Genomic DNA, 57,671 nt, shown 5'->3' with positions numbered 1-57,671 from the left:
CGAGCTGTCCGTGCTCGGTATGGCCGCCGTGGTCATCGCCGCGGTGGTCAGCTCCATGCCACGACACATGTTCGAGGCCGGCACCCGCCCGCGCCCGTTCGGCCAGTCCCAGCTCAACTCCATCCCGCTGCGCAAGGCCGCCGCGCTGGTGGCGCCGGTGCTGGTGGTGCTGTCCGTGCTCATCTTCTTCCGCGGCCACACCGCCCCCGGCGGCGGCTTCGTCGCGGCACTGGTCATGGCCACCGCGTTCGCCATCAACTACCTCTCTCGCGGCGCGGATGCGGACGTGGTGAAAAACTTCACCCCGATCCGTCTGACCGGCTGGGGCATCATCATCGCGATCTCCTCGGGCTTCCTCGGCTTCGTCGAAGGCGGGTTCATGTACGCCATCCACGGCGAGATCGCGGGCGAGCACCTGACTACCTCCCTCATCTTCGACTTCGGCATCTACCTCGCCGTGCTGGGCATGGTCACCGCCGCGATCAACGCGCTCGGCGGCTACCTGCGCCCCGGCATGGACCTGTCGGATTTGGATTACGCGCGCGACGAGGACAACCCGCTGCCGTCTATCCCCGAGCCGGAGCGCCCGGAAAACGCCGTAGACGCGCACCCCGAGCCGATCAACCCGGCGCACGACCCGCAACCGGTCATCACGAAGGAGCTCTAACCCATGGTCATGGCACTTACCATCGCGGTCCTTGTCGCGGGATCCGTGTACCTGGTTTTGCAGCGCGGCATGGTGCGCGTGGTCTTCGGCATGTCCCTGTTCGGCCACGCCACCAACCTCACCCTGCTCGCCGGCGGCGTCGGCGCGTGGCGCGGCGAGGCCTTCCCCTCCCGCGTGGCGTTCGAGGACATGGGCGACCCCCTGCCCCAGGCGTTCGTGCTCACCGCCATCGTCATCGCGATGGCCACCACGACGATCCTGCTCATGCTCTCCTCGCTCGGCCGCAACGACGACACCGCGGAGCTGCCCACGGGCACCGACGCCGGCTACTCCAAGATGAGGCTCAGCCCGTCCGCGCTGTCCACCGCCGGCCGCAACGCCCGGTTGAACACGAAGAAGCTGGAGGAGATCCGCGCACGCGAGATCGACCACGTTGACAACGAAAGCCTGAAGGTGACCGACTAATGGCTGTAGACGCAATCCTGCCCGTCTTTGTGGCGCTGCCCCTGATCGTCTCCGCGGTCACGGCGTTGAGCCCCTGGAAGTGGCTCAACGACGCGCTCGCGCTCGTCGTCCCCGCCATCAACTTAGGTCTGGGTGTGTGGCTCTACGGCTACACCCACGACCACGGCACCATCAGCCACGTCATCGGCCTGTACCAGGGCGGCGTGGGCATCTCCTTCGCCGCCGACACGTTCTCGGCGGTGATGATCGTGACCACCATGATCGTCTCGCTGACCTCCAACTGGTTCGCCATCGCCGTCGGCGAGACGCAGTCGCGGTTCTACGTACCGCTCTCGCTCGTGCTCGTCACCGGCGTCTCCGGCGCGCTGCTGACGGCGGACCTGTTCAACTTCTTTGTCATGATCGAGGTCTGCCTGCTGCCTTCCTACGGCCTGATCGCCATGACGGGTACCCGCCACCGCCTGCTGTCCGCGCGCATGTTCGTGCTGGTGAACCTGGCGGCGTCGACGATGCTCGTGCTCGGCGTGGGCTACCTCTACGCCGTCACCGGCGCTGTGAACCTGGCCTCCCTGCAGGGCGTGGCCGCCGGCAACGGTCCGGCCACGGTGGCCACCGGCATCGTGGTCATCGCCATCGCCGCCAAGGCGGGCGTGTTCCCCGTCTACACCTGGCTGCCGCGCACCTACCCGTCCACCTCAGCGGCCGTGATGGGCCTGTTTTCCGGCCTGCACACCAAGGTGGCCGTCTACATGCTCTTCCGCATCTGGGTGATCATGTTCGACATGGACCCGCGCTGGAACACGCTGCTGATCGTGGTCATGGTCATCTCCATGATCATCGGCGGCTACGCCGGCCTGGCCGAGGCGACCATGCGCCGCGTGCTGGCCTATCAGATGGTCAATGGCATGCCGTTCATCCTGATCATGCTCGCGTTCACGCAGGACGACGCCCGCTACGCGCTGGCCGCGGGCCTGCTGTACACCCTGCACCACATGATCACCATCGCCGCTCTGGTGCTCAACTCCGGCGCGATCGAAGAGACCTACGGCACCGGCACCATGGCCAAGCTGTCCGGCATCGCCCGACGCGACCCGTGGACGTCCGCCGTGTTCGTCGCTGGCGCGTTTTCCATCGTGGGCTTCCCGCCGTTTTCCGGCATCTTTGGCAAGGTCACCGTCGTGCTGGCCGCCGCCACCGCCGGCGACTGGCGCTCCTGGGTGGCAATTACCGCCATCATCGTCGCCTCCTTCGGCGCGCTGCTGTCCATGATGCGCATGTGGCAGCGCGTGTTCTGGGGCCGGCCCATGCAGAACTACCCCGAAGCGCTCAACGTGCGCGTCGGGTTCATGCTGCCGTCCGCGGTGCTGATGATCATCTCGCTGTGCATGTTCATCTTCGCCGGCCAGATGTGGAACATCACCACCACCGCCGTCGACGACCTGCTCGACGTGGACGCCTACACCACCGCCGTGCTCGGTGAGGACGCCGTCGGCGTCCCCGCCGACGGCGCAACCTTCGGAGGGGAGAACTAATGCAAGGCTTCTTGCACGGCGTGGGATACGCCGCCTGGATTGCCAAAGAGATCTTCGTGGCCGGCTTCCAAGCAGTCGCCGCCGCGTTCAACCCGGCCACCACGTTCGAGCCCATCGTCATCTACTACCCGCTGCGGGTGAACACGGACTGGGACGTGTTCTGGTTTTCCACCTCCATCACCGCCACCCCGGGCACGTTGTCCATGGGTCTGCGCCACCCCGTCGCCTCCGACGGGCCGATGACCCTGCTCGTGCAGGCGGCGTTCGGCCACGACCCGGAAGACGTCATCGCCGGCTTAGCGGATATGGAGGAGCACCTGCGGCCGTCGCTGCGCAACCGCCCCCTCGACCCGGCGACCGTGGCGTGGGAGCCCTACGTCGACCACGGCCCCGACACCGACAGCGATAACGTCCCTCCCGCAGAAAGGATGGTGTAGCGCCATGTTCACCACAATCATGCAGGTCTGCATCATCGTGATGGCGGCAAGCCTGCTTATCTCCCTCGCCGCGGTCATCATGACCAAAGACGAACTGTCGCGCGCCGTGATGGCAGACGTGATCTTCTACGGCATGGTCGCCATCTTCTTGGTGTGGACGCTGTGGAACACCTCCGCCATCGGCTACGAAATCGCCATCCTCGCCGGCCTGGTGTGCGGCGTGATCCCAACGATTTCCATGGCCCGCATCATCTCGAGAGGACGCCGCTAATGACCGTCGCAGAAACCGTCGTCGCCATCCTCGTGGTCGCAGCCACCATCTGCGTGGTCGCCACCGCCATCCTCCAGCTGCGCGCCCCCGACGCGCTGACCCGCGTCAACGTGCTCGGCCCGCTCGTGGTCGTGGCCTTCCCCATCCTCGTGGTGGCGAAGCTGATCCGCTCCTGGTCCACCACCGGCTTCGACCTCAACGACTTCATCCGCGCAGTCATCGCCATCTTCGCCGTCTGGATCGTCGGCTCCGTCGCCTCCTTCATCATGGGCCGCTCCCTCTACGGCGTCACCGTCTCCGACAAAACGCCCTTAGCCGAGCCGCGCAACCGCTAACGTAGAGGGCTTGTGAACACGAGCGACGACGCGTACGTCACGGACCTGGCACTGCGCGCCGGCCGTGGCGACAAGGCCGCGCTCACCGAATTTGTCCGGCTGACCCAAAACGACGTGTGGCGCCTGCTCGCCCACCTCGCCGGACCCCAGCACGCCGACGACCTGACCCAGGAAACCTACCTGCGCGTCCTCGGCTCCCTGCCGCGGTTCCAAGCTCGCTCCAGCGCGCGCACCTGGCTGCTTTCGCTCGCGCGGCGCGCCTGGGTGGACTCCGTGCGCCACGACATGGCCCGGCCCCGCAAATCCGCCGCCGAGTACGAAGACGTCGCCGCAGCCAACCCCAGCCCCGACAACGCCAACACGTGGGGCGACGTCATCGACGCGCGCTCGCTTCTCGACGAGCTGCCGCCCGAACGCCGCGAAGCACTCGTCCTGACGCAAGTGTTGGGCTACACCTACGAAGAAGCCGCGAAGATCGCCGGGGTACGCGTGGGCACTATCCGCTCACGAGTGGCCCGCGCCCGGCGGGACTTGATTGCGGGGGCGGGGGACGCCGAAGGTGCGTCGTAAAGCTGAAGTAAACGTGCCAAGCGACAGAAAATCGCATAAGTTTAGTAAACGGTTTTGCTACAAACTTTTCGGAGTTCTTTCATGCTGAAAAACGCACTCTTAATTTCATTCGCCTTCATCGGCACTGTCGTCGGCGCCGGCTTCGCCTCCGGCCAGGAAGCGATGCTGTACTTCTCCGCCTTCGGCACACAAGGCATCTGGGGCGCGGTCCTGGGCTCCGCGCTCATGCTCATCGCCGGCGTGACCATCCTGCAGCTCGGCTCCTTCTTCCAAGCCAAGGAGCACATGGAAGTGCTCGGCTCCATCTCCTCGAAGGTGATGGGCTGGATTTTGGACATCGCCACCATCGTCACCCTGTTTTCCATCGGCTTTGTCATGTTCGCCGGCGCAGGCGCGAACCTGAACCAGCAGTTCGGCATCCCGGTCTGGATCGGCGCGGTGCTCATGCTCGCCGCCACCATCGGCTTCGGCATGCTCGACGTGGACAAGGTCACCGGCGCCATCGGCGCGCTCACCCCGTTCCTGCTCGCCTTCGTCATCATCGGCTGCGGCTGGACCCTGGTGAACAACCACCCCGACTGGGACGCGCTCAACGCCGCCGCCGCGCAGGTGGACACCTCGCTGCCCAACTGGTGGATCTCCGCGCTGAACTACACCGGCCTGAACGTCATGTGCGTCGTGTCCATGGCGCTGGTCATCGGCGGCAACCAGCTGGACACCCGCGCAGCCGGCCTCGGCGGCCTCTTCGGCGGCCTGGGCTACCTGGTCATGCTCATACTGCTGGCGCTGGCGCTGCTGGTCAAGATCGACACCGTCTCCGGCCAGGACATGCCCCTGCTGACCCTGATCACGGACATCAACCCGACCATGGGCCTGATCATGTCCCTGGTGATTTTCGGCATGATCTTCGCCACCTCCCTGGGCATGTTCTTCGCCCTGGGCAAGCGCCTCTCCCGCGGCCGCGAAGATAAGTTCCGCATCATCTTCATCTCCACCTGCCTGATCGGCTTCGTGCTGTCCTTCGTGGGCTTCCAGCAGCTGGTCTCCACCGTCTACCCCATCCTGGGCTACCTCGGCCTGCTGCTCATCGCGGTGATGACCATCGCGTGGATCCGCGGCATTCCGAAGCTGCGCAAGGAAGGCGACCGCCGCCGCCGCGCCCTCGAGCTGACCCGCAAGAAGATGGACCCGGCCGAGCGCTTCACCAAAAACGACGAGCGCGAGCTGGAGTACCTCACCGCTAAGTCCAACGTGGACGAAGAGGAGCTCGTCGAGGCCCTCGAGGAGGAAGTGGCCCAGGAGCTGATCGACGACGAGGAAAGCGACTTCGAGGAAGAAGACCGCGACAACCCCTCCGACGTGGTTTACGTCTCCTACACCGAGCCTGTCAGCGCCGCGGAGTACCGCGCCAACCCGGACGAGCCGTGGAACGACCACTCCGTCGACGAGATGATCGCCGCCGAGGAAGCCGAAGAGGCCGCAGCCGGGCCGGACACGAGCCTCGGCGGCGCCGGCGAGGACGACGAGGAAGACCACACCCGCAAGGACGCCGCCACTGGCGGCTCCACCAAGCTGTAGCGAAGACAGCAAACGACCCCCGTGCAGACGCGCGGGGGTCGTTGTCGTTCGCCTGCTTAGACCAGCAGCTCGGCGATCTGGATGGCGTTGAGCGCCGCGCCCTTGCGCAGGTTGTCGCCGGCCACCACGAGCACCAGCCCGCGGCCGCCGTCGACGGACTGGTCCTGGCGGATGCGCCCCACCAGGGACTCGTCGATGCCGGTCGCCGCGCGCGGGGTAGGCACGTCCACGACCTCCACGCCGGGTGCACCGCGCAGGATCTCCTCGGCGCGCTGCGGGCTGACGGCCTGGTCGAACTCGGCGTGCACGACCATCGTGTGGCCGGTGAACACGGGCACGCGCACGCACGTGCCGGCGACCTTCAGCTCGGGGAGACCTAAGATCTTGCGGGACTCGTTGCGCAGCTTTTGCTCTTCGTCGGTTTCGTTCGTTCCGTCGTCGACAAGCGAGCCCGCCATCGGCAGCGCGTTGTACGCGATGGGGGCAACGTAGGGGCCCAGGTCGCTGGGCTTTGCCGCGTCTTCGCGGACCAACCCGCGCGGATCCCCGATCTGTTCGACCTGGGTGGCCAGCGCCTCCACGCCGGCCAGCCCGGAGCCGGAGACGGCCTGGTAGGAGGCGACGCGCAGGGTGTGCAGACCGAAGGCGTCGTGAAGCGGCTTGAGCACCGGCATCGCCGCCATGGTGGTGCAGTTCGGGTTGGCGATGATGCCCTTCGGCGTCTCGCGCGCCGCCTGCGGGTTGACCTCGGAGACGATCAGCGGGACCTCCTCGTCCTTGCGCCACGCGGAGGAGTTGTCCACCACGGTCGCGCCCGCCTCGGCGAAGACCGGCGCCCACTGCCGCGAGGTGGACCCGCCCGCGGAAAACAGGGCGATGTCCACGTCCGCGACGGACTCGGCGGTGATCTGGGTGAGGTCTTCGACGGTGATGTCCTCGCCGCGGAACTCAAGCGTGGTGCCGGCGGAGCGCGGCGACGCGAAAAAGCGCACCTTATCTGCCGGGAAGTTGCGTTCGGTGAGGATGTCGCGCATCACGCGGCCGACCTGGCCGGTGGCGCCGACAACTGCGAGGGTGGTCATTTTTCGGGTGCCTCCTTCTTATCGTCCGGTGCCTGCGTACACCACGGCCGGCTCGTCGCCGCCGAGGTCGAACTTGGTGTGGATGGCGCGCGCCGCCTCGGCCACGTCCGCCTGGCGCACCACAGCGGTGATGCGGATCTCGGAGGTGGTGATCATCTCGATGTTGATGCCGGCGTCGCGCAGCGCGTCGCAGAAATCGGCGGTGACGCCCGGGTGGGACTTCATGCCCGCGCCGACGAGGGAGACCTTGCCAATCTCGTCGTCGTAGCTCAGATCGTCCCAACCCTCAGCGTCCTGCAACACGCGCAGCTTTTCCATGGTGCGCGCACCGTCCGCCTTCGGCAGGGTGAAGGTGATGTCCGTCCTGTTGTCCTCGACGTTGGAGATGTTCTGGATCACCATGTCGATGTTGACCTCGCCGTCCGCCAGCTCGCGGAAGACCTTCGCGGCCTCCCCGACCTCGTCTTTGATGCCCAGGATGGTGATCTTCGCCTCCGAGTCGTCGGTGGCCACGCCGCTGAGAACTGCTTCTTCCATGGGAATATCCTCCAATGCTCCGGCCACCAAGGTGCCGGTATCTGTGCTGTAAGACGAGCGCACCCGCAGGGGCACGTTGAACGCGCGGGCGTACTCCACGCTGCGCAACACCAGGATCTTGGACCCGGACGCGGCCAGCTCGAGCATCTCCTCGAAGCAGAGCGTGTCTAGCTTCTTCGCGTCCGGCACGATGCGCGGGTCCGCGGTGTAGACGCCGTCGACGTCGGAGTAAATCTCGCACTCGTCGGCGCTCATCGCCGCCGCCAGGGCCACGGCGGTGGTGTCGGAGCCGCCGCGGCCGAGCGTGGTCACGTCCTTCGTTTCGCGGTTCACGCCCTGGAAGCCGGCGACGATGGCGATCTTGCCGTCGTCCACCGCCTCCTGCACGCGCCCCGGGGTGACTTCCAGGATGCGCGCGTTGCCGTGGCGTTCGGTGGTGATCACGCCGGCCTGGGAGCCGGTGAAAGACTGCACCTTCTCCCCCAGCGCGTGCACCGCCATGGCCACCAGCGAGTTGGAGATGCGCTCGCCTGCGGTAAGCAGCATGTCCATCTCGCGCGCGGGCGGGGTGGGGTTGACCTCGGCGGCGAGGTCGAGCAGCTCGTCGGTGGTGTCGCCCATGGCGGAGCAGACCACCACCACGTCGTTGCCGGCCCGGCGCGTGTCCACGATGCGCTGGGCCACTGCCTTGATCCGTTCCGCGCTTTCCAGGGACGATCCCCCATATTTTTGGACGATCAGTGCCATCTCAAACCTCCGCGGATCTGCGTGCATTCCAACGGCCAAGAATAGCGTCCCAAAACTGCGGAAACAGGCACTCGCGTTAATATCATTCACCGTGCACAACAATTTTCTCGCCGTGGCGCTCGCGCTGATCTCGGCCGCGACCATGGCGGCGGGGACCGTGTGGCGCCACCGCATCATGCGCGCGGGCACCGCGAAAGGCGAGAACAACGACTCACCCATGCAGTCCATCAAGCGGCCCGCGTGGTGGGCGTCGATGGGCGTGGCGTTTTTGGCGTACGGCTTCCAGGCCGCCGCGCTCGCATTCGGCTCCCTGCTGGTGGTGCAGCCGATCCTCGCGCTGTCGCTGATGCTGACCCTGCTGTTTTCCGCGTGGGCGGAAAAACGCCACATGCAGACCGCGGAGGCGTTCTGGGCCGTTGCGCTCACCGCCAGCGTGGGCGGCGTGGTGGTCTTGGGCCGCCCCCTGCCCGGCTCGCGCGACCCGGCCGCGTGGGAGTGGGGCATTGTCGTGGGCACCGCTGTGGCCATCATCGCCGCCGCCTACGCCATTGCTTCTCGACGTCCACCTGCCGGCAAAGCCCTCATCTTCGGCACCGCCTGCGGCGCCATGTACGGCTACCAGGCCGTGTTTTCCAAAGTGGCGGTGGACGGCTTCGTCGACGGCGGCGTGATCGGCCTTTTGGGCACCTGGCAGCTGTGGGCGATGCTGCTGGCCGCCACGGCCGGCACGATCGTGCAGCAGTACGCGTTCGCCGCCGGCAACCTGGCCACATCCCTTCCGGCGTCGAAGATCATCGAGCCGCTCGTGGCGTTCGCCTTGGGCCTGTTCGTGCTCGGGGAATCCTTCCGCGTGGACTCGGTGCTGGGGTGGGCGGCCGTAGGCACGTCGATAGGCGTGATGCTGATTTCTGCCGCAATGCTCACACGCGTATCCATTCGATGATGTAGGCTGTGCCGCATGTCACACAGGGCTCTTCTCCTTCTACGCCGCGGCGGGAATCAGGCCAACTAACACGGCCGGCACCCCGTCGCGGAGTTTCTGTTGCCGGCCGTGGAGCACACCCCAACAGAAGGAGACCCCCGATGAGTACCGACTTTTTCGCACCCCGCGAGATCCAAACCCCCTCCGGCCCGCGCGCCGACGACCAGCCCGCGTGGAACAAGCAGCGCGGCTCCCAGATGCCCGTAGAGCGCTACCTCGCCTTCGCCGAAGAGGTCGAAGACATCCAGCTGCCGGACCGCACCTGGCCCGACAAGAAGATCACCCGCGCCCCGCAGTGGTGCGCCGTGGACCTGCGCGACGGCAACCAGGCCCTGATCGACCCGATGAGCCCCGAGCGCAAGCGCCGCATGTTCAACCTGCTGGTACAGATGGGCTTCAAAGAGATCGAGGTCGGCTTCCCCTCCGCCTCCCAGACCGACTTCGACTTCGTGCGCGAGATCATTGAGCAGGACATGATCCCCGACGACGTGACCATCCAGGTCCTCGTCCAAGCCCGCGAGCACCTGATCCGCCGCACCTTCGAAGCCTGCGCGGGGGCGAAAAACGTCATCGTGCACTTCTACAACTCCACGTCCAAGCTGCAGCGCCGCGTGGTGTTCCGCAAAGACCGCGCCGCGATTAAGAAACTGGCCACCGACGCGGCCGAGCTGATCAAGACCATCGCCGCCGACTACCCGGACACCAACTGGCGCTGGGAGTACTCGCCGGAATCCTTCACAGGCACCGAGCTGGACTTTGCCAAGGAGGTCTGCGACGCAGTCGTCGACGTGATGGCGCCGACCCCGCAGCACCCGATGATCATCAACCTGCCGTCCACGGTGGAGATGATCACCCCCAACGTCTACGCGGACTCCATCGAATGGATGCACCGCAACCTGAACAACCGCGAATCCATCATCATCTCCCTGCACCCGCACAACGACCGCGGCACCGGCGTCGCCGCCGCCGAGCTGGGCTACCTGGCCGGCGGCGACCGCATCGAAGGCTGCCTGTTCGGCAACGGCGAGCGCACCGGCAACGTCGACCTGGTCACCCTGGGGCTGAACATGCTCACCCAGGGCGTGGACCCGCAGATCGATTTTTCCGACATCACCCGCATCCGCGAAGTGGTGGAGTACTGCAACCAGCTGCGCGTGCCCGAGCGCCACCCCTACGGCGGCGACCTGGTGTTCACGGCGTTTTCCGGCTCCCACCAGGACGCGATCAACAAGGGCCTGGACGCGCTGGCGCAGAATGTGCGCGAAGACGCGACAAGCTCCGACGTCACCTGGGAGGAGCTGCGCGAGACCACCTGGGAGGTGCCGTACCTGCCCATCGACCCGAAGGACGTCGGCCGCACCTACGAGGCCGTCATCCGCGTCAACTCCCAGTCCGGCAAGGGCGGGGTGGCCTACATCATGAAAACGGACCACGGCATCAACATGCCGCGCGCGATGCAGCCGGAGTTTTCCGCCGTGGTGCAAAACATCACCGACAACGAGGGCGGCGAGGTCAACTCCAAGAACATGTGGGACGTCTTCGCCACCACCTACCTGGACCTGGATTCCCCGCTGGAGCTGGCCCACTACCGCATCGATGCCGCGGAGGAAGAGGACCAGGACACCCGCGTGGCCGCCACGGTGGTCTACGAGGGCGCTTCCCGCGAGGTCGAGGGCACGGGCAACGGCCCCGTCGCCGCGTTCGCGAACGCCTTGGAGCAGGTAGGCATCGATTTTGAGGTGCAGGACTACTCGCAGCGCTCCCGCAGCGCGGGCGACGACGCGGAGGCGGTGTGCTACATCCACGCGGACGTGGACGGCACCTCCGCCTGGGGCGTGGGCATTGCTGGTTCGACCACGCGGGCGTCGCTGGAGGCGATCGTGTCCGCAGTCAACCGCTCCATGGCAGCGGACTAGCACTCGCGGTCGCGCGCGTTATACTTGCGTGTCTAAACCAGACAATTAAGCAGGAGGTGGCGCGATGGCCATGTACGAGGTGCCCTCGGGTTCTCGCCGCCTCCCCGTCGAGCATCTGCTTGACGACGTCCCTTCGGTCACCCTGACCCCCGACCTCGACGTGCTGGTTGACGGTGAGGTCGTCGGCTCGGTGGAGGACGCGGAGCTGCGCCAGCTCGCCGAGGCTGGGCTGACCCCGGTCGTCGCCGCCGAGCGCGGCGCGCTGCTCGTGCCGCCGGCGGGCCAGGTGTTGCCGGTCAACCGGCCCCCGCGTGCGCCGTGGGCCCTGCTGCCCGGGGGCGCGCGCTACCCGGCGGATCTTTCCGAGCCGCTGTCCGTGGAAACGCCCGCTCAGGTGCTGGTGAGCCTGGGGTTCGACGACGCGGGCGAGGTGGTGCTGTGCGTCGACGGCGAGGTGGTCGGCGAGCTCGACCCCACCGCCGGCGAAGCGCTGACGCCGACGCTGCGCCGACTTGAAGAGCGCGGCTTAATCGCGGTGGCGCGCGGCTACACCACCTCCGCCGACGGGGAGACCGCGCTGACGGTCAACGCCGGGCCGATCGACGCCGACGAGGCGCCCGCGATCTCCCCGCTGCCGCCGATCGTGCGCGAGGTGGACGTCGCCCCGGCGACGACCAGCTTCTTCGCCACCGTGGACGCGGAAGCCGCCGCCCTGGTCGCGGATACGCAGGAGTCGCCGGCAGAAGCGACCCGTGGCGAGGGGAAGGCCCGAGCGTCGCTGTTCGCCGCCGCGGCCATAACCGCCCTCGTGCTGGCGGGTGTTGGCGCTGTGGTCATGAGCACGCCGTCCGGCTTGGAGCGGGACACGACCTCGGCGTATAAGACCACCACCAACCAGGTCTCGCAGCCGAGCAGCTCCGCCCCTGAGGCGACAGAGACTTCTGCGAGCACCGAGCCGTCGGAGGAAACCGAGGCGCCCGCACAGCCCTCCCCGTCCGAGTTTTCCACCGCGCTTCCCTCCCAGGCGCCTGCCCCGGCACCAGCGCCTGCCCCGGCTCCCGCGCAGGCGCCCGCGCCGCAGGCCCCGGTTCAGCGCGCACCTGCCCCCGCCCCCGCGCCGCAGGCACCGGTTCAGCGCGCACCCGCCCCGGCACCGGCCCCCGCCCCTGCACCAGCGCCGGCACCGGCTCCGGCCCCGGCGCCCGCTCCGCAGGAGGAGGGGTACGAGTACTCCATCGGCGGGTTGAAGCTGCGCTCAAACACCAGGCTGGATCAGCCGCTGTACGAGGTGGCCGAGCCGTAGGCTACGTTGGAACAATGACTGAGAACGACTACCCCTATGTGGCGCTGTTTGTGCAGGCCACGGGGATACACCCGTCGACCGGGCGCCTGCTCACCATCGACGCGGTCACGTTCGACGCCACCGGTCGTGTCGGCGAGGAGTTCCACGCCGTGGTCAACCCCGGCACCGACCCCGGCCCCGCGCACACCCACGGGCTGACTCCGCACGACTTCGCGCAGGCCCCGCGGTTTTCCCGCTTCCTGCGCACGCTGGACAAGCTTCTCGACGGCCGCGTCCTAGTCACCCACGACTCCCCCGTCACCTGGGGCTTCATCGTCTCCGAGGCGCGCCGCGCCATGAACGCTGCAGCGCGGGCGAACCGTTCGCGCCGCGGCCGCGGCAACAAGCGCCGCCAGCGGGTGGGGCACGTGCCGAAGCCGACCGCGATCGTGGACCTTCTCGCCAGCGCCCGCAGGCAGGGCCACGTGCCGGTGGACCCGCGGATCAACGCCGTGGCGAACATGGTCGGGGTGGCCTCCACCCCGCCGGCGGCATCCACCGAGCGCATCGGCGAGGCGGAGGAGGACTTCTCCCGCGGGCAGACGCTGAAGCTGGTCGCGATGTACCTGCAGCTCGCCCCCGGCAAGCTGGTGGAGCTTACCCCCGACAACCTTTCCCCGGACCAGTTCGGGCTGCAGCGTTCCTCGCTGCGCGTGGACGCGGAAAAAGCGCCGGCGTCCGGCGCGAACCCTGGCCACCTGGGCAAGGGCGGACTGCTGCGCGGCATGGAGTTCGTCATCTCCGACGACATCGCAATCGACCCGGACGAGCTCATCGACGGCGGCATGCGCGCCGGCCTGACCTACCGCGAAAAACTCACCCGCGAAACCTCGGTGGCCGTCTCGGACGCTCCCCTGCGCGGCGCGGAGCTGCGCGGCAAGGCCATGCACGCCCACCGCAAGAACATCCCGGTGGTCTCCGGCGAGGAATTCGCGCGGCTGCTCGGACAGATGGAGGTTGCGGAGTAGCCTAGTCCGCATGCAAGGACCCATTTCCCGCTTTCGCACTGCGGTAGCCACTACCGCCGCGAACCTGGCCACCACCGCCTCGCGTGCCACCGGCCGCGGCGCCGGCGGCATGATCGGTGGCCTGGTTGCCGCGGCGATTGACCCGAACATCATGGCCTCCCTCGGCGGCGGCCGCCCGACCGTGCTGGTCACCGGCACCAACGGCAAATCCACCACCACCCGCATGCTCGCCGGGGCCGTGGGCGCGAAGCACCGCGTGGCCACCAACGACGGCGGCGACAACATGGACGCCGGCATCATCTCCGCGCTGCTCGCCGGCAAGGACGCCGACGCGATCGTGCTGGAGTGCGACGAGCTGCACGTGCCCAAAGTCGCCGAGCGCCTCAACCCAGTCGCGTTCGTGCTGCTCAACCTCACGCGCGACCAGCTCGACCGCGTCGGCGAGATCAACTCGATCGAGCGCGCCCTGCGCCAGGCCGTCATGGCGCACCCGGAGGCGACCGTCGTGGCCAACTGCGACGACGTGCTGGTCACCTCCATCGCCTTCGACCATCCCAACGTCGTGTGGGTCTCCGCAGGCGCCGGCTGGACCGGCGATTCAGTGACCAACCCCCGCTCCGGCGGCCACGTCGTGCGCTCCTCCGTCGCGCACGGCGAAACCGACTGGTACGCCGTCGAACCCCTGCCCGACGGCCGCGAGTTCCGCCGCCCCACCCCGGCCTACGCGGTGGAGGGGGAGACGATGGTGGGGCCGGAGGGCGTCGCAAAGCTTGAGCTCAAGCTGCCGGGCCGCGCCAACCTGGGCAACGCCGCCCAGGCCATCGCCGCGGCCGTCGAGGCGTTCGACGTCCCCCTCGACGCCGCCGTCGCCGCCGCCGCGGACGTGGACAACGTCGCCGGGCGCTACACCACCGTCCACCTCGGCGAGCACGACGTCCACCTGCTGCTGGCCAAAAATCCCGCCGGCTGGCAGGAGGCGCTGTCCATGGTGGACCGCGACGCCGACGGCGTGGTCATCGCCGTCAACGCGCAGCAGGGCGACGGCGAGGACGTCTCCTGGCTGTGGGATGTGAAGTTCGAGGACTTCGGCGACACCCACGTCGTCGCCGCCGGCGAGCGCGCCACCGACCTGGCGGTGCGCCTGACGTACGCCAGGATCGGCCACGAGCTCGTCCACGACCCCGTCGCCGCGATCCGCGCCTGCCCGCCCGGGCGCGTGGAGGTGCTGGCCAACTACACCGCGCTGCTGAACCTGCGCCGCGCGCTGACCAAGGAGGAGGACTACCGTGCCTAAGCTTTCCATCGGTCTGGTCCTGCCGGACGTGTTGGGCACCTACGGCGACGACGGCAACGCGCTCGTGCTGCGCGAGCGCGCGCGCATGCGCGGCATCGACGCGGAAATCACGCGCATTTTGCTTGACGACGACGTCCCGCCCTCCCACGACATCTACACCCTCGGCGGCGGCGAGGACGCCGCCCAGCTGATCGCCGCGGCGCGCCTGTCCGCCTCGCCGGGGCTGCAGGCCGCGGCCGCCGACGGCAAGCCGATCTTCGCGGTGTGCGCGGGCCTGCAGGTGCTCGGCCACACGTTCCGGGCGCACGGCAACGAGGTCGACGGTGTGGGGCTGTTGGACATCACCACCGCTCCCCTGTCCAAGCGCGCCACGGGCGAGCTCGCCGCGACGCCGACGCGCGCAGGTATCACCGCGGAGCTTTCGGAGGCGCTCACCGGTTTTGAAAACCACATGGGTGCCACGGTGCTCGGCCCGAAGGCTTCGCCGCTGGGGCGTGTGACCAAAGGTGTGGGCAACGGCGCGGGTGTCGCAGGCTCCACCGACGGAGAAATGGTCGACGGTGTGGTCCAGGGCAGCGTGATTGCCACCTACATGCACGGCCCGGCGCTAGCCCGCAACCCGCAATTGGCGGATTTGCTGTTAGCGCGCGCATTGGACGTGCCGCTGGCGAAACTGGAGCCGCTCGAGCTCGACGAGGTCGCGCAGCTGCGCAAGGAGCGCTTGCGCTAGCCGCCTGTTTTATCTCGGTCCGAAGAGTTGGTCGAGGGCTCCGCGGGTGGTGTTGCGGATGTGGTGTCCGTGTGGGGAGATCCATACGGGTGCACCCCGGATCATGGTGATGCGGCCGCGTTTTGGCCGCCAGGGGTCGTCGTCGTTGACCCGGTTGTGGTAGCGGCACAGCGGAGCCAGGTTGCCGATGTTGGTCTCCCCGCCGTGTTTCCACGCCTTCACGTGGTGCATCTCGGCGCTGTAGGAGCCGTGCCTGCAGCCCGGGAAGGCACACACCGGTGTGACCATGCAGGCGAGGTCGCGTTGTTTCTGGTTGGCCAGGCGTGTGGTGGTGTACAGGTTCACTGCGCCTTCTTCGGGGTGGAAGGCGGCGACTTCTAACTCGTCGCTGAATGCGCAGGCGAGGTAGTCGGCACCTGTCATGGTGGTGCCGTCGGTGAGCACAAGTTCGATGTCGTCACCACCACCGGCAAGGATGCGGGTGTGCGCATCCAGGGGCACCATCACAATCGGCCGCGGCGCGGCGGCGACAACCCCGCCGGTTGTGCCGTCCAGGATGCGCCAGAACTCCTCTTCCATCTGGGCTGCGGCGGGCAGGGTGGGGTCGATGTGTTGGCGCAGGCGGTGTTCGAGGTCTGCGGCGTTGCGGTCGGTGGTGTCGATGGTGATGCGTGCCCGGCCGTTGCGGGATCCGGAAAACGCCACTTGTCTGCGCGCGGGCGTGTCTTCTTTGGGGATGAGGTGGCGGGCGGCGCGCTCAATGGCGCGGTACCCGCCTTCAACGTTGAGCAGTTCCAGGCGTAGCCGCCAGCGTTCAGCAGCGGACTTCACACCAGCGAGGCGGCGTTCGATCAGGGCGAGCTCGTCCAAGGAGAAGCCTTGCGCCCGTTGTAAGGCGGTGGCTTGCTTGCGGGTGAACGTGGTTTTCCCGTAGTAGGTCTCGCGCAGCCGGCCGAACGCACGTGCTTTGTCCGGTGCGAAGCCCGCGGCGAGGGCAGCGTCAACGACGAAGTCGGCCAAGGTTGCTAGCGCCTTGGTCGACATCGCTTCGATGAGTGCTGCGAACGGGTTCATGGCCCATACGCTAAACCAACCGCAACCCCACCCGGACCCAGCCTGTGGAATTCGCGCCACACCCCCTGTGGATAACTCAGAGGGTCAGCCGCCCGGTCAGTGCGCGCGAGAGCGTCAGCTCGTCGACAAACTCCAGGTCACCGCCCAGCGGCATGCCGGACGCGAGCCGCGAGATGGTCAGGTCCGGAAAGTCCTTCAGCAGCCGCACCAGGTACGACGCGGTGGCTTCGCCTTCGGTGTCGGGGTCGGTGGCCAAGATGACCTCGGTGACTGCGGGGTTTTCGGAACGAACGTCGTCAAGCACGCCGCCGATGCGCTGCAGCAGCGGGGCGATGGCCAGGTCTTTCGGACCGACGTTGGCCAGCGGGTCGAGCGCCCCGCCGAGCACGTGGTAGCGCCCGGAGTACTCGCCGGTGCGCTCGATGACCTGGATGTCTTTGGCGTCTTCCACCACGCACACGGTGCTGGCGTCGCGGCCGGAGTCGGCGCAGATGCGGCACACGTCCTCGCGCGAGACGTTGTTGCAGATGCGGCAGAACGTCACCCCGTCTCGCACGGCGGCGAGTGCGGCGCGCAGCCTATCGACGTCCTCCGGCTCCTCCTTGAGCAGGTAAAACGCGATGCGCTGCGCGGATTTCGGTCCGACGCCGGGCAGGCGCGACAGCTCGTCGATGAGGTCTTGCAACGGTCCTTCGAACACGGCAGTCCTTTCACAGGCAAGAAAAATGCGCCCGGCCGCAGGTGGGCCGGACGCGCAACAGCGGCTGTTAGATGATGCCGCCGAACGGGATCTCGCCCGGGCCCGCCTGCGGTGCCTGGCCGCCACCCGTCGCGCCGCCGGTCAGCGGGGCGATCTTCTCCTCGGCCAGCTTGCCGGCCTGGTTGTGGGCGTCGCGGTAGGCGGCGAGGATGAGGTCCTGCAGGGACTCGATGTCGTCGGCGTCGACAGCTTCCGGCTTAATCTTGATGTCGGTGATCTCTGCGCCACCGGTCATGGTGACGGTGACGAGCTCGCCGCCGGCGGTGCCGGTGACCTCGGTCTGCAGCAGCTCCATCTGTGCCTGCTGCAGTGCAGCCTGCACCTCTGCGGCCTGGCGGATCAGTTCCTGCATATCTTGCGGCTGGGTCATGGTTGTCCCCTTTCGTTCGCTAATAGTCCGCGTGCCAGTCTACAACGGCTTGGCGCCGAGCTCGGCGGCGAGCAGGTCCATCGCGACCTCGGTGGCGTCGCGGCGGTCGGCGGTGCCTTCCTCTTCGCGCGCTTGGTCGGCCATGTCGCGCTCTTCGTCCTCGCGGGTGTAGGCGGGCGCCTTGTCTGTCTGCGCCTCCGGCTCTGCCCGAAACGCCGGCTCCACGTCCTCGTAGTCGTAAGGCTCGGGCGGCGGCGGGATCTCGTCGCGTTCCCGCTTGGCCTTCTCGGCGGCTTTTTGGCTGGCGGCCAGGGCGGCGGAGCGCCAGTCGTCGGCAGGCTTTTGCGGCGGTGCCGGCCGCGGCGCGGGCTGGGCCGGCTGCACCTGTTGCGACCCTCCGAGCTGCGCGGGCGCGTCCCACCCGCGGGCCGGCGCAGGGTCCTCCGGTTCCGCCGCTTCGGATTCCTCGCTAGGGTTCCACACCTCGCGCTTGGCGGGCCGGCGCAGGTTCGCGGTGGCCGGGTCAGTGCCCACGACGCAGCGCACCTGCACCTTCGCCCCCAGCTTTTCCGAGAGCGCGGCGGCGATGTCGGCGTTGTTCTTCTCGGCGTTGATGCGCTCTGCCAGCGCCCCGGTGTGGTGGCCGACCACGAGCACGTCGCCGTCGAAGCCCAGGGGCTTGGCTTCGGTGAGCATGATCTCGGCGACCTTGTTGCGCTCGCCGACGGACTGGCGCAGTCGGGTCCAATCCTTCTCAATGCGTTCGAACAGCTCGTCGGTGTTGCTCTCAGTGTTCTCCGGCGCCGGGGCAGGCTCGGCCGGCTGCTCCTTCTCCGCCGGCTTTTCGGGGGCCTGCTGCGCCGGTTGTTCCTGCGGACGGTTGCGCGAGGTGCTCGCCGCTGCCGCCGCAGCCGCCGCTGCTGCCGCCGCGCCACCGCCCTCACGGGTGGGCTGCGAAGTGGGCGCAGACTGGGCAGGCTGGGCTGCCGGAGCAGCCGGCGCGGATGCCGGCAGGGCTCCACCAGCAGGCTGCAGGGTGAGCAGGTGCGCGGCCATGATCTCCAGCAGCAGGCGCGGCGAGGTCGCGCCCCGCAGGTCGGCGATGCGGTCGTTGACCTCGGAGGCGAGCTGCGCCAGGTGCTGGGGGCTGAACCGGTGGGCCTCTTGGGTGAGGATGTCGGCGCGGTCCGAAGGGGCGTCGACAAGCCCTTGCCCGAACGCGTCGGGGACGGTGCGGATGAGCAGCAGGTCGCGCATTCGGTCGAGCAGGTCCAGCGCGAAGCGGCGCGGCTCGTCGCCGGACTCGATGACCTGGTCGATGGTGCGGTACAGCGCGGCGGCGTCGCGGTCGGCGAGCGCGTCCACGGCGGCGTCGAGCAGCGTCAGGTCTGTCACGCCCAACAGCGGCAGGGCCAGCTCGTAGGTCAACCCGTCCGGGCCCGCGCCGGCGAGCATCTGGTCCAGGATGGACAGGGTGTCGCGCGGGGAGCCGCCACCGGCGCGGATGACCAGCGGGTAGACGTTTTCGTCGACGTGGACGCCCTCTTCGGCCACCACGTGCTCGACCAACTCGCGCATCGCCTGCGGCGCGAGCAGCCTAAACGGGTAGTTGTGGGTGCGCGAGCGGATGGTGCCCAGCATCTTCTCCGGCTCGGTTGTGGCGAAGATGAAGATCAGGTGCGCCGGCGGCTCCTCCACGATCTTGAGCAGGGCGTTGTTGCCCTCTTTGGTGATCATGTGGGCCTCGTCGATGATGAAGACGCGGTAGCGCGACTCCGCCGGCGCGAACAGGGCGCGCTCGCGCAGCTCACGCATGTCTTCCACGCCGCCGTGGGAGGCGGCGTCGAGCTCCATCACATCCAGGTTGCCGGAGCCGCCCGGCGCGAGCGCCACGCACGATTCGCACACGCCACACGGGGTGGAGGTGGGCCCCTCCACGCAGTTCAGGGACCGAGCGAGGATGCGCGCCGAGGACGTCTTGCCGCAGCCGCGCGGGCCGGAAAACAGGTAGGCGTGCGAGATCCGCCCGTTATCCAGGGCGGTCGACAGCGGGCGGGTCACCTGCTCTTGGCCGATGACCTCGCCGAACGTTGCGGGGCGGTATTTCCTGTACAGAGCCACGCGGGCAAGTCTAGCCCGCGTTGTTCTCCGTAGCTTCGACGCAGGCGAGCAGCACGCAGGTGGCCACGCCGTCCATGGCGGTGCGCACCTCCTCCAGCGGCGGCAGCGAGGGGGCGAGGCGGATGTTCGTGTCCGTCTCGTCTACGCCGTGCGGGAAGGACGCACCCGCCTTGGTTAGGGCGATGCCGGCTTCCTTGGCCAGTTCCCACACGCGGGTGGCGGAGCCGTCGGTGACGTCTAGGGAGATGAAGTAGCCGCCTTTCGGCTCGGTCCATTCGGCCACGTCGTAGGCGCCGAGCCGCTCGCGCAGGATGGCGATGACGGCGTCGAACTTGGGCGCCAGCGAGCTCGCGTGCTTTTGCATGAGGTCGTGCAGCCCTTGGACGTCGCCAAGCAAACGCGCGTGTGCGAGCTGGTTTTCCTTGTTCGGGCCGATGCCGCGGATGGAGGCGTGGGAGGTGTACCAGGCCAGGTTGTCCTTCGAGGAGGCGAAGAAGGCGACGCCGGAGCCTGCGTGGGTGATTTTGGAGCTGGACGACATGTACCAGAAGCGGTTCGGGTGGCCGTGCTTGTCCGCCAGCGCGATCACGTCGGGGTTGTCCGCCTGCGCGTCGGTGAGGGTGTGGATGGCGTAGGCGTTGTCCCAGACGATGCGGAAGTCTTCGGCCGCGGTGTCCATCGCGGCAAGCTTGTCGACGACCTCCGGTGCGAACGAAATTCCGGTCGGGTTGCCGTAGATGGGCACGGTCCACATGCCCTTGATCTGCGGGTCTTTCACCAGTTCTTCGACGGCGTCCATGTCAGGGCCCTGAGGCGTCATGGGCACTTGCACCATCTCGAAGCCGAAGTGCTCGGTGATGGAGAAGTGGCGGTCGTAGCCGGGCACGGGGCAGATCCATTTGACCTTTTCCTCGTCCTTCCACGGCTTGGGCGAGTCGTTCGTGCCCCAGATGTAGGCGTAGGAGATGAGGTCGAACATGATGTTCAGGCTGGAGGAATCGCCGGCGATGAGGTGCGCCGGGTCGATGCCGAGCGCTTCGGCCCACAGCTCGCGGATGTCCGCGATGCCGGCGAGGTTGCCGTAGTTGCGCACGTCGGCGCCGGTGTTGTCCGTGTAGTCGCCCGTCCCCGGCAGGGACAGCAGAGCGTTGGAGAAGTCCAGCTGCTCGCTCGACGGCTTGCCGCGGGTCAGGTCCAGGTTGAGGTTGCGGGCTTTGAGCTCTTCGTACTGAGCGCGGGTGCGCTGGGCCAGCTCGGCGAACTGGTCGGGGGCGAGTTGCTTGAGAGACATGGGTTACATCGTACAAGCCCGGCCGGGGACCCCGACATAGAAAAGGGACCCCACGCACCTGCCAGAGCTCGCTGACCCTTGCTGCGTTCCCGCCCTGGGGGAGTTCACAAGATAACACCGCGTGGGATCCTGCCCGCTACTGTAGCTGCGAAGCTTGCACACTTACAAGCTGCCGGCGTGAGCTGCGGTTTTGGCCGTGGGCGCGGGGTGGTCTAACATGTGCCAAGACGCTTTCGAGTGTCGCTGGAGGATTCGACTAGCGGCCTATGTCACACGCCTGGAACGCGTGCGGGTTTCACGACCCTCGTGGGTTCAAATCCCACATCCTCCGCCAATGTCATGAGTCGCGTCATGCTTGACGCATGAGTCGCGACATGCTGGACGGACCGGCATCCCAGTTGTTTTTGTTCTGGGGTGCCGGTTTTGTTCATTTGGGGTGCAGTGGTGGGTCGCCGTGTTTCCAGTAGGCCTTTTGGTAGTCGCAGGCGGTGTCGATGTAGTGCTCTGTGATGACTTCTCCGGTTTCGACCAGTGATGTGATGATGTGGTTGTCGGTGATGACCATGAGGATTTTCTTGTGTTTGTAGGCGCGTCCGATGCCGAGGTGGAAGAGTTTGCCGGCGTAGCGCACGGAGACTTTGCCGTTTTTGTCGACTGTGTCGTTTCGGGTGCGCCATTCTTCTTTGGGGTTGTCGTTGGGTGTGGCTTTGACTCCGGTGGTGTATGCCTGCTGCGGGGTGCGTCTGCCTAGGGCGCGGTGGGGTCGGGTGCAGTTGTAGTATTGGCGAAACTCGTTGAGGAGTTGTTGCAGCTCATCGATGGTTTGTGCTGGGGGTCGGGCGGTGATCCATTTTTTGATGGTTTGGTGGAATCGCTCAATTTTTCCTTGGGTTTGGGGGTGGCCTGGCCGGCCGTTTTTCTGTTGGATTTTGTGTGCGACGAGCACTTTTTCGAATGCGTTTCGCCCGCCTTTGCGCCCGGCTAGGCGGGCGGTGAACACCAGTCCGTTGTCCGTCAGCGTGGATGCTGGCGGGCCGTATGCGCCGATCAGGCGGGTGAGTTCGGCGGCGACGGCGGGGCCTGTAAATGCGGCGGCCGCGGTGATTGACAACAGGTATCGCGAGTGGTCGTCGAGGAAGTCGAGGACTTCTACCCGCGTGTTATCAGCGAGGAAGAGGTGGGTGATGTCGGCTTGCCAGCATTCGTTGGGCATCGCGGCTTCGAAGCGGATGTAGGAGCTTTTCGGCTTCTTTTGCGGCTGCGGGGTGATCAAGCCCTCGTTGGTGAGGATGCGGCGGATCGTTGAGGTTGAGGGGGCGCGTTTGCCGGCCTGTTCGAGGTGGTAGGCAATGGTTTCGGGCCCGGCGTCGAGTCCGTGTCGGGTGAGTTGTTTGCGGATGCTGATGATGTCGTTGCGTAGTGCTTCCGGGACGGCGTGCGGGTGGGTGTGCGGGGCGCGTGATTTCGGTGCGATTGCCTCGGCGCCGCCGGCGTCGTAGGCGTTGAGGATTTGGTGGACGCGTTGGCGCGAGATGCCGAATCGTTTGGCGACGTTGGTGGGTGTGCCGCCTTGGCCTCTGACGGCTCTGACGATGGCGATGTTGCGGTTAGGACTGTTCATAGTGTCAAACATGTCCCGACTCACCAGTCAAACGTCACCGACACGACTGAGGTAACCCTAAGTGTCAACTATGACGCGACTGACCTGTCAAGGATCACAACGCCTTCCGCAGGCACACCCCGTCAAATATGTCGTGACTTCAGACACCACATCCTCCGCCAATATAAAAGCCGGCACCCCTCGGGTGTCGGCTTTTAGCGTTTATACTTGCGGGCCATGATCGACGATAAACTCTACGAAGCCATCAACCAGCAGGTCACCGAGGAGTACGCGGCGGCCTACCTGTACCGCCACCTGGCCAACGAGATGGACGCGTTGTCCTTTCCCGGCCTGTGCGAGTGGTTCACCGCCCAGGCGGCCGAGGAGTGCGAGCACGCGCAGAAGTTCGCGCAGCACATCATCGACCGTGGCGGGCGAGTCAAGCCGCACACCATCGAGATCGACGCGCCCGAGGTCGAAGGCCCGCTGGAGGCGTTCACGGCCGCGCTGGAGCACGAAAAGAAGGTCTCGGAGCAGATCCGCACCATCACCCGCCTTTCAGACGAGGTCGGCGACTTGGAGTCCCGCCCGCTGTTGAACTGGTTCCTCAACGAGCAGATCGAGGAGGAGGCGAACGTGGGTGAGATCGTGGACCAGCTCAAGCTCGTCGGCGCGGACGGCTCGGGCCTGTTGCGCATCGACGCCCGCCTCGCTGGCCGCCCCACCCCCACCCCGTCGGCGCAGTAAGTAAACTCCACGCGAACTTCGGGCGAATTCCCAGCTAAATTGCGCTCTCCGGGTCGCGGGCCCGCCGAAGCGCCCCCAAGATATGGGGCGTGTACGGCTGTGAGCGCAAGGAACCGGGGAGGCCCACGGATACGGCACGGCACGTTTCGCGTCGCGGGTTCCTCCGCACCGTCGCTGTGGCCACCTCCGCGGCGGGCGCGGTGGCGATGGTGCCCAGCGCGCAATCGCAGAGCACGCAGCCCGCGAAACCCATCCCGGCCGAGGTGGAGCTTGCTCCCCTGCCGTTTCTCCACGGCGTGGCCTCCGGCGATCCGCTGCCGGACGCGGTGGTGATCTGGACGCGCATTACCCCCGACGACAACGCCTTTCCCGGCTCTGGGGGCGGCGCCGCCACCCGGGTGCGCTGGCGGGTGGCGCGCGACGCGCAGCTTGGCGACGTCGTAGCCGAAGGCGAAGCCGAAAGCCACCCGGAGCGCGACCACACCATCCACGTGGACGTGCGCGGCCTCGACGCGGACACGGTGTACTACTACGCCTTCACCGTCGCCGACGGCCCGCACGAAGGCGCCTCCTCCCCGCTCGGCCGCACCAAAACCGCCCCCACCGGACACGTGGACCGGCAGCGCTGGGCCGTCGCCTCTTGCGCCAACTGGGAATCCGGGTTCTTCGCCGCCTACGCCGATTTGGCGCAGCGCGGCTGGGACGGCGAGCTGGACCTGACCGTGTTCTTGGGCGACTACATCTACGAATACGCCCAGTACGAGTACGCCGGCTACGGTCCCGTGCGCCTGCACCACCCCGCCCACGAAACCCTCACGTTGGCGGACTACCGCACCCGCTACGGCCGCTACCGCACCGACCCGAATCTGCAAGACGCCCACGCCGCACTGCCGTGGGTGGTGGTGTGGGACGACCACGAGATAGCCAACAACAATTGGCGCGACGGCGCGGACAACCACGACGCAGGCGAGGGCGACTTCCACGCCCGGCGCGACGCCGCCATGCGCGCCTACTACGAGTGGATGCCGGTGCGCCTGTCGGCAACGTCGGAGCAGGGCCACATCTACCGCTCCTTTGTCTTCGGCGACCTGGTGGAGCTGACCATGATGGACCTGCGCACCTACCGCGACAAGGAGTTCTGGCGCGGCGGCGCCCGCCAAACCGGGGACGCGCGCAGCATGCTCGGCTCCGAGCAGTACAACTGGCTCGAGCGCACCCTGGAGCGCTCCACCGCGGCGTGGAACGCGTTGGGCAACTCGGTGATGTTTTCCCCGCTGCACGTCGGTGCGATCTACAACAACCCGGCCACGCGCCCGGTTGCTAAGTCGCTGAGCTCCAACATCTTGTCCACCCAGGTGCCGGTGCCCCAGCTCAACGAGCTGCCACTCAACGGCGACCAGTGGGACGGCTACGACTTCGAGCGCCGCCGCCTGATCAACACCTTGGGCCGCTTAGGCAAGCGCCCGATCTTTCTCACCGGCGACATCCACTCCGAGTGGGCCCACACCATCGCCCACGGCGGCGAAGAGATCGGCTGCGAGATCGTCTGCTCCTCCATCACCGCCCCCAACGTGGCGGAGGCGACCAAGATACCGGCGGGCCACCCGCTGTTTGGCGTGGCCCACCGCTACCTCCACGCGGCGAACCCGGGGCTCAACCACGTCGGTCTGGACACCCACGGCTACACGGTCGTGGACATCACCGCGGAGGCGGTCGACGTGGAGTTTTTGCGCGTGGCCGACATCTTGGACCCGGACTCCCCCGTGCGCTCCGGCGCGGCGTTGACGTGGCGCAAGGGGCAGGGCTTCGGGTAGTTACCCTGCCCAGCGATACGGCTCGCGCGGCAGCCGCGACGGGTCGAACCGCTCCAGCAGCTCCCGCGCACTGCCGACACCCGCGCAGCCCAGGGAGTGCGCGATCTGGCGCATCACTTCCGCCGCGGTATTGGTCTCCAGCATTTCGCGCAGCGTCACCGCCCCATCGCGCTTTGCTAATCGACGTCCCTCCGGCCCCACCACCAACGGCACGTGAATATAAACAGGTTCCGCCGGCTCCAAACAGTTGGCGAGGTACGCCTGAGCCGGCGCGGAGAACAACAAATCGTCGCCACGCACAATCTGGTCCACCCCCTGAAAGCCGTCGTCGACAACCACCGCCAGGTTGTACGCCCAGTCCCCCGCCTGCGCTTGGTCCACGCGCCCGCCGCGCTTGAGAATCACATCGTCCACCGGACCCGTGTACTCGCCCTGGTAGAAGTCCTGCACCGTCCACTCGCGCGCGTGCGCGCGCAGCCGGATGGCGGGGAGGCGGCCCTGGTCGGCGAGCTCGGAGCGTCGTAAAGCTCGGTGCTCCTCGGTCAGATCGCGGCAAGTGCCCGGGTACATGCCCGGCTGCGCGTGGGGCGCAGACGCCGCCTCCCGGATATCGCGGCGGGTGCAGTAGCACTCGTACGTATCCAGCTTGGCCAGCGCCTCCGCGTAGGCGTCGCCGCGGTCGTGCTGGTAAATCACCGGCGGGTCAAAATCCAGGCCCAGCGCCTCCAGGTCCTCGATCTGGCGGCGCGCCGATTCAGCGGAGGACCGCTCCGAATCAATATCCTCCACACGCAGGTAAAAGTTGCGGCCGGTTTGGCGCGCGAACAGCCACGCCAACACCGCCGTGCGGAGGTTGCCGAAGTGCAAATCCCCGCTCGGACTCGGAGCGTAGCGGCCAGCAGGACCTTCGAAATCAGACATGTGTGCCATGATAAAGCGCATGTCACCTCGCGTTTCCCGCTCCCCGTACCCGTACCTGCTCGCCGTGTTCTGCGCGGTGTTTTTGATCTCCAACATCACCGCCCAAAAAGGCGTCGCCCTCGGGCCTTTGATCACCGACGGCGCCTTCTTCCTCTTCCCCATCTCTTACGTCATCGGCGACGTGATCGCAGAGGTCTACGGGTTCAAGACCGCGCGACGGGCCGTGTTCACCGGCTTCGGCATCGCCGTGCTTGCCGTGGCGACGTTCTACATCGCCATCTGGCTGCCCGCCGCCGACTTCTACGACATGGACGACACCTTCGCCGCCGTGCTCGGGCTGCTGCCGCGGATCGTGGCGGCCTCGCTGACCGGATACGTGGTGGGCCAGCTGCTCAACGCATGGGTGTTGCAGCGGATGAAGGACCGCTTCGGGCCGGAGCGTCTGTGGGCGCGACTGATCGGCTCGACGGTGGTCGGCGAGTTCGCCGACACGCTGCTGTTCTGCTCCATCGCCGCCGGCGTGATCGGCGTGGACTCGGCCGGCTCGTTTATCAACTACGTGCTGGTCGGCTTCCTGTGGAAGACGCTCATGGAGGTCGTGCTGCTGCCGGTGACCTACCCGACCATCGCCGCGGTGCGCCGGGCAGAGGAGCGCGCGGCGGCGTAAGGGGTGCGGTGCCCTCGCCCCCACCCACCCGCAAACCCTGAGGAGAGGAGCCGGAGCATGCGCGGATTTTGCGCATGCTCCGGCCCCCTTGCTCAGGGTTTGTGAGAACTGCCCGCACCCGTAATTGCTTCTATGCTGAAAACTACTTGCCAAATCGGCCGGCCGGTCACCGAATGACGCAATGAAGGGGAAGCATCATGAAAACAGCTCCAACACTAAAAACGATCGGAGCCTCCCTCGCGACGTGCGCTCTGTTGCTCGCGGCTGGGTGCAGTTCCAGCGACCAAGAAAGCCAAGAACAGGACACCCCAGAATCGTCCGCGGCGGTCTCAGAGGAGAACGCCTCAAAAGATACGTCGACTGAAATGCCAGAGGACATGGATTTCTCCCGGCTCCTTGATGGAATCACGTACAAGGGCGAGCAAATCGCCGCCTACTCACCCGAGCAGATCGACGAATATGCGCAACAAATGCGCGACCTTGAGGGCGCGGAAACCTACTCGTTCGATCCGCCCGAGTGCGCCGAAGAGTTCGAGAAAAGCAAAGAAGAGTACATCCCCGAGAAGGTTTCGCCGAAGACGTTTACCATCGGTGAATTGCAGACCGACGGGTTTTCAGCGGTGGCCTATCACAGGAGTACAACCAAGGATCCGCTGACCGACAAGGTAAGCACCAGTCTGGATAAATGTGAGAACTACTCGTACACCACTGAAGCTGGAACGATGCACATCACCATCGAGCAGCTGCCGTTCACTGCAAATGCGGAAAAGGGTTACTCGATCATCCAAAGGACAGAATCTGACGGTCTGCAGTTGGACACCTACAACTCCCTGGCCCAGAAAAATGGCGCCATCGTCAACGTGAACCTCACCGTGCCCACCGAAGAAAACATCGCGGCGGCCACCGAAACGATGAACATGATCCTCGAGCGCTTGTAGCCCTACTTCCCCGCGTAGTAGCGGCCGAGGAACTCGTCGCGGTAGGCCTCGTAGTCACCGGCGTCGATGGAGGCGCGGATGTTGTCCACCAGCCGGATCATGAACTCCAGGTTGTGCATGGTGCACAGCGTGCCGGCCAAAAACTCCTTCGCCTTGAGCAGGTGGTGGATGTAGGCGCGCGAGTAGTTTTCAGAGACGTAGCCGCCGAACTCCTCGTCCACGCCGGCGAAGTCGCGCTTGAACCGGGCGCCGGCGAGGTTGAGGCGTCCGTCCAGCGTGTACACCCCGCCGCGGCGGCCCAGGCGGGTCGGCGCGACGCAGTCGAAGGTGTCGGCGCCGGCTTCGACTGCGGTGAAGATGTCGTCCGGCTCGGAAATGCCCAGCAGGTGGCGCGGCATAGAAACCGGCAGCTCGTCAGTGACCCAGCCGACGATGGTGCCCAGGTTCTCCTTCTCCAGCGCGCCGCCAATGCCGAAGCCGCCGAAGCCGCGGCGGCCCTCGCCGCGGGCTTCTTTGTCCAGGTCCAGCAGGCCGCGCACGGCGTGACGGCGCAGGTCCTCATATTGGGCGCCTTGGACCACACCCCACAGGGATTGGAGGGGCTTGCCGGCACGCGACGCGGTCAAGCGGTCGTGCTCCAGCAAGCAACGACGAGCCCAGCGTCGGGTGCGCTCGACGGAATGCTCCTGGTAGGCGCGGGTGTCCACAAGCGTGGTCAGCTCGTCGAAGGCGAACATGATGTCCGCGCCCAGCTGGTGCTGGATCTGCATGGACACCTCGGGCGTGAAACGGTGGGCGGAGCCGTCGATGACGGATTTGAAGTCCACGCCGTCGTCATCCACGCGCGCCATGCGGTCCTTGTTGGCGGCTCGGATGTCGCCCTCGGTCAGCCCGGCGGTGTCCATGGCCAGCACTTTTTTAAAACCCACGCCCAGGCTCATCACCTGGAAGCCGCCGGAGTCCGTGTAGGTGGGCCCGTGCCAGTTTTCAAAGGCGGCCACGCCGCCGGCCTCGTCCACGATGTCGGGGCCGGGCTGGAGGTAGAGGTGGTAGGCGTTGGACAAGATGGCCTGCGCGCCGGTTTGGCGGATCTGCTCCGGGGTGAGCGTTTTCACGGTCGCCTTCGTAGCCACGGGGATGAACGCGGGGGTCTGAATCGCGCCGTGCGGGGTGTGGATCACGCCGGTGCGCCCGTGGCGGCCCGGGGCGGGCTCGAGCTGGGTGTGCGCTTCAAACGTCACGTCTGTCATGCGTGTTCCTTTTCTAGTTCGGTGCCTTCGACGTCAACTTCCGGCAGGATCCGGTCGAGCCACTTGGGCATCCACCAGGTGGAGCGGCCGAGGATGAACATGGTTGCGGGCACGAGCGCCATGCGGATGAAGAAGGCGTCGAAGAGCACGGCCACGCCGAGTGCGAAGCCGAAGATTTGGATGAACGGCAGCGGCTGGTCCAAAAACGCGATGAACACGGCGATCATGATGATCGCGGCGGCGGTGACCACGCGCGCGCCTTGCGCGAAGCCGTCGATTGTGGACTCGTGGACAGCACTGAGCTTATCGACGTCGCCGCGCTCCCCCGCCTTCAAATACGCCTCCCTAATCCTGGTGACGAGGAAGACTTGGTAGTCCATGGCCAGGCCGAAGGTGACGCCGATGAGGAAGATGGGCAGAAACGACAGGATCGGGCCGGGGGTGTTGACCAGGCCGGTGAACCCTTCTTGGAACACCAGCACGGTCACGCCGAACGCGGCGCCCACGGACAGCAGGAAGCCCAGCCCGGCTACCAGTGGCACGAGGATGGAGCGGAACACCACCATGAGCAGCACAATGGCCAGGCCCACCACGATGGTCAGGTAGAGCGGCATGGCGGCGGCGAGCTCTTCGGTGATGTCCATCTGCACCGCCGTCAGGCCGGTCAGCCCGATGTCGGTGCCGGTGGCGTCTTCCACCTGGTGGATCACGTCGCGCAGGCCGTGGGCGACGGAGAGGGTGCGCTGCTCTTCCGGTCCGCCGTCCGGGGTGGCCAAGATCTGCGCGGCGGTGAGGTCGTCGTTGGCGGCGATGAGCTGGGCGTGGGTGATGCCGCCGACGGTGCCCACCTCGCCGACTGTGTAGAGGAAGCTGGCCAGGGCGGCCTTCTCGGCGTCGCCGCCGGCCTCGTCGGGGATGGCGTCCATGTAGGGCTGCAGGATCTCGGAGTCCGGGTTGACGCTGTGCGCGTCCACCACCAGCAGCAGCGGGGAGTTGACGCCGGGGCCGAAGCCTTCCGCCATCAGGTCCGCGGCCTTGCGCTGGGTGGTGTCCAGGTTGGAGGTGGTGTCCGAGGGCAGCGCCATCTCCAGGTCCAGCACCGGCACGGTCAGCGCGCCGAGGCCCAGCACCACCACGGCCATGACCAAGCCGGGCGCCTTTTCTACGAAGCGGACCCAGCGCCTGCCCATGGAGTTTTCGTCCAGGTCCTTGCCCGGGCGTTTGCCTGGCCCGCGGTTGCCGGCGACGCCGGGGATCTTGCCGGCGAACGCCTTCGAGCCCCACAGGCCCAGCAGCGCCGGCACCAGCGTCAGCGCCACCAGTACGGAGATGGCCACGGTGGTCGCGGCGGCCAGGCCCATCCAGGTGAGGAACTCGATGTCCGCCAACGCCAGCGCCACCAGCGCGGTGAACACGGTGGTGCCGGCGAAAACCACGGAGGAGCCAGCGGTGCCCACCGCCATGCCTGCCGCCTGATCCGGCGGCAGGTGGCGCGACTCCTGCCGGAACCGGGAGAGGATGAACAGGGCGTAGTCGATGCCCACGGCCAGGCCGATCATCACCGCCAGCACCGGGGTGACGTTGTTCAGCTCCACCCAGTGGGTGGCAAACAGCACCAGCAGCGCGCCGATGCCCACGCCCACCACGGCGGAAATCAGCGGGATCACGGACGCGGCCAGGGAGCCGAACGTGATCACCAGCACCACAAACGCCACGGCCAGGCCCACCAGCTCGGAGGTGGTCTTCACCGCGATCGGGTCGCCGAAGCCGGCGCCGCCGGCCTCCACTTCCAGGCCCGCATCCCGGCCGATCTGCATGGCCTCGCTCACCACGTCGCGGTCCGCCTGCTCCACTGACATGGAAGAGGGGGCGTCAAAATCGAAGGTGGTGTAGGCGATGCGTGCGTCGTCGGAAAGCATGCGCACGTTGTAGGCGTCCGCCTTGGCACTCTCCTCGGGCAGGCCCATCTCCGTCATCTGGCCGACGATGGTGCGCTGCAGCTCCTCGTTGACCGTCACGGGGTTGCCAAAGCGCTGCCCCTCCACGCCGAGGTGGTCGCGGATGTAGCCGACCGTGGCGTCCATCGCCTCCATGTTCTCGGGTGAGTCCAGCCGCTGCCCCTCCGGCGCCGCGAAGACGAGGTTGACGCTCGGGGCGGTAGCCACGTTGCCGGCGTCGGGGAAGTTGTCCGACATGGTGTCCAGCGCGTTGATCGCCGGGGTGCCCTCGATGGCGAACTCGTCGGTGAACGGCCGCATCAGCGACAACGCACCCGCGGCGGTTGCGCCGAGCAGCAGAAGCCAGGCGACGATCACCCGCCACTTGTGCAGGTACGACCAGCGCCCGAGTTTGTACAGCAGTTTCGCCACTTGAAAAACGCGTTCCTTCCCGCCCGCAGCCCGCGCGAGCGTAACCCGGCCCATCCTAATGTCTGCCCAGGCATGCGAAAAGCCCCCGTTTCCGGGGGCTTCACATTTTGGCGGTAGCGGCGGGATTTGAACCCGCGGTGGTTTTACCCACACTCGCTTTCGAGGCGAGTACCTTCGGCCGCTCGGACACGCTACCGCGAAACAGATTAACGGCAGCGTGGCCGGATAGCCAAATTAGCGCTCAGCCTCGTCGCGCTTGTCCTCGACCTTCGCGGCAACCTCGTTGGCCTTGTCCTTGATAGCGTCGCCAGCCTCGGAGAGCTTCTCCTTGGCGGAGCCGATCAGCTGGTCAGCCTTGCCCTCGTTGGCAAGCTTCTCGTTATCGGTGACGTTGCCCAGAGCTTCCTTAGCGCCGCCCTTGAGCTGGTCTGCCTTGTCCTCAATACCCATTGCCTTACTCCTTTGTTCGTTGGAATCAGTTAGGTTCCCCACTGTAGGCCTAAAACGGCCCGCCGTGGGTAACGATTCAATTACTCCTCAGACCTTCGAAGAACTCCGTCAGCATTCTGGCAGCTTCCGCCTCCAGCACGCCCGCGCGCACCTCGGGGGTGTGCAAGTGGTGCGGGTCCCGGATCGCGTCCAAAACGCTGCCCACCGCGCCCGTCTTCGGCTCCCAGGCCCCGAAGACCAGGGAGGACACCCGCGCCCCCAAGATCGCGCCGGCGCACATGGTGCAGGGTTCTAGGGTGACCACCAGCTCGCAGCCGTCGAGCCGCCAGGTGCCCAGCGTGCGTGCGGCCTCGCGGATCGCCTCGACTTCAGCGTGCGCGGTGGGGTCGCAGTTTGCTTCTCGACGGTTCACCCCCCGGCCCACCACCACACCGGCGGCGTCGAACACGACAGCGCCCACCGGCACGTCGCCGGCGGGCGTCTGCGCCGCGGCGGCGAGCGCTTGACGCATGCGCTCTTCGGCGCGGCGTTGGCTAGCCGACAACGTCGTCCAACTCGTCGCCGAACCCCAGCTCGTCGGCGATGGTCTGGGCGAGGTCGGCGGGATCGGCGTCGTCGTCAAGCAAAATGCTCATCTGCTCCTCGCTGAGCCCCAAATCCGCGAGGATGGCGAAGTCGCCGTCCGCCCACGCGTCGACATTGTCCAGCTCATCCGGGTCGATCTCCGGGATCTCAACGTCCGCCTCGTCCAGGATGTCCGCGGCGAAATCGTCGTCCACCGCCATCGTCGCGTCCGAGATGAGCACGCGCGTTTGCGACGGGCCCGGGCGCACGATGACCAGGTAGTCCTCCTCCACGTTGAGCAGCGCGAACGCCGCGCCCTCCGAGCGGAGGTTGCGCACGGCGGTGACAGAGACGGAAAGGTCCGTGAAGTCGTCGTCGAACTCGCGCACACGCCACGTGCCACCCGCGCGCTCGACGGTGACGGCGTACCCGTCCGGGAAATCCTGGCTCATGGTTGTGAAGCGTAGTCCCCCGTCGGTGGGGTGCAACTAGACTTGGCGCGGTGACTTCCCCTCAGCTGCCCCCAGTGTGCATTATCGGCCTCGGACTTATCGGCGGATCGCTCATGCGTGACCTGCAATCGCTCGGCGAGCGCGTCTACGGCTTCACCTTGCACGGCGCACGCGCCGCCCGCAGGGACGGCTTTGACGTGTCCGACTCTGTGGAGGAAGTGCTGCGCCGTGCCGAGGAGGAACGCGCACTTGTGGTGGTTGCGGTGCCGATGCGCGCCGTGGCGTCCGTGCTGGACCAGGTGGCCGAATTCGCGCCGTCCTGCTGGATCACCGACGTCGTGAGCGTGAAACAGCCCATCTACGACCTCGTGGTTGAGCGCGGCATGCAATCGCGCTACGTGGGTGGCCACCCCATGACCGGCACCGAGTTTTCCGGCTGGACCGCCTCCCACGAAGGCCTCTTTGCCAGCGCCGCGTGGGCCGTGACCTACGACTACGCCCGGGACAACCCAGGCGATGAACAGTGGGCCGAGCTGTTTACCGTCGTGTGCCGCATGGCGGCCGTGGTGGGCGCTGAGGCCGTACCGGTGTCCGTGGACCGCCACGACGAAGCCGTCGCCCGCGTCTCCCACCTGCCGCACGTCATTGCCGAAGCACTCGCGCTGGTCGGCGACCGCGGAGGCACGCTGGCGCAGTCCCTGTCCGCGGGCTCTTTCCGCGGCGCGACCCGCGTGGCCAGCACCGACCCGGACCTGGTGCGCAACATGTGCGAGACCAACGCGGAGTCGCTGGTGCCCGTACTCGACGAGTTCATCGAGCTCCTCCAGCACGCGCGCACCTCCCTGGCGGATGATCGCCCGTCGTTGGATTCGCTGACCAAGTCCGGCCACCGCGCACACCTGCGCATGGCAGCCCGTAAGGGCGCGCGGCGCGAATCCGTCTCGCCGGTGGAGATCTCCTCGCGCCCCGTCATGCGCGTCCACCCGGGCGCGCCCGGGTGGGAGCGGCAGCTGGAGCAGATCGAGTCCCTCGGCGGGCGCGTGGAGGTGTTCTAAACCGGGCACGAAAAAGGCGGCCCCGGAGCAATTCCGGGAGCCGCCTTTTGTGCGTGGGCTTAGTTCTCGCGACGACGACCCAGCGCCAGGTATGCGCCACCGACGAGGATGGACAGCACACCGAGGGCGATCACTGCGCGCATCGGGGTACCGGTATCTGCGAGATCACCGTCGCGCTCGTCCGAGGTGCTGGTCTTAGCGGTGGACTTCGCGCCGGTGGTGCTGTTCGCCTTCGCCACCGTGGCGTTGCTACCGTTGCGGGTGACCACCTTCGCGGACGGGGTCACGCTGGTGGAGCGGCCCGTGGAGCGGCCAGCGGTGTTGGAGATGGTCACGCTGGTGCCGCCGAACGTGGTCTTGGTGCTCTTGGTGCTCTTGCCACCTGCGCCAGCCATGCCCGCCGCACCGGCGAAAGCTGCCGCCGGGGCGAGGAAGGAGGAGGCGACCGGCTTGATCTGGTCGATCACCTTCAGCACCTGGTCCGGCTTGCTCAGCGTGGACGACGGGGTGGCCTTCGGGTCGCGCGGGAGCACGAGCTCTGCCTTGCCCTCACCGCGACGGATGACCACCTCGGCGTTCTTGTACCCCTTCGGAGCTTCCTTCAGGGTCAGCTGGATGAGTCTTTTGTCGCGGGAATCCTTGTTGAGGTCAATGCCAATCTTGCCTCGGCCATCGGCGTCAGTGGTGCCGATAACGCGGCCGTCCTCACTCTTGAACTCCGCGCCCTCAACAACCTTGTCGTCGGCGGTCTTGACCAGGACGTCAATCTCGATCAGGTCATCTGCGTTCGCAGCACCGGTCGGCTTCGTGGTGCTGTTCTTCGCACCCTCCGCCGGAAGCACCAGCTTCGCGTCCTTCTGATCGCGCTTGACCTGGATCTCGGTGTTCTTGAAGCCCTCCGGAGCCTCCGCAAGAGTCAACTGGAAGGAGTCTTTGTTCCGGGATGCCTCGTTCACCGCGAGGGCAACGGTGCCGTGGCCTTTGCTGTCGGTGGTGCCGGTGACGGTGCCATCGGCGCTCTTGAAGGTGGCCCCCTCGATCGCGCGATCGTCGTCGGTGGTGACCACAACGTTGAACTCAACGGTGTCCGCCGGCTTCGGCTCAGCAGACGTCGCAGTGGAGGTGTTGGTGGTGGCCGACTTCGGTTCCAGGCCCGCAACTGCCTTGTAGTTGTCCTCCTTGGTCAGGCCGTCTTCGACAGCGGTGACCTTGCCGTCTTCCAGCTTCACCGCGTGGCCGTTCTCGTCGGCGAAGTAGGTGGCGTCATCATCCAGGTAGGCGTAGTTGAAGGTCTCCAACTTGGCCAGGTCGACACCCTTTGCCACTTCAGCCGGAGCCTTAGTCACGGTGGCCTTTTCATCCTTGACGTCCAGCGTGTAGCTGGTTGCCTTGCCGTCCTTGGCAGACAGGGCGACAAGCTCGCCCGGCTGCTGTGTCGGCGCCCATGCGAGCTCCGGCAGCGTGGTGTCGACCGGCTTCTTCACAAAGTCGAGGTTGTCCGGGGTAGCCGTCTCACCGGTCTCGTCGTCGGCGAGGTCTTTGGTGTAGACGGTATCGCCGTCGATAAGCACGAAGGTGCCGTCGTTGGTGAAGGCTGCAGAGGTGATCTTGGAGGCGTCGAGGTCCGGAACCTTGCCCAAGTCCTTCAGGTTGCCTGTCTGCGGGTGGATGCGCAGCAGGTGGCCTTCGTTCGAGATGGCGTAGAGGCGGCCGTTGGTGGGGTTGCTGGCGAGCGCAGAGTAGGTGTTGTTGTCCGACGTGAACGTCGCGTCGTTGGTGCCGGAGCCGGTGGTCGTGGCCGGCACCACCAAGGCGGCGAAGCTCTTCAGGATCTCCGCCCAGTCCGTCGACGGGGTGGTCGTGGGCGCCACGCTTGACGACGCCTTCGGTGCCTCCTCCAAGCCATCCCCCAACTTGATGGTGGTGGACACAGACTCCGAGGCCGGGGCGACGGTGGAGGCGGACGCCGAAGCAGAGCTGCTGTTCTCCGTGGAGACGACCGGTGCCTGCGACGTCGCAGTCTCCGACGACGGAGACGTGGTTTGCGCCTTCGCCACAGGCATCAGCGTCAGCGTGCCCGCGACAGCAGCGGCGAGCGACAGCCCGGCGATGCGGTTGACCTTAGAGTTTGCAGCCATTTTTACCTCTCGAATGTGAAAAAGCGCTCGTACGCCCAAAAAGCAACTACGAATGTATACGTTTCAGCGCAGCGTCTCAATATTTCTTGCGTGTAAAAAACGGCACCCCGCCCTCGTCGCGACGCTGCGACGTGTGCGGGGTGCCGTTTAGCTCTCAGCCATGGTGAGCGACCTTAGTTGGTGGACTCTTCCTTGGCATCCTTCTCATCCACGGACTCAGAGGAATCCTTAGAGCTGGAGCCGATAGAAGAGTTGTTCTCTTCGGTCTTGGCATCCTCGGCTTCGTTGGCATCGCCCTCAGCCTTCTCGGAGGAACCCTTGGAGCTGGAGCCCGTCATGCCCTCCTCGTTCGGCTCGAACCAGCCAGCCTCACAACCGGCGTAGAAGATGCCGGTGAGCAGACCCGCGATGGCCAGTGCACCGATACCTGCAGCCGCAGCCGGGGCAGCCGGGTTAATGGCCGCGAGCTGGCGGTTGACCTGGTCGATCTGCGCCTGCCACTGAGCCTGCGTCTCACGCATCCACTCCGGCTGCTGGAAGCCGATGCCCAGATCCACCTGCGGCATCGCCTCGCGGATGGCGGCGTTTGCGCGTGCAGACGCCTCGTTGAGCTGATCCTCGAACATCACGCCGATGCCACCCATGACAGCGGTGAGCAGACCCACCGGCACCAGCCACGCAACCGGGTTGGAAACGGAAGACGTGGAAGCCAGGCACTTGCCCAGGGAGCTGCCCTCTTCCTCATCCACGACGAGGTCGGAACCGTTCGCAGCCGTCGCCGGCGTCTCCAGCTTCAGGCTGACAAAACGCTCCTTGCCTTCCGCCTTGAACGGCTTGGATTCCAAGATGGCGCCCGGCTCGAAGGAGTTCTTCTCCGGATCCTTCGGGTCGGCCAGGCGCAGGTTGCCCGGGCTCTTGATCTGCATGGTGTACTCGCCCTGCGGTGCCTTCTCGAACAGGACGTTGCCGTCGGCACCGGTGGTACCCGAAATAGCCGGGGAGCCGTCCGTCGGCACCAGGGTGACCTCCAGGCCACTGACGTGCTCGTTCTGGCCCGCGTCCTGCTTGCCGTTGCCGTTCTTGTCTACCCAGGTAACTGCCTGGATGTCGGTGGCCAGCTCCGCGCCCTCGGAGACCACAATGTGGGCGTTGCCCTTGAGGTTCTCACGCGGGGAGATGACCAGCACGGACGACGGATCCTCGCCGTAGTCCGGCTCACCGTCGAACTGGTCGCCACGATTCGGTCGCTTCGGCAGCTCACCGCGAGCCTCAGCGGCATTGTGGTGGTGTGCACCCGGCTTCAGGCCCTCCGGAATATCAGCAGTGAAGATCACGCGCTGACCCGGCAGCAGGGTGCCGTCGAAGCCCTCCGGGGCCTTGACTTCAAGCTCGTAGCACTTGATGTCGCCTTCCTTGTTTACAACCTCGCCCGGAACGCAGTTGTCCTCGTCAGCGCCGTCCTCGTAGACGATGTCCGTGAGCTTGACGTTGACCATCGGTGCGGAACCGGAGTTCTTCACCTCGTAGGTGAAGCCCAGCGCGGAGTTTGCCTTAGCCGAGACCGGCTTGTCCTTGTTCGTGGCGAAGCGGGCGTTGACCTTCTTCTCCACCTTGCCGCGCATGAACTTGGTGTAAGCGGAATCCGGCTTGGAGCTGACCTTCTCACCCTTGGAGGTGACACCGTTTGCAACCGCGACGTTGTTGAAGTCGAACGCGTCTTCCGGCGCCTTCATCGTGGCGCTGAAGACCTTGGACTCGCCCGGCATCAGCTCGGACTCGGCCGTCCAGCCCTCCGGCATCTTCAACTCGATGTTGCGCTTTTCCAGCTCCGGATCATCGAACTCAATGTTCTTGATCGGCTGATCACCGTCGTTGGTGACGATCAGGGCGTACGGCAGGTCCTCGCCGTCCTTGACCGTCATCACGTCGTCGACAAGCTCGCCGTCCTCGTTCTTGACCTTGCCGTTGTTGTCTGCGTCGCGGCCCCACACTCGCTTCTCGAGCTTCAGCGAGGTGTTCTTGGTCAGGTGGACGGTGGGCAGCTCGACATCTTCGCCAGCGCGCACCGGAACCTTGATCGGATCGGTGTCACGGCCCTGGCCCGGCGTGAGGATCTCAACGTCGTGCACGCCCGGGATCAACTTGTCGACCTCGAAGGAGCCGTCGTCCTCGACCGGAATGACGCGAGAGTTGCCGCGCCCGTCGGTGACCACAACCACGGTGCCCGGAACCTTATTGCCGTTGCCGTCATCGACGCGACCCACGATGGACTGGGTCTGTGGAGCCGGGACCTTGATCTCGACAGAAGTGGTCTTGCCCTGCTCAACGGTGACCGTACGGTTCACCTTCGCACCAGTGACATCCTCGTCCGGCCAGCCCTCCGGCATGGAAACCTCAAGGTCGAAGTCAGCCTTGCCTTCCGGGAAGTACTTGAAGTCGATCGGCGGGGTGACAAAGTAGCCGTCCGCATCCACGGTCAGCGGCACCTCGTAGTCGAACTTCTCGCCAGTGTCCGGGTCGGTGACGCCCTTCTTGACCAGCTTGGTCTCTGCGCCCGGAATCGGACGGTTGGAATCGTCGATCAACCAACCGTTGATGGAACCCGGCTTCGGAGCCGGCTTGTTCTTATCCAGATCAACGTCCGGCTTAGTCACCGTAATCGGCGGCAGCGTGGAAGTCTCGCCGTCCTTTACGGGAACGACCTGCGGCTTCGGGGTGTTGTAGCCCTCAGGCGTGTCAACGACCACAACGTAGTCGCCCTCCGGCAGCTCCGGAACCTCGAAGTTACCGTTCTCATCGACCTCGATCGGCTCGCCGACCTGGTTGCCCTGATCATCCGTGACAGTGACCTTGGTCGGCGGCAGCGGGTTGCCGTTCTCGTCTTCCTTCGGCAGCGGCTTGCCATCCGGACCGGTAACGGTGCCGATGATGCTCGGCTGCTTCGGTTCGGGCTTCGTGGTCGACGACGGAGCAGCCTTGGTCGTCGTGGACGGCACTGCGGCCTTCGTAGTCGTGGACGTTGCCGGAGCCGACGTGGACGGCTTCGTGGTCGTCGTGGTCGACGTAGCCGGCTTGGACGTCGTGGCCTTCGTTGCCGAAGTCGACGTGGACGGCTTCGTGGTCGTCGTGGTCGACGTAGCCGGCTTGGACGTCGTAGTCGTCGTTGCCGGAGCCGACGTGGACGGCTTCGTGGTCGTCGTGGTCGACGTAGCCGGCTTGGACGTCGGTGCCGGCTTCGCAGTCGGGGTCGACGTGGTCGGCTTAGTCGTCGTCGGTGCCGGCTTCGCGGTCGAGGTCGACGTGGTCGGCTTAGTCGTCGTCGGTGCCGGCTTCGCGGTCGAGGTCGACGTGGTCGTCTTCGTCGTCGGTGCCGAGGTGGTCGAGGTCGACGTGGTCGGCTTCGACGGCTGCGCAGCCGTACTAGTTGGCGTCGCAGAAACCGGTGGCGCATCCTTCTGAATGCCAAGCGGCGGAAGCTTCTTGTCCTTCTCACCAGGCTTGACCGTAAACGACTGGTCCGCAACATCGGAATACCCATCCGGCGTCGTCACACGAAGCGTGTAATCACCCGGCTGCACATCAGCCCAGTCAACCTTGCCATCAGCACCAACAGTCGTCGACTCCACAACCTCACCGTTGCCGTCAACCAACTCAACCGTGGTGCCCTCAACCGGCTTGCCGTACTGATCCGCCACCACATCAGACACAGAACCATTCTCCGCCTGAATATCAAGCGGCGGAAGCTTCTTGTCCTTCTCACCAGGCTTGACCGTAAACGACTGGTCCGCAACATCGGAATACCCATCCGGCGTCGTCACACGAAGCGTGTAATCACCCGGCTGCACATCAGCCCAGTCAACCTTGCCATCAGCACCAACAGTCGTCGACTCCACAACCTCACCGTTGCCGTCAACCAACTCAACCGTGGTGCCCTCAACCGGCTTGCCGTACTGATCCGCCACCACATCAGACACAGAACCATTCTCCGCCTGAATATCAAGCGGCGGAAGCTTCTTGTCCTTCTCACCAGGCTTGACCGTAAACGACTGGTCCGCAACATCGGAATACCCATCCGGCGTCGTCACACGAAGCGTGTAATCACCCGGCTGCACATCAGCCCAGTCAACCTTGCCATCAGCACCAACAGTCGTCGACTCCACAACCTCACCGTTGCCGTCAACCAACTCAACCGTGGTGCCCTCAACCGGCTTGCCGTACTGATCCGCCACCACATCAGACACAGAACCATTCTCCGCCTGAATATCAAGCGGCGGAAGCTTCTTGTCCTTCTCACCAGGCTTGACCGTAAACGACTGGTCCGCAACATCGGAATACCCATCCGGCGTCGTCACACGAAGCGTGTAATCACCCGGCTGCACATCAGCCCAGTCAACCTTGCCATCAGCACCAACAGTCGTCGACTCCACAACCTCACCGTTGCCGTCAACCAACTCAACCGTGGTGCCCTCAACCGGCTTGCCGTACTGATCCGCCACCACATCAGACACAGAACCATTCTCCGCCTGAATATCAAGCGGCGGAAGCTTCTTGTCCTTCTCACCAGGCTTGACCGTAAACGACTGGTCCGCAACATCGGAATACCCATCCGGCGTCGTCACACGAAGCGTGTAATCACCCGGCTGCACATCAGCCCAGTCAACCTTGCCATCAGCACCAACAGTCGTCGACTCCACAACCTCACCGTTGCCGTCAACCAACTCAACCGTGGTGCCCTCAACCGGCTTGCCGTACTGATCCGCCACCACATCAGACACAGAACCCGTCATGTCAACTTCGTTGATTACGGCTCGGAGCTTGGCTGCGGAAGCCCCCCCATCGGTAGGAAAATCGGAATAGGTACCATCCTCGTAGCGGAACTGAAGCGCCAGATTTTCATCAGGCAGGGTCACGCTCTTTGGAAGAGTAAACGCCAACGTCCGTAGTTCTTTAGGGGAGCCTCCCCCAACTCCTTCAATAACTCCGAGATCCTCAACGAGGTCTCTACCTTTAAGCAATCGCACGCTGTAATTTGCTCTATCCGGGAACGTGTCAGTCGATTCAATTTCAGCAGGTACCTCGATACGAACACTGTTGAAAGTCTGAGCAGCTTGGCCGAAGTCAAGGGTGAGCGTTGCAGCCCACTTATGGTCAGTTAGATCGGATTTCGAGAATCTCGCAGCAATAGTGGTGGTGTCAGTCTCTTGAGCACTTGCCAAGGATGCGCCACTTCCCACACCCCCAACAACACCCGGCACGGTCAGCCCAGCCAGCGCCAGGGAGACAGACGTCATGCCGGCGACGGCGGCGCGCTTGCCGGAGTTGCCGCGGCGCGAGGAGCGGCCCGCGTTGGACATTGCGTTGTAGCGCGCAGGGTTCACGGGGCCCTGTGCGGCAGCGTCCGAGTTGCACTCGAACGGGGAAGAAGCGTTCTTCAAAATGGCTCCAATGGTTGTTTTGTAAATGGGAGAAATTCGGGGAAGAAGTACATAGAACACACTTCTCCCGCGAAACTGCCGTCAAAGCTACCAATTTGGACAGTTGCTTTCAAGCAAACGTCGACTCTAAAAGTGCCTTTAATCAGCCGTTTTTCAGTTTTATAAGTTCTTTTAGGTTTCCTCGAAAGTGCCTCTCAGGGTGTTCGGGCTTCCCAGGAAACGCGAAAACGCCCCAAGCGGTGCTTGGGGCGTTTCAACAGTTGGTGCGCCCGGAGGTGTCTGGTTCGGTGACATCGTTCCGCATGTCTCATGAGATCGTTCCGGTTCAGCCTGCGGAGATGTCTCACCACATCGTTCCGGTGGGCACATCTGCTGCCGGGATTGCCCCGGAGACGAGAAAAACCGTGTCTCGAGACATCGTTCCGCCATGATTAATCGATGACGAAGGCAGACAAACCAGCACCGAAAATCATCATCGAAACCATGGAAATCACCGGCATGAGCCAGGTCGAAGCCGCAGAGCATTTCGGCGTGACTACCCGCTGGATCCGAACCCTGCAACGACGCCACCGAGAAGGCGGATACGAGGCACTCGAACCACGCTCCAAACGCCCCCACACAAACCCCAGAGCAATCCAACAACCCATTACCGACCGCATCCTCGAACTACGCGAAGAACTCACCAACCGAGGCACCGACGCCGGCGCCAACACCATCCGCTGGCACCTGCAACAAGAAGGCATAGACCCACCACCAGCAGCATCAACCATCCACCGAGTGCTCGCCGACAACGGACACGTCACACCCCAACCACAAAAGCGTCCCCGCAGCTCGTGGATACGATTCCAGGCCGACCAACCCAACGAAACCTGGCAGATGGACTACAGCGACTGGACCATCGCCGCCCACAAACGCGTCGTGATCCTCACCATCCTCGACGACCACTCCCGCTTCATCATCTCCTGCCGCGCATACCCCTACGCCACCGTCGGAAACGTCATCGAAAGCTTCACCACCGCAGCCGAGGCCCACGGCTGGCCCCAATCCACCCTCACCGACAACGGACGAGCCTTCACAACCAGATCAGACCGGAAAAACCCCTCACGAAACGGCTTCGAACAACTCCTCATCGACATCGGAATCACCAAGAAAAACGGCAAACCCTACCACCCACAAACCCAAGGCAAAGTCGAGCGCTTCCACCAAACACTCAAAATCGCCCTCGCTCACAAACCACCCGCCACCAGCATCGATGAACTCAACAGCCAACTCGACGACATCATCGACTACTACAACCACAAACGCCCACACCGAGCACTCGACCGCATCACCCCAGCAGAGGCCTACAACGCACTGCCCAAAGCCACACCAAACCCAGCCCACAACAGCCACGACTTCCGACTGCGCACCGACAAAGTCGGCACCAACGGCAAAACAACACTGCGCTGGCGCGGCAAACTACGCCGCCTCTACATCGGCCGCAGATGGGGCGGCGAGGCCATCACCATGATCTGCGTCGACAACCACGTCGACATCAAACTCATCACCACTGGGGCACAAATCGCCGCCTACACACTCACCGACGAAAAGATCTACTACAACCAAAAAGATAACGAAATCACCCCACCCCGGGGCACATCAAAAACAAAAAATCTCGAGACACCGTAGGAACGATGTCTCGAGACTTCACATTGGTGCGCCCGGAGGGATTCGAACCCCCAACCTTCTGATCCGTAGTCAGATGCTCTATCCGTTGAGCTACGGGCGCTTTTTAGTTGTTGCTGTCTCGCGGACAACGAAGAAGAACATTACACCCAGGTGAACACACCGCCAAAACAGCAGGTCAAACCGGCAAAACACCCGCCACTACAGCCCGAGCACCGTTTTTGCAATGGCGAAGTAGATAAGCAAGCCGGTCGCGTCGCAGAAGGTGGAGATGAACGGGTTGGAAAACACGGCCGGGTCCGCGCCGACGGTCTTGGCCACGATCGGCATCATGCCGCCGACGGTAGCGGACATGGCGCAGACACAAAATAGTGTGCTTCCTATCACTATTCCGATGTCGCGCCCGAAAACGGCCCACGCGATGGCCAATCCCAACACGCCGAGCACCGCGCCCAGGGTCGCGCCCACGCGGAATTCGCGCCACATGACTTTGATGATGTCGCCTTTAGAAACGTCGTGAAGCGCAAGAGCTCGCGTCACTGTGGTGGCAGCCTGGTTGCCGGTGTTGCCGCCGGTGCCGGTAAGCAGCGGGATGAACAGCGACAGCACAGTCACCTGCGCGAGGGTGTCCTCGAAAATGCCCAGGACTTGCACGGTCAAAATCGCGGAGAGTGCCAGCACCAGCAGCCACACAATGCGCGAGCGCACGAGTTTGAGCACCGGCGTGGATAGGTACGGCTGTTTCAGCGATTCGGAGCCACCCTGTCGCGCGGTGTCCTCGCTGTCGGCGTGCTCGACGATGTCTTGGGCCTCATCGAAGGTGAAGATGCCCACGAGGCGGTTGCCGTCGTCCACCACAGGAAACGCGAGCAGCCCCGAAGACAGCAGCCGGCGCGCGGCGTCCTCCGCGTCGTCGCTGACCTGCACGGACGGGAACTCGCGCATCACCTCGCCAACCGCCGCGTCCGGCGCGGCTTTGAACAGGTCGCGCAGCCCCACCACGCCGCACAGCGTGCGCTCTTGGCCCACCACAGCGATGGTGTAGATGGTCTCTAGGCGGTCGGCGTTTGCTTTGAGCTTGTCGACGACGTCCCGCACCCTCTCCCCCGGCCCCACCGCCGCCACCTGCGGGCTCATCGCACGCCCGACCGAGCCCTTTTCGTAGCCGAGAATGAGATCGGTGTCCGCACGCGCGTCCTCGTCCAGCTCGCCGAGGAAACGCTCCGCGATCTGCGGCGGCAGGTTATCCAGCATGCGCACGCGGTCTTCGGGGCCGAGGGCGCTGAACAAGCCGGCGACATCGTCGCGCCCCAACGCCTCCACAATCTCGGCCTGGTGGGCGGGATCCAGAGCGTCGAACGCCGCCGCGGCACGCTCCGGCGGCAGCAGGCGGATGAGCACAGCGCCGCGTTTCGACGGCTGACGCTCCACCACGTGCACCACATCGTGCAACGGGATTTCTGCCAGCTCCTCGTGGAGGCCGTCCAGGTCGCCGGAGTCCAACCGGTGCCGGTTGAGCTGCTTTTCCAGGTGCGCGATCGCCGCCGCGTTGGCCGTAGTCACACGGTGAGGGTACCCACCCGGAAAATATTTGTCGCAGGCGCGTTGATTCTTGCCATATATGTGTAAAAATCTAGGCGTGATCTGCGATACGTGTCATACATCGCTGACAATCCGCTGACCCCCTAAAGGAGCCACCATGGCAAAGTCCGTCCGTTCCCGCCGTACTGTCATCGCGGCAGGTACCCTGTCCCTTGCCCTCGTGGCACCGTTTGTCTCCCCTGTCCAGGCCCAGGAGACAACCACGCCGACGAGTGATGCTGAACCGGCGCCGGCGGAGCAGCCGTCGACAAGCGAAGGCACCTCTGCCGCCACCTTCGAGCCGCGCTTCGACACCGCAAACTTCTGGAACACCGATGAAGCTGTAGTCGAAGGGCTGCAGCTTCAGCCCGGCGACACCGTCGCACCGCGCACGAACACCATCTTCAACTGGGGCTTCAACAACAACGACGGCACGCTGACCCTGATCCGCCCGAAGTCCACCGCCGCCTTTGGCGCAGGTAAGAAGGACATCCCGGTGCGCGTGACCACCGCCGCCGGCGAGACCTTTGACACGACGCTGCGCGTCAACATCATCAACGAGCGCCCGGGCGCCGAATGGGAAAACCAGCTGACCTCCCGCTACCCGATGGACTTTGAGAAGTCCACGTCAGCGCAGTCCGTCGAGGGAATCACCCTGCCGGAGGGCGTCAGCGTGTCTAAGAGCGGAGCCGCTCTGCCGACTGGCTGGTCCGTCTCCAACGACGGCACCACCATCCGCGTCACCCCACCAACCACGTTCAAGGAGGGCGACTTCGACCTTCCGATTGAGGTGAACGACGGAACTGACACGTTCAAGACCACCCTGAAGATTGCGGCCAAGAACCCGTCAAAGACACCCGCAGAAACGGCAGGCACCGTCGCTAGCATCCTCGGGCCAATCCTGGGCAGCCTGATCGGTGCCGGTACCGGTGGCAATCTGATCGGCGGCCTGGGCGACATCATCGGTGGCTTAACCGGCGGTAACGGGGGCGGAAACACCGGCAATCAGAGTGGAACCAGCGGCAATCAGGGTGGAACCAGCGGTGACGGCGCGGGACGCTTGATCAACGTTGTGATCACCAACAACGCGAACCCGTCGAACATCGGCAACAACAACGGCAGCCCGAACGTGGTCATCACCGACAACGTCAACCCGCGGGACAACCTGTCCAACAATGGCAACCCGGTCATCACCGGCAATGCCAACCCGACTGTCGAGATCAAGGACAATCTGTCCAACAACGCCAACCCGACGGTAGTCATCACGGGCAACGCGAACCCGGTCATTACCGGCAACGCGAACGAGAACGGGTCCAACAACAGCGCCGTGGTGACTAACAACGCAAACCCATCCAACAACGGCTCGAACAACTCCGCCGTGGTGACCGGCAACGCGAACCCGTCCGTAGTTGTCACCGGAAACGCCAACCCGTCCGTAGTCGTCACCGGCAACGCCAACGAGAACGGCTCGAACAACTCCGCCGTGGTGACTAACAACGCGAACCCATCCAACAACGGCTCGAACAACTCCGCCGTCGTCACCGGCAACGCGAACCCGTCTGTAGTTGTGACCGGCAACGCCAACGACAACGGGTCCAACAACAGCGCCGTGGTGACTAACAACGCAAACCCATCCAACAACGGCTCGAACAACTCCGCCGTGGTGACCGGCAACGCGAACCCGTCCGTAGTTGTCACCGGAAACGCCAACCCGTCCGTAGTCGTCACCGGCAACGCCAACGAGAACGGCTCGAACAACTCCGCCGTGGTGACTAACAACGCGAACCCATCCAACAACGGCTCGAACAACTCCGCCGTCGTCACCGGCAACGCGAACCCGTCTGTAGTTGTGACCGGCAACGCCAACGACAACGGGTCCAACAACAGCGCCGTGGTGACTAACAACGCAAACCCATCCAACAACGGCTCGAACAACTCCGCCGTGGTGACTAACAACGCGAACCCATCCAACAACGGGTCCAACAACAGCGCCGTGGTGACTAACAACGCGAACCCATCCAACAACGGGTCGAACAACTCCGCCGTCGTCACCGGCAACGCGAACCCATCCAACAACGGGTCCAACAACAGCGCCGTCGTCACCGGCAACGCGAACCCATCCAACAACGGGTCCAACAACAGTGTCGTGGCAACCGGCAACGCCAACGCTGAGGTGCTCGTCACGGGCAACGCCAACGGCGGCTTGGTGGGCTTCGGCTCCTCCCGCAAGCGCCAGGACGAAAACGGCGATCACCTCATCGATGCGAACGTCGGCGTCGACGGCGGCTCCTCCGACCCGCGCTGCATCGCTTCCCTGGTGGGCTTGGGTCTCCCGCTGGTCGCTCTGATCCCGCTGGCACTGGCCAGCCAGGTTTACGTCCCGGGCCTCAGCGACACTGCCCAGCGGGCTGAGCGCGCATTCAACGACGCTGCACGCCAGTTCAACATCGAGCCTGCGCAGGTCACCGCCGCAGGTGGCGCCACAGTTGGTGTCGTCGCTGCCCTGCTCGTGACCGCAGCCGTCCGCACCTGCATCCCACGCGTCAACGGTGTCGATGTCACCGTCGGCGGCAGCAGCAACGGCAACAACAAGCCGGTCGCAACTGTCGCGGCCCCGGTGGTGGAGACCCGCCAGAGCTAACGCCTCCGCACCCCAGCCCCGCCCCCGCCGGCGGGGCATTTTTCTGCCCATTGCCGTGGCACTTCGCGGCGGAATCCATCAGACCCCGCACCCCAGAAACGCCGAAACCCCCGCCGAAGCGGGGGTGAAAGCGAGCGTGCGCCCGGAGGTGTCTGAAGTCACGACATATTTGACGGGGTGTGCCTGCGGAAGGCGTTGTGATCCTTGACAGGTCAGTCGCGTCATAGTTGACACTTAGGGTTACCTCAGTCGTGTCGGTGACGTTTGACTGGTGAGTCGGGACATGTTTGACACTATGAACAGTCCTAACCGCAACATCGCCATCGTCAGAGCCGTCAGAGGCCAAGGCGGCACACCCACCAACGTCGCCAAACGATTCGGCATCTCGCGCCAACGCGTCCACCAAATCCTCAACGCCTACGACGCCGGCGGCGCCGAGGCAATCGCACCGAAATCACGCGCCCCGCACACCCACCCGCACGCCGTCCCGGAAGCACTACGCAACGACATCATCAGCATCCGCAAACAACTCACCCGACACGGACTCGACGCCGGGCCCGAAACCATTGCCTACCACCTCGAACAGGCCGGCAAACGCGCCCCCTCAACCTCAACGATCCGCCGCATCCTCACCAACGAGGGCTTGATCACCCCGCAGCCGCAAAAGAAGCCGAAAAGCTCCTACATCCGCTTCGAAGCCGCGATGCCCAACGAATGCTGGCAAGCCGACATCACCCACCTCTTCCTCGCTGATAACACGCGGGTAGAAGTCCTCGACTTCCTCGACGACCACTCGCGATACCTGTTGTCAATCACCGCGGCCGCCGCATTTACAGGCCCCGCCGTCGCCGCCGAACTCACCCGCCTGATCGGCGCATACGGCCCGCCAGCATCCACGCTGACGGACAACGGACTGGTGTTCACCGCCCGCCTAGCCGGGCGCAAAGGCGGGCGAAACGCATTCGAAAAAGTGCTCGTCGCACACAAAATCCAACAGAAAAACGGCCGGCCAGGCCACCCCCAAACCCAAGGAAAAATTGAGCGATTCCACCAAACCATCAAAAAATGGATCACCGCCCGACCCCCAGCACAAACCATCGATGAGCTGCAACAACTCCTCAACGAGTTTCGCCAATACTACAACTGCACCCGACCCCACCGCGCCCTAGGCAGACGCACCCCGCAGCAGGCATACACCACCGGAGTCAAAGCCACACCCAACGACAACCCCAAAGAAGAATGGCGCACCCGAAACGACACAGTCGACAAAAACGGCAAAGTCTCCGTGCGCTACGCCGGCAAACTCTTCCACCTCGGCATCGGACGCGCCTACAAACACAAGAAAATCCTCATGGTCATCACCGACAACCACATCATCACATCACTGGTCGAAACCGGAGAAGTCATCACAGAGCACTACATCGACACCGCCTGCGACTACCAAAAGGCCTACTGGAAACACGGCGACCCACCACTGCACCCCAAATGAACAAAACCGGCACCCCAGAACAAAAACAACTGGGATGCCGGTCCGTCCAGCATGTCGCGACTCATGCGTCAAGCATGACGCGACTCATGACAGCGTGCGCCCGGAGGGATTCGAACCCCCAACCTTCTGATCCGTAGTCAGATGCTCTATCCGTTGAGCTACGGGCGCGGTGGCGGAGATGACAGGATTTGAACCTGCGGCCCCCGTCAAGGGGGCAACTCCTTAGCAGGGAGCCCCATTCGGCCACTCTGGCACATCTCCAGACCTTGCTCCACATTACCTGTTCGGCCCCGCGCGTCCAAATACTCGCCCGTTTCCCCAGCACGAAATCCGTATACTCGGCCACATGAAAATCCACACTTGGCTCACGTCCGGCCTCGCCGCCCGCGACAATTCCAACGACCCGTCTGACTACCTGGTTTGGTTCCCTGCCAACCTGGATTCGCTCACCACTGGCCCCTTGGTCGGCGAGAGCGCGTCTGTGCCGTTTTACCTCACCCCGAAAACGTCCGCGCTGACCAAGGCCGCTGAGGGCGTTGTTTTGCTGGGAGTCCCGCTCGGCGAGCTGGAGGGCAATTGGCGTTTCGACAACGTCGGCACCTCCACCGATCGCATCTCCGAGGTCACTGGCTTGCTCGGCGAGAATTTCGCGTACCGCAACGATGGTAGCGCCGTCGTCCAGCTGCGCGGCGAGTTCCCCGTTGAGAAGGTGCAGGTTGTTGCGGGCCAGAACCGCCCCGACACCAAGCGTGCAAAGGATTTGCTTATCGACGTCCCTTCGGACTTTCCCGGCGAACGCCAATTCCACACCATGCCGGAGCTCTTCCCTGACGAGCTCGTGTAGCCGACATCAGCAATAGAAAAACCGGCCAGGCGGGTAGCCTGGCCGGTTTTCGCTGTTACTTAGCGGTTATGCCGCGTCCTTGCTGGAGGACTGGCGGCCTTCCGCACCGGACTCCTTGGCGGAGGAGCCACCGATGGAGGTGAAGGCCTCGCCCTTCTCGTTGGAGCACCAGTCGTAGAGCACGCCGCCCGCGGCGATCAGTCCGATGATGCCAGCGGCGACGGTGCCGAAGCGCTGGACGTTCGGATCCTGTCCAAGCTCCGCGATACGACGGTTCGCCGCATCGATCTGGCCACGCAGCTCAGCGAACTGGTCGTTGTCGCGACCGCCACGGCCGCCGTGGCCCCAGTCCGGGCTGTTGCGGCGCATGGCCTCCTGGAACTGCGCGTTGATCTGGTTGACCTGCTCGTTGATCGCGCCCATGTACGGACGGGCGAGCTCGCCACCGAAGGCACCCAGCAGCGCCACCGGCACCAAGTACAGCAGCGGCGAGCGCACAGCGTTGGCCACGCAGCGGTCGAGCGTCTCGCTCGACGAGCCCTTCTCCGGCTTCTCGGTCGGCGGGGTCGGCTCGCCCGGCTTCGGCTTCTGCACACCAAGGTCGAGGTCCAGGTAATCCTTACCCTCTTCCACAGTGACCTTCTGGGTCACGCGCTTCGGGTCGGTCGGCTTCCAGTCGCGCGGGCGGTACTCAATCTCGTAGTCGCCCGGCTCGACGTCAACCTTCCAGTTACCGTCCTCGTCGGTGACGGTACGAGTGACCTCGTTGCCCTCCGGATCCTTCACAATCACGGTCACATCCGGAACACCCGTCTTCTCATTCGGGTCTTCCTTGCCGTCACCGTTCTCATCAATCCAGACACGATCGCCAATAGTGCCCGGCTTGACCGGCTCACACTCGCGACACGTATCAAGCTTCCTCAGACCAAGGTCGTAAGTGTCGTTGTACTCACCCGGCTTCACCGTCACCTTCGAAGCCAGACCAGACTCATCCGAACCCGGAACCTTACCGGTGACCTCCCAGCCATCCGGCTTCACAAAGCGAATGTCGTACTCAGCGTTCGGGTTCAGACCCTCAATCTTCCAATCACCGTTTGCATCGGTCACTGCAGAACGCGTCGGCTCACCCTCACGGGACACCAACACCACAACGTTTTCAAGGCCCTTCTCGTTCTCGCCCTGCTTACCGTCGCCGTCCTCGTCAACCCACACACGGTCACCAACAGAACCAGACGGCAGAACACCAAGGTCAACGTCGTCGCGCTTCTCACCCGGCTTGATCGTCACAGTGCGCTTGACCTGATCCGGCTGCGACGGGGTGTGACCACCCGGAACGTACTCAACAACGTAGTCGCCCGGCTCGACGTCAACCTTCCAGTTACCGTCCTCGTCGGTGACGGTACGAGTGACCTCGTTGCCCTCCGGATCCTTCACAATCACGGTCACATCCGGAACACCCGTCTTCTCATTCGGGTCTTCCTTGCCGTCACCGTTCTCATCAATCCAGACACGATCGCCAATAGTGCCCGGCTTGACCGGCTCACACTCGCGACACGTATCAAGCTTCCTCAGACCAAGGTCGTAAGTGTCGTTGTACTCACCCGGCTTCACCGTCACCTTCGAAGCCAGACCAGACTCATCCGAACCCGGAACCTTACCGGTGACCTCCCAGCCATCCGGCTTCACAAAGCGAATGTCGTACTCAGCGTTCGGGTTCAGACCCTCAATCTTCCAATCACCGTTTGCATCGGTCACTGCAGAACGCGTCGGCTCACCCTCACGGGACACCAACACCACAACGTTTTCAAGGCCCTTCTCGTTCTCGCCCTGCTTACCGTCGCCGTCCTCGTCAACCCACACACGGTCACCAACAGAACCAGACGGCAGAACACCAAGGTCAACGTCGTCGCGCTTCTCACCCGGCTTGATCGTCACAGTGCGCTTGACCTGATCCGGCTGCGACGGGGTGTGACCACCCGGAACGTACTCAACAACGTAGTCGCCCGGCTCGACGTCAACCTTCCAGTTACCGTCCTCGTCGGTGACGGTACGAGTGACCTCGTTGCCCTCCGGATCCTTCACAATCACGGTCACATCCGGAACACCCGTCTTCTCATCCGGGTCCTCCTTACCGTCACCGTTGGTGTCCTCCCAGACCTTGTCTCCGATGGAGCTGCGCTTCGGCGCTTCCGCAGTCGTGGTGGTGTGAATTGTGGTTGGCACCGGCTCCGGGACTTTTTCAGTCTTGGTGGTGGTCGTGGGTTCGCAATCACAGTCTGCCGTAGCAGTCGGAGTGACCGTTACCGTCGGTGCGGTCGAAGTAGGGGTGGTAGTGACGGTCGTCGGCGTCGTGGTTGCCGTGACGGTCTTGGTCCCAACTGTGGTGGTAACGGTGCCGGCCGTCGAGGTCGGCGTGGTCACCTTCGTCGGTGCCGTCGAGGTCGGCGTGGTCACCTTCGTCGGTGCCGTCGAGGTCGGAGTCGTCACCTCCGTTGGCGCCGTCGAGGTCGGCGTGGTCACCTTCGTCGGTGCCGTCGAGGTCGGCGTGGTCACCTTCGTCGGTGCCGTCGAGGTCGGCGTGGTCACCTTCGTCGGTGCCGTCGAGGTCGGCGTGGTCACCTTCGTCGGTGCCGTCGAGGTCGGCGTGGTCACCTTCGTCGGTGCCGTCGAGGTCGGCGTCGTGGTCACCGTCGTCGGAGTTACCGTAGCCGTCACTGATTCAGTGGTGACAGTCGTGGTCGCAGTCACGGATTTGGTTACCGTCGCAGGTGGTTCTGCAGGCGGATCCTCAGGTGTCTCCGGCTCCGCAGCTACAGTCGCGTTCAGCGTGTCTACCGCATTTGTGAAAAGCGGAGCGTTGCGACTCTCAATCTTCACTCCGAACTTCTCGTCGGGGGAAAACGCACACTGCGAGGATCGAATGTTTTGTTCGACATGCACCGTGGACCCTTCAGGTATCCAGATGTCTCCCGAAAAGGCCTTCTCATTAAGACGCCACTCGTAACGACGAAGCCAACGGTAGTTCTCGAAGCTAGTTCCATCCGCCCCTGTGAAGATTTCCGGAGACTCGGACGGATCAAGGGTCGACTGAGGATAGTCCGCTGAAGCGAACACCTCTTGCGTCAAGTCCTCACCCTCAGGCCCCGTCACTTTGAAGACAGGATCACCTTCAAGCGAGAAGTTGGGCGAGTCAGAGCCTAACCACAGGTCAGCGAGCCAAGTACCGTATTGGTCCGGATTGTCAAACTTAAGATCTCCTACAGCTTTTTGAACGCATTCGTCGTTTGTCTCTTCTAGACGAAAATCCCCGTAGGTCCAATCCAGCGTTGGGCGGATAACAACTTGAGATGCCACAGTGACATCTATCTCGTCTCCCTGTTCGGCAGTTTCCGAGACAGTTACCGGCAGGGTTAGCGTGAAGCCAGGATTCGCTCCCAAGGACGCTTTTTGATCGAACTCAAACAAAAACGATTGAGTCGTCGCCGAGTCTTCTCTCAAGTCTGCCAACTCACGGCTTTGTCCATCGTTCCACTTGAAGACCGCTTCGGAAGGGTCCACCGTGAACCTTTTATCTAGCTGCAGTTCTACGATCAACGCAGTCGCATCCGATTCGCCATATGTCCCGGCAGAACTCTCTGGATGGGGCACCTCAGAGTCGACACGTACTTCCATGTCGAAGGTGTCACCTGGCTGAACATTCACCTTCTCAGGGCTAACTGAGATCGAAGTGGCCGGCTTCGCACCAAGGTCGTCCCCGTGCTGAGTGGTGAGAGAGTCATCTTGGATGTACGCCCCCGCTACCGGCGGCACTGCAACTCCGCCGACGCCTAGCGCCACCGTGCTTACTACCGCGGCGACACTGCGCCACCAGCGGTTTTTCCTCGTGTTTGGTCGTTTATTCTCGCTCATTCATGTCCTCCGCATCAGCGAGCAATGCTTTTGAAACTATCTTTCCCGCTCCACGCCAGCGCATAAAAACGGGTGCGCCAGGGACTTTACACCCGACCACGAGGACTCCTCTAGGGTCTTCCCATAAATTCATTTGAATTTAACAATGGGAGGGAAACCGGAAGGCGTCGTTAAGCAAAGGCCCCGAAAAGTAATTGGCGGAGACGGCGGGATTTGAACCCGCGGAGGGATGAACCTCGCCGGTTTTCAAGACCGGTGCATTCGGCCGCTCTGCCACGTCTCCACGTCGCTAAGCATTTGCGACGAACATACTTTACAACACGAAAATGCGGGCCCCGCCAACCGGTGGGACCCGCATTTGCATTGACCGACTAGATGTTGATTCCGTACTTACGCGCTGCAACGCGAGCGGCGTCCGGAATGGAGATACCCGGGTGCTGCTGGGTGACGTTGAAAACCTCGAGCACGGACCAGATAAGGCCGACGGAGGATGCGAGACTCAAGAGGATGGAAACCATGGCAAACCCTTCTTTGGGAATATGGACGGAGCAATCTGACTATAACGATTAGACAACCTGTTTGTGGGCTGAATTCGTAATATTCTTTTAATCTTTAGTCACCCTCGACCCGGAGACCCACCCCGACAGTCATTGCCTACCTTTCAACGCGCTAGCCGCATCTCAATCACGGGTAGCCTGGCCGCATGAAAGCAATCAATGAGAAGCTCGCGCTTTACGACGCAGCTACGCCCACCCCGCAAGACGGCGAAGTGCTCGTGAAGGTCACCGCCGCCGGCGTGAACCGCGGCGATCTGATGCAGGCCGCGAGCAAGTACCCGCCGCCAAAGGGCGAATCGGAGATTATGGGCCTGGAGTGCGCGGGCGTGATCGTGGACCCGGGCACCACCACCAGGAAAAAGGGCGAAGAGGTCGGCTGCTTGCTCGCCGGCGGCGGCTACGCCGAGTACGTCGCGGTGCCGGAGGGCCAGCTCACGCCGATCCCTTCGGGCCTGACCGTGGAGGAGACCGCCGGCGTGGTCGAGGTGGCCTGCACGGTGTGGTCGAACCTGGGCATGATCGCCGGCATCCAACAGGGCAGCCGTGTGCTCATCCACGGCGGCTCGGGCGGCATCGGCTCGTTTGCCATCCAGATGTGCAAGGCCATGGGTTGCGAGGTCGCCGTCACCGCCGGCAGCCAAGACAAGTTGGAGTACTGCCGGGACCTGGGCGCGGACATCCTTATTAATTACAAGGAACAGGACTTCGCCGCGGAGCTGCCCGGGTGGGCGGACGCGATCCTCGACGTGGTCGGCGGGCCGTACCTGGAGCAGAACATTAAGGCGCTGAACACGGACGGCCACCTCATCGTCATCGCGGTGCAAGGCGGGCCGAAGGGCACCCTGTCGCTGGGGCGGATGATGCCGCGGCGCCTGTCCGTCACCGCCACCACCCTGCGCGCACGCCCGCGGCCGATGAAGGCGGCCATCGTCGCCTCAACCGTGGAACATGTCTGGCCGCTGATTGAATCCGGGCAGATCAAACCCAACATCTCCGCGCGCTTCCCGCTGGATCAGGCCAAGCAGGCGCACGAACACCTGGATTCGGGGGACAACACGGGCAAAATCCTTCTGGCTCTCTAGTGGCGCGTCAGCGCCACTAAGCAAGCGATGCGACGGTGCGCACCAACTGCTCAATGTCGTTCTGCGTGTTAAACGGCGACATGGCAATGGTCACCGCGCCGCCCATGTCGGCGACCCCCATGTCGTCCAGAAGCGGGGTCGCACATGTCTGCGTGGCCACAATCCCGTTGGCCAGCAGGCGGCGCAGCACCGTCTCGCTGGGCACGCCGGTCACGCCGAAGGCCAAGCGCGGAATGCGCTCCACACGCGCATCCGCCGCCGCCTCGCCGCTGACGCCGACGATGTGCACGGCAGGCAAAGTGCCCAAAAACGTGTGCAAATCATCGCGCAAGCCGTTGAGGTACGCCGTGGTCTCTCCCATCGAGTATTTCAGGCGGTTGCGGCGCGTCGCACGCTCGGAATAGCCCTCCACCAGGGAGGCGTAGTGGTCCACAACCGCCGGCACCGCGCCCGCAAGGCCCTGGGAGACCTCCAGATCCAGCGCGTCCATGTCCAGGCGCTTGAACATGGCGGTGTCGCGGAAGATCAGCGCGGCGATATCCGGCCCACCCAGCTGAGCGATGTCCACCGCGGCCACGTCAGCGCCCCAGGCCTCGAGGTCAACGGGCCGGTACGGGGCGTACGCGGTGGCGTCCACAAGCACCCACGCCCTCGACTTTTCGCGCACCGCCTCCACAATGTCGGCGACGCGCACCACGTTGCCCAGCTCCGCGTGCGCCGCCGGCACGGACACCAGGCGGGTGGAGCCGTCCGCGATCTCGCTGTACTGCCACGCCGGCAGATCACCGGTGGCCAGGTCCGCCTGCGCCCACGCCTCATCCAGCCCGGCGCGCCGCAGACGCTTGGTCAAATGCGGCCGGTCCAGCGGATTGAGCACGATAGAGGAATTACGGCGCAACATCGGCTTCATCGCGTTGACCAGCGCCGAGTACAGTGCAGGCACGCTCGGGCCCAGCACCACCTGGTCCGCCGCCACACCGGTCAGGTCCGCGATGGCCACCCGCGCCGCCTCCGGGTACTGCGCCCCTTCCGGCTGGCCCAACGCCTCCTTCGAGTGCGAGCCCAGGGACGGCTCCGGCAACGGCACCGTCGCCGCACTGCGGAAGCTACGCGAGACCGCAGACGCGACCTTCTCCGGCACCTGCGGCCTGTCGTGCGCGTTCAGATACGTCCAGCCGCTGCCAAGCGAGGTATACAAACCGCGCACACCCCACACGTCATACGCCACGGCCGACCTCCCTTCAGGCAAGAATGCCCCAATTATGCACGCCCGTCCGACACGGCGCACACCGCCAGCTCGGGCGCTGAAATCTGGTGCACTAGGGTGATCTGCGTGCACAACGTAGAACAGCTGCGCGCAGACGTCGCCCGCATGACCAGCCCTCCGGGCGAAGACACGCCGCCGTCTCAGTCCAAGACCTTCCGCCGCGCGTTCGATGACCTTGTCCGCGGCTGGGGCCAGCACGAGTTGTGGCTCCAGCTGGGGTGGCAGGACATCAAGCAGCGCTACAAGCGCTCCACGCTCGGCCCGCTGTGGATCACCATCGCCACCGGCGTGATGTCGCTGGCGCTGGGCCTGCTGTATTCCATGCTGTTCCAGATCGACGTGGCCGAGTTCCTCCCCCACGTCACCGTCGGCTTCATCGTCTGGGGTTTCATCTCCGGCTGCATCAAGGACGGCGCGAACGTCTTCATCGAAAACGAAGGCCTGATCAAACAGCTCCCCTCCGCCCTGTCGGTGCACGTGTACCGCCTGGTGTGGCGCCAGTTGCTGTTTTTGGCGCACAACATGGTGATCTGGCTGCTGCTGGTGCTGATCTTCCGCATCCCGCTGACCTTGCACACCCTGCTGTTCATCCCCGGCCTGGCGTTGTTGGTGGTCAACGGCGTGTGGGTGTCCATGTTCTTCGGCATGGTGGCCACCCGCTTCCGCGACGTCGCCCCGCTGCTAGAGGCCCTGGTGCAGCTACTGTTCTACGTCACCCCGATCGTCTGGACCACGCGCACGCTCAAGGAGCAGGGCGGCGAGGTCGCCCAGCGCGCCATGCTCGCGGAGATCAACCCCCTGTACCACTACCTCGAGATCGTGCGGGCCCCGCTTATCGACGAACCTCTGGCCTCCTACCACTGGGTCATCGTCCTGGCGTGCACGGTGGTCGGCGTCCTGATCACTTTGCTTGCCATGAAGCGTTGGCGCTTCCGCGTGCCGTACTGGGTTTAGGAGTTTCACCGTGGTTTCCATCGACACCTACAACGCCTGCGTCGACTTTCCCATCTTCGACGCCAAGTCCCGGTCTTTGAAGAAGGCCATGATGTCCTCCGCTGGCGGCAACATCGGCAAAAACGCCTCCAACACCGTGGTCGTGGAGGCGCTCCGCGACATCAACCTGCACCTGCGCGAAGGCGACCGCGTCGGCCTGGTCGGACACAACGG

47 protein-coding genes, 6 tRNA genes and 1 other RNA gene (2 of these 54 running past the window's edge) are annotated in these 57,671 nt (G+C 64.7%); 28 read left to right on the top strand and 26 right to left on the bottom strand.

Annotated features, from left to right (window positions below):
- From CFOUR_RS00725 to CFOUR_RS00690, 8 genes are all read left to right on the top strand, one after another.
- Positions 1-667 carry the 3' portion of a DUF4040 family protein gene (locus CFOUR_RS00725; protein WP_290179620.1) on the top strand. The gene continues 2,240 nt to the left of window position 1, outside the view, so the window shows 667 of its 2,907 coding nt (coding positions 2,241-2,907); its start codon lies off the left edge, out of view; its stop codon occupies positions 665-667.
- Positions 668-670: 3 nt separating this feature from the next.
- Positions 671-1,132, top strand: a complete 462-nt coding sequence (locus CFOUR_RS00720; RefSeq protein WP_085956950.1) for a sodium:proton antiporter — start codon at positions 671-673, stop codon at positions 1,130-1,132.
- A complete protein-coding gene (locus CFOUR_RS00715) occupies positions 1,132-2,664 on the top strand; it encodes a monovalent cation/H+ antiporter subunit D family protein (protein ID WP_085956951.1) in 1,533 nt (510 codons plus the stop codon). The genes CFOUR_RS00720 and CFOUR_RS00715 overlap by 1 nt, the downstream gene beginning before the upstream one ends.
- A complete protein-coding gene (locus CFOUR_RS00710) occupies positions 2,664-3,101 on the top strand; it encodes a monovalent cation/H+ antiporter subunit E (RefSeq protein WP_085956952.1) in 438 nt (145 codons plus the stop codon). The genes CFOUR_RS00715 and CFOUR_RS00710 overlap by 1 nt, the downstream gene beginning before the upstream one ends.
- Before the next feature lie 4 nt (positions 3,102-3,105).
- Complete coding sequence (locus CFOUR_RS00705) at positions 3,106-3,372, top strand: cation:proton antiporter (RefSeq protein WP_085956953.1); 267 nt, start codon at positions 3,106-3,108, stop codon at positions 3,370-3,372.
- Positions 3,372-3,707: a Na+/H+ antiporter subunit G gene (locus CFOUR_RS00700; protein ID WP_085956954.1), complete on the top strand. Its 336-nt coding sequence runs from the start codon at positions 3,372-3,374 to the stop codon at positions 3,705-3,707. Before CFOUR_RS00705 ends, CFOUR_RS00700 begins: the two co-directional genes overlap by 1 nt.
- A gap of 12 nt (positions 3,708-3,719) precedes the next feature.
- Entirely contained in the window at positions 3,720-4,277 is a 558-nt protein-coding gene (locus tag CFOUR_RS00695) for an RNA polymerase sigma factor (RefSeq protein ID WP_085956955.1), read from the top strand.
- An 81-nt stretch (positions 4,278-4,358) separates the two neighbouring features.
- On the top strand, positions 4,359-5,855 hold the full coding sequence (locus tag CFOUR_RS00690; RefSeq protein WP_230471752.1) for a YkvI family membrane protein: 1,497 nt from the start codon (positions 4,359-4,361) through the stop codon (positions 5,853-5,855).
- Between the two features lie 56 nt (positions 5,856-5,911).
- Here the strand turns inward: CFOUR_RS00690 and CFOUR_RS00685 are convergent, their stop codons facing one another.
- Together CFOUR_RS00685 and CFOUR_RS00680 are read right to left on the bottom strand one after the other, a co-directional pair.
- Positions 5,912-6,937: an aspartate-semialdehyde dehydrogenase gene (locus CFOUR_RS00685; protein ID WP_085956956.1), complete on the bottom strand. Its 1,026-nt coding sequence runs from the start codon at positions 6,935-6,937 to the stop codon at positions 5,912-5,914.
- A gap of 18 nt (positions 6,938-6,955) precedes the next feature.
- Positions 6,956-8,221 (bottom strand): aspartate kinase, encoded by a 1,266-nt coding sequence (locus tag CFOUR_RS00680; RefSeq protein ID WP_085956957.1) that lies wholly within the window; start codon positions 8,219-8,221, stop codon positions 6,956-6,958.
- Between the two features lie 91 nt (positions 8,222-8,312).
- On the opposite strand from CFOUR_RS00680, the gene CFOUR_RS00675 reads away from it, so the two are divergent.
- The 6 genes from CFOUR_RS00675 to CFOUR_RS00650 all read left to right on the top strand — a co-directional run bounded on the left by CFOUR_RS00675 (position 8,313) and on the right by CFOUR_RS00650 (position 15,453).
- Positions 8,313-9,164, top strand: coding sequence for a DMT family transporter (locus CFOUR_RS00675; RefSeq protein WP_085956958.1), 852 nt, complete (start codon positions 8,313-8,315; stop codon positions 9,162-9,164).
- 140 nt (positions 9,165-9,304) lie between these two features.
- Positions 9,305-11,119, top strand: coding sequence for a 2-isopropylmalate synthase (leuA, locus tag CFOUR_RS00670; RefSeq protein ID WP_085956959.1), 1,815 nt, complete (start codon positions 9,305-9,307; stop codon positions 11,117-11,119).
- A gap of 64 nt (positions 11,120-11,183) precedes the next feature.
- Entirely contained in the window at positions 11,184-12,422 is a 1,239-nt protein-coding gene (locus tag CFOUR_RS00665) for a hypothetical protein (protein WP_290179610.1), read from the top strand.
- Positions 12,423-12,436: 14 nt separating this feature from the next.
- On the top strand, positions 12,437-13,429 hold the full coding sequence (locus tag CFOUR_RS00660) for an exonuclease domain-containing protein (RefSeq protein ID WP_290179608.1): 993 nt from the start codon (positions 12,437-12,439) through the stop codon (positions 13,427-13,429).
- A gap of 10 nt (positions 13,430-13,439) precedes the next feature.
- On the top strand, positions 13,440-14,723 hold the full coding sequence (locus CFOUR_RS00655) for a MurT ligase domain-containing protein (protein ID WP_290179606.1): 1,284 nt from the start codon (positions 13,440-13,442) through the stop codon (positions 14,721-14,723).
- The gene (locus tag CFOUR_RS00650) at positions 14,716-15,453 is read left to right on the top strand and encodes a type 1 glutamine amidotransferase (protein WP_290179604.1); all 738 of its coding nucleotides are present in this window, start codon (positions 14,716-14,718) and stop codon (positions 15,451-15,453) included. Before CFOUR_RS00655 ends, CFOUR_RS00650 begins: the two co-directional genes overlap by 8 nt.
- A gap of 9 nt (positions 15,454-15,462) precedes the next feature.
- Here the strand turns inward: CFOUR_RS00650 and CFOUR_RS00645 are convergent, their stop codons facing one another.
- The 6 genes from CFOUR_RS00645 to ffs form a co-directional block, all read right to left on the bottom strand.
- Complete coding sequence (locus CFOUR_RS00645) at positions 15,463-16,527, bottom strand: HNH endonuclease signature motif containing protein (RefSeq protein WP_085956960.1); 1,065 nt, start codon at positions 16,525-16,527, stop codon at positions 15,463-15,465.
- Between the two features lie 76 nt (positions 16,528-16,603).
- Entirely contained in the window at positions 16,604-17,227 is a 624-nt protein-coding gene (gene recR / locus CFOUR_RS00640) for a recombination mediator RecR (RefSeq protein ID WP_085956961.1), read from the bottom strand.
- A 67-nt stretch (positions 17,228-17,294) separates the two neighbouring features.
- The gene (locus tag CFOUR_RS00635; protein ID WP_085956962.1) at positions 17,295-17,657 is read right to left on the bottom strand and encodes a YbaB/EbfC family nucleoid-associated protein; all 363 of its coding nucleotides are present in this window, start codon (positions 17,655-17,657) and stop codon (positions 17,295-17,297) included.
- A gap of 39 nt (positions 17,658-17,696) precedes the next feature.
- Positions 17,697-19,778: a DNA polymerase III subunit gamma and tau gene (locus CFOUR_RS00630; protein ID WP_290179601.1), complete on the bottom strand. Its 2,082-nt coding sequence runs from the start codon at positions 19,776-19,778 to the stop codon at positions 17,697-17,699.
- A 10-nt stretch (positions 19,779-19,788) separates the two neighbouring features.
- Positions 19,789-21,069, bottom strand: a complete 1,281-nt coding sequence (locus CFOUR_RS00625) for an aspartate aminotransferase type Ic (RefSeq protein ID WP_085956963.1) — start codon at positions 21,067-21,069, stop codon at positions 19,789-19,791.
- A gap of 38 nt (positions 21,070-21,107) precedes the next feature.
- Positions 21,108-21,203, bottom strand: an RNA gene (ffs, locus tag CFOUR_RS00620) — signal recognition particle sRNA small type.
- 111 nt (positions 21,204-21,314) lie between these two features.
- Here ffs and CFOUR_RS00615 point away from each other — a divergent pair.
- A tRNA-Ser gene (locus CFOUR_RS00615) sits at positions 21,315-21,403 on the top strand.
- Between the two features lie 93 nt (positions 21,404-21,496).
- On the opposite strand, the gene CFOUR_RS00610 is transcribed toward CFOUR_RS00615, so the two are convergent.
- The gene (locus CFOUR_RS00610) at positions 21,497-22,690 is read right to left on the bottom strand and encodes an IS481 family transposase (protein WP_085958330.1); all 1,194 of its coding nucleotides are present in this window, start codon (positions 22,688-22,690) and stop codon (positions 21,497-21,499) included.
- Positions 22,691-22,906: 216 nt separating this feature from the next.
- Between CFOUR_RS00610 and CFOUR_RS00605 the strand changes: the two genes are divergently transcribed.
- Both CFOUR_RS00605 and CFOUR_RS00600 read left to right on the top strand, forming a co-directional pair.
- Entirely contained in the window at positions 22,907-23,416 is a 510-nt protein-coding gene (locus CFOUR_RS00605) for a ferritin (protein ID WP_290179599.1), read from the top strand.
- 176 nt (positions 23,417-23,592) lie between these two features.
- Positions 23,593-25,230, top strand: a complete 1,638-nt coding sequence (locus CFOUR_RS00600) for an alkaline phosphatase D family protein (protein ID WP_230471753.1) — start codon at positions 23,593-23,595, stop codon at positions 25,228-25,230.
- On the opposite strand, the gene gluQRS is transcribed toward CFOUR_RS00600, so the two are convergent.
- Positions 25,231-26,151, bottom strand: a complete 921-nt coding sequence (gene gluQRS / locus CFOUR_RS00595; protein ID WP_085958358.1) for a tRNA glutamyl-Q(34) synthetase GluQRS — start codon at positions 26,149-26,151, stop codon at positions 25,231-25,233. It lies immediately after the preceding gene.
- 19 nt (positions 26,152-26,170) lie between these two features.
- On the opposite strand from gluQRS, the gene CFOUR_RS00590 reads away from it, so the two are divergent.
- A complete protein-coding gene (locus CFOUR_RS00590; RefSeq protein WP_085956965.1) occupies positions 26,171-26,818 on the top strand; it encodes a queuosine precursor transporter in 648 nt (215 codons plus the stop codon).
- Between the two features lie 197 nt (positions 26,819-27,015).
- A complete protein-coding gene (locus CFOUR_RS00585; RefSeq protein ID WP_143338960.1) occupies positions 27,016-27,756 on the top strand; it encodes a hypothetical protein in 741 nt (246 codons plus the stop codon).
- Positions 27,757-27,758: 2 nt separating this feature from the next.
- Here the strand turns inward: CFOUR_RS00585 and tgt are convergent, their stop codons facing one another.
- The 6 genes from tgt to CFOUR_RS00555 all read right to left on the bottom strand — a co-directional run bounded on the left by tgt (position 27,759) and on the right by CFOUR_RS00555 (position 32,841).
- Positions 27,759-29,006 carry a tRNA guanosine(34) transglycosylase Tgt gene (gene tgt / locus CFOUR_RS00580; RefSeq protein ID WP_085956967.1) on the bottom strand — a complete coding sequence of 416 codons (1,248 nt, stop codon included), beginning with the start codon at positions 29,004-29,006 and terminating at the stop codon, positions 27,759-27,761.
- Positions 29,003-31,375 carry an MMPL family transporter gene (locus CFOUR_RS00575; protein ID WP_085956968.1) on the bottom strand — a complete coding sequence of 791 codons (2,373 nt, stop codon included), beginning with the start codon at positions 31,373-31,375 and terminating at the stop codon, positions 29,003-29,005. The genes tgt and CFOUR_RS00575 overlap by 4 nt, the downstream gene beginning before the upstream one ends.
- Before the next feature lie 108 nt (positions 31,376-31,483).
- Positions 31,484-31,571 (bottom strand) — tRNA-Ser (locus tag CFOUR_RS00570).
- A gap of 38 nt (positions 31,572-31,609) precedes the next feature.
- Positions 31,610-31,825 carry a CsbD family protein gene (locus CFOUR_RS00565; RefSeq protein ID WP_085956969.1) on the bottom strand — a complete coding sequence of 72 codons (216 nt, stop codon included), beginning with the start codon at positions 31,823-31,825 and terminating at the stop codon, positions 31,610-31,612.
- 76 nt (positions 31,826-31,901) lie between these two features.
- Positions 31,902-32,336 carry a nucleoside deaminase gene (locus CFOUR_RS00560; protein WP_085956970.1) on the bottom strand — a complete coding sequence of 145 codons (435 nt, stop codon included), beginning with the start codon at positions 32,334-32,336 and terminating at the stop codon, positions 31,902-31,904.
- A 22-nt stretch (positions 32,337-32,358) separates the two neighbouring features.
- Positions 32,359-32,841, bottom strand: a complete 483-nt coding sequence (locus tag CFOUR_RS00555; protein ID WP_085956971.1) for a tRNA adenosine deaminase-associated protein — start codon at positions 32,839-32,841, stop codon at positions 32,359-32,361.
- Between the two features lie 113 nt (positions 32,842-32,954).
- Here CFOUR_RS00555 and CFOUR_RS00550 point away from each other — a divergent pair, with 113 nt between their 5' ends.
- On the top strand, positions 32,955-33,896 hold the full coding sequence (locus CFOUR_RS00550) for a prephenate dehydrogenase (RefSeq protein ID WP_435383894.1): 942 nt from the start codon (positions 32,955-32,957) through the stop codon (positions 33,894-33,896).
- 59 nt (positions 33,897-33,955) lie between these two features.
- Here the strand turns inward: CFOUR_RS00550 and CFOUR_RS00545 are convergent, their stop codons facing one another.
- Entirely contained in the window at positions 33,956-36,034 is a 2,079-nt protein-coding gene (locus tag CFOUR_RS00545) for a hypothetical protein (RefSeq protein ID WP_085956973.1), read from the bottom strand.
- Positions 36,035-36,207: 173 nt separating this feature from the next.
- Positions 36,208-40,821 carry a carboxypeptidase regulatory-like domain-containing protein gene (locus tag CFOUR_RS00540; RefSeq protein ID WP_290179592.1) on the bottom strand — a complete coding sequence of 1,538 codons (4,614 nt, stop codon included), beginning with the start codon at positions 40,819-40,821 and terminating at the stop codon, positions 36,208-36,210.
- Positions 40,822-41,907: 1,086 nt separating this feature from the next.
- Between CFOUR_RS00540 and CFOUR_RS00535 the strand changes: the two genes are divergently transcribed.
- On the top strand, positions 41,908-43,137 hold the full coding sequence (locus CFOUR_RS00535) for an IS481 family transposase (protein ID WP_085956975.1): 1,230 nt from the start codon (positions 41,908-41,910) through the stop codon (positions 43,135-43,137).
- A 24-nt stretch (positions 43,138-43,161) separates the two neighbouring features.
- On the opposite strand, the gene CFOUR_RS00530 is transcribed toward CFOUR_RS00535, so the two are convergent.
- A tRNA-Arg gene (locus tag CFOUR_RS00530) sits at positions 43,162-43,237 on the bottom strand.
- 98 nt (positions 43,238-43,335) lie between these two features.
- Complete coding sequence (gene mgtE / locus CFOUR_RS00525; RefSeq protein ID WP_085956976.1) at positions 43,336-44,697, bottom strand: magnesium transporter; 1,362 nt, start codon at positions 44,695-44,697, stop codon at positions 43,336-43,338.
- Positions 44,698-44,833: 136 nt separating this feature from the next.
- Between mgtE and CFOUR_RS00520 the strand changes: the two genes are divergently transcribed.
- Together CFOUR_RS00520 and CFOUR_RS00515 are read left to right on the top strand one after the other, a co-directional pair.
- Positions 44,834-47,356: a beta strand repeat-containing protein gene (locus CFOUR_RS00520; protein WP_290179589.1), complete on the top strand. Its 2,523-nt coding sequence runs from the start codon at positions 44,834-44,836 to the stop codon at positions 47,354-47,356.
- A 295-nt stretch (positions 47,357-47,651) separates the two neighbouring features.
- The gene (locus CFOUR_RS00515) at positions 47,652-48,845 is read left to right on the top strand and encodes an IS481 family transposase (protein ID WP_085958330.1); all 1,194 of its coding nucleotides are present in this window, start codon (positions 47,652-47,654) and stop codon (positions 48,843-48,845) included.
- Positions 48,846-48,940: 95 nt separating this feature from the next.
- Here the strand turns inward: CFOUR_RS00515 and CFOUR_RS00510 are convergent.
- Positions 48,941-49,013, bottom strand: a tRNA-Arg gene (locus CFOUR_RS00510).
- A gap of 2 nt (positions 49,014-49,015) precedes the next feature.
- A tRNA-Ser gene (locus tag CFOUR_RS00505) sits at positions 49,016-49,106 on the bottom strand.
- Between the two features lie 85 nt (positions 49,107-49,191).
- Here CFOUR_RS00505 and CFOUR_RS00500 point away from each other — a divergent pair.
- Positions 49,192-49,689: a hypothetical protein gene (locus CFOUR_RS00500; protein ID WP_085956978.1), complete on the top strand. Its 498-nt coding sequence runs from the start codon at positions 49,192-49,194 to the stop codon at positions 49,687-49,689.
- Between the two features lie 66 nt (positions 49,690-49,755).
- On the opposite strand, the gene CFOUR_RS00495 is transcribed toward CFOUR_RS00500, so the two are convergent.
- On the bottom strand, positions 49,756-51,912 hold the full coding sequence (locus CFOUR_RS00495) for an SdrD B-like domain-containing protein (protein ID WP_290179588.1): 2,157 nt from the start codon (positions 51,910-51,912) through the stop codon (positions 49,756-49,758).
- Between the two features lie 109 nt (positions 51,913-52,021).
- On the opposite strand from CFOUR_RS00495, the gene CFOUR_RS00490 reads away from it, so the two are divergent.
- Positions 52,022-52,693 (top strand): hypothetical protein, encoded by a 672-nt coding sequence (locus CFOUR_RS00490; protein ID WP_290179587.1) that lies wholly within the window; start codon positions 52,022-52,024, stop codon positions 52,691-52,693.
- 1,100 nt (positions 52,694-53,793) lie between these two features.
- Here CFOUR_RS00490 and CFOUR_RS00485 read toward each other — a convergent pair.
- Together CFOUR_RS00485 and CFOUR_RS00480 are read right to left on the bottom strand one after the other, a co-directional pair.
- A tRNA-Ser gene (locus CFOUR_RS00485) sits at positions 53,794-53,881 on the bottom strand.
- A gap of 88 nt (positions 53,882-53,969) precedes the next feature.
- Positions 53,970-54,116: a hypothetical protein gene (locus CFOUR_RS00480; protein ID WP_179154779.1), complete on the bottom strand. Its 147-nt coding sequence runs from the start codon at positions 54,114-54,116 to the stop codon at positions 53,970-53,972.
- A 185-nt stretch (positions 54,117-54,301) separates the two neighbouring features.
- Between CFOUR_RS00480 and CFOUR_RS00475 the strand changes: the two genes are divergently transcribed.
- Positions 54,302-55,237: an NAD(P)H-quinone oxidoreductase gene (locus CFOUR_RS00475; RefSeq protein WP_085956981.1), complete on the top strand. Its 936-nt coding sequence runs from the start codon at positions 54,302-54,304 to the stop codon at positions 55,235-55,237.
- A 16-nt stretch (positions 55,238-55,253) separates the two neighbouring features.
- Here the strand turns inward: CFOUR_RS00475 and CFOUR_RS00470 are convergent, their stop codons facing one another.
- On the bottom strand, positions 55,254-56,465 hold the full coding sequence (locus tag CFOUR_RS00470) for an aminotransferase class V-fold PLP-dependent enzyme (RefSeq protein WP_085956982.1): 1,212 nt from the start codon (positions 56,463-56,465) through the stop codon (positions 55,254-55,256).
- A 144-nt stretch (positions 56,466-56,609) separates the two neighbouring features.
- Between CFOUR_RS00470 and wzm the strand changes: the two genes are divergently transcribed.
- Positions 56,610-57,458 (top strand): galactan export ABC transporter permease subunit Wzm/RfbD, encoded by an 849-nt coding sequence (gene wzm / locus CFOUR_RS00465; RefSeq protein WP_085958359.1) that lies wholly within the window; start codon positions 56,610-56,612, stop codon positions 57,456-57,458.
- A 10-nt stretch (positions 57,459-57,468) separates the two neighbouring features.
- Positions 57,469-57,671, top strand: the 5' portion of a protein-coding gene (gene wzt / locus CFOUR_RS00460) for a galactan export ABC transporter ATP-binding subunit Wzt/RfbE (protein WP_085956983.1). 592 nt of this gene lie beyond the right edge of the window; the window shows 203 of its 795 coding nt (coding positions 1-203); the start codon lies at positions 57,469-57,471; the stop codon falls past the right edge of the window.

Source organism: Corynebacterium fournieri (assembly GCF_030408775.1).
GTDB lineage: Bacteria > Actinomycetota > Actinomycetes > Mycobacteriales > Mycobacteriaceae > Corynebacterium > Corynebacterium fournieri.
Note: the sequence above shows the minus strand (reverse complement) of the source record. Positions and strands in the feature narration are given on the sequence as shown.

Bases quoted from the DNA above. Each gene is read 5' to 3' on its own strand.
- gluQRS (WP_085958358.1), bottom strand. From the start codon at position 26,151: ATGTCTGATTTCGAAGGTCCTGCTGGCCGCTACGCTCCGAGTCCGAGC.
- CFOUR_RS00555 (WP_085956971.1), bottom strand. From the start codon at position 32,841: ATGAGCCAGGATTTCCCGGACGGGTACGCCGTCACCGTCGAGCGCGCG.
- CFOUR_RS00720 (WP_085956950.1), top strand. From the start codon at position 671: ATGGTCATGGCACTTACCATCGCGGTCCTTGTCGCGGGATCCGTGTAC.
- CFOUR_RS00605 (WP_290179599.1), top strand. From the start codon at position 22,907: ATGATCGACGATAAACTCTACGAAGCCATCAACCAGCAGGTCACCGAG.
- CFOUR_RS00685 (WP_085956956.1), bottom strand. From the start codon at position 6,937: ATGACCACCCTCGCAGTTGTCGGCGCCACCGGCCAGGTCGGCCGCGTG.
- CFOUR_RS00680 (WP_085956957.1), bottom strand. From the start codon at position 8,221: ATGGCACTGATCGTCCAAAAATATGGGGGATCGTCCCTGGAAAGCGCG.
- CFOUR_RS00515 (WP_085958330.1), top strand. From the start codon at position 47,652: ATGAACAGTCCTAACCGCAACATCGCCATCGTCAGAGCCGTCAGAGGC.
- CFOUR_RS00700 (WP_085956954.1), top strand. From the start codon at position 3,372: ATGACCGTCGCAGAAACCGTCGTCGCCATCCTCGTGGTCGCAGCCACC.
- wzm (WP_085958359.1), top strand. From the start codon at position 56,610: ATGACCAGCCCTCCGGGCGAAGACACGCCGCCGTCTCAGTCCAAGACC.
- CFOUR_RS00520 (WP_290179589.1), top strand. From the start codon at position 44,834: ATGGCAAAGTCCGTCCGTTCCCGCCGTACTGTCATCGCGGCAGGTACC.
- leuA (WP_085956959.1), top strand. From the start codon at position 9,305: ATGAGTACCGACTTTTTCGCACCCCGCGAGATCCAAACCCCCTCCGGC.
- CFOUR_RS00710 (WP_085956952.1), top strand. From the start codon at position 2,664: ATGCAAGGCTTCTTGCACGGCGTGGGATACGCCGCCTGGATTGCCAAA.
- CFOUR_RS00545 (WP_085956973.1), bottom strand. From the start codon at position 36,034: ATGGCTGCAAACTCTAAGGTCAACCGCATCGCCGGGCTGTCGCTCGCC.
- CFOUR_RS00480 (WP_179154779.1), bottom strand. From the start codon at position 54,116: ATGGTTTCCATCCTCTTGAGTCTCGCATCCTCCGTCGGCCTTATCTGG.
- CFOUR_RS00565 (WP_085956969.1), bottom strand. From the start codon at position 31,825: ATGGGTATTGAGGACAAGGCAGACCAGCTCAAGGGCGGCGCTAAGGAA.
- CFOUR_RS00550 (WP_435383894.1), top strand. From the start codon at position 32,955: ATGCGTGACCTGCAATCGCTCGGCGAGCGCGTCTACGGCTTCACCTTG.
- CFOUR_RS00535 (WP_085956975.1), top strand. From the start codon at position 41,908: ATGACGAAGGCAGACAAACCAGCACCGAAAATCATCATCGAAACCATG.
- CFOUR_RS00715 (WP_085956951.1), top strand. From the start codon at position 1,132: ATGGCTGTAGACGCAATCCTGCCCGTCTTTGTGGCGCTGCCCCTGATC.
- CFOUR_RS00690 (WP_230471752.1), top strand. From the start codon at position 4,359: ATGCTGAAAAACGCACTCTTAATTTCATTCGCCTTCATCGGCACTGTC.
- CFOUR_RS00585 (WP_143338960.1), top strand. From the start codon at position 27,016: ATGAAAACAGCTCCAACACTAAAAACGATCGGAGCCTCCCTCGCGACG.
- CFOUR_RS00610 (WP_085958330.1), bottom strand. From the start codon at position 22,690: ATGAACAGTCCTAACCGCAACATCGCCATCGTCAGAGCCGTCAGAGGC.
- CFOUR_RS00475 (WP_085956981.1), top strand. From the start codon at position 54,302: ATGAAAGCAATCAATGAGAAGCTCGCGCTTTACGACGCAGCTACGCCC.
- CFOUR_RS00655 (WP_290179606.1), top strand. From the start codon at position 13,440: ATGCAAGGACCCATTTCCCGCTTTCGCACTGCGGTAGCCACTACCGCC.
- CFOUR_RS00590 (WP_085956965.1), top strand. From the start codon at position 26,171: ATGTCACCTCGCGTTTCCCGCTCCCCGTACCCGTACCTGCTCGCCGTG.
- CFOUR_RS00645 (WP_085956960.1), bottom strand. From the start codon at position 16,527: ATGAACCCGTTCGCAGCACTCATCGAAGCGATGTCGACCAAGGCGCTA.
- CFOUR_RS00635 (WP_085956962.1), bottom strand. From the start codon at position 17,657: ATGACCCAGCCGCAAGATATGCAGGAACTGATCCGCCAGGCCGCAGAG.
- CFOUR_RS00540 (WP_290179592.1), bottom strand. From the start codon at position 40,821: ATGACGGGTTCTGTGTCTGATGTGGTGGCGGATCAGTACGGCAAGCCG.
- CFOUR_RS00625 (WP_085956963.1), bottom strand. From the start codon at position 21,069: ATGTCTCTCAAGCAACTCGCCCCCGACCAGTTCGCCGAGCTGGCCCAG.
- CFOUR_RS00665 (WP_290179610.1), top strand. From the start codon at position 11,184: ATGGCCATGTACGAGGTGCCCTCGGGTTCTCGCCGCCTCCCCGTCGAG.
- CFOUR_RS00660 (WP_290179608.1), top strand. From the start codon at position 12,437: ATGACTGAGAACGACTACCCCTATGTGGCGCTGTTTGTGCAGGCCACG.
- tgt (WP_085956967.1), bottom strand. From the start codon at position 29,006: ATGACAGACGTGACGTTTGAAGCGCACACCCAGCTCGAGCCCGCCCCG.
- CFOUR_RS00705 (WP_085956953.1), top strand. From the start codon at position 3,106: ATGTTCACCACAATCATGCAGGTCTGCATCATCGTGATGGCGGCAAGC.
- CFOUR_RS00560 (WP_085956970.1), bottom strand. From the start codon at position 32,336: ATGCGTCAAGCGCTCGCCGCCGCGGCGCAGACGCCCGCCGGCGACGTG.
- CFOUR_RS00500 (WP_085956978.1), top strand. From the start codon at position 49,192: ATGAAAATCCACACTTGGCTCACGTCCGGCCTCGCCGCCCGCGACAAT.